The following is a 52,153-nucleotide window of genomic DNA, read 5'->3' on the forward strand; positions in this document are numbered from 1 at the left end:
ATAAACCCTTACAAGGCGTAGGTCACAGGTTCGACCCCTGTAGCACCCACCACCAGATTGCTAACGAAATCAAGGGCTTACGTGTTTTCATGTAAGCCCTTTTTCTATGCTGGAGCGCGCTTGTCACCATCGCGGATCAATCCGAGACACTAAGGCGAGCCGTACCCGAGCATAAGGCCATGCCAAGGGCAAGACGGCCTTCGTCGCGCACCACCAGGTGCACGCAATCAGCCTCAGCCTCGATCGTAAAGCGCCCGCGCGCTTCGGTGCTTTCCTCACCCTCGGAGGCCGCTGCCTGCATTACGACGTGCTCGCGCCAGGTTACCTTGGCCGTGGCGGCATCCTTGCCATGGGTGACGACTTCTCGCAGGTTCATGTTCAGCGAGTAATCGGCGATGGCGCCCTTGCCGACTGCCGCACCGAAAATCCCGCCCAACTGCATGATGTCTTCCTTTGCGAGCGTCATGGCGATGCTGCCGGTGTGGGCGCCATCTTTCTGTATGCGCACATCTACCTGGAAGCAGGCCCCGTCGATGAGGTTCGTGTCCGTCCATTCGAGAATCATTCGGGGGTCGTAGTCGCGCATCAGCCCCTCGGCCTCTTCACAGATGCGCTGAAAGTATTTGCGGACATCTTCCGTGGATAACCCTTGCGTATCCGTAATCATGGTGTGCTCCTGAATTTGTCGCCGCAGCCCCTGAGGCGGCGTGGCGATTCGGGTTGAGTCGGCTGCCTATAAGCCCTAGTGTCCATCTTCTTCGACGGCATGGCCAGCAATCCGTATTCCACACAGAAACACACAGGGCCCGACTTGCGGGCCCTGTGTGGTAGAGAAACGCCTAGCTACTATCAGTCGGCCGCTGCGAAGGCGCCATCCTTGATGGTAAGCATCATTTGAGCCTGGTTGTCAAAACCAAAGTGATCGTCTTTGGTGTAGGTGATCAGGCCCTGGGTGATGGGAATGCTGCCGTAGTTTTCCAAGGCGTCTTTAAGCGCGGTGCGGAATTCCTGCGTGCCCGGCTTGCCTTGTTCGAGCGCGACCGGAACCACCTTGTCGAGGATCAGGTAAGCGTCATAGGCGTGTGCGGAAAATTGATTACGTGAGCCTTCGCCAAATTTTTCTTCGTAGGCGTTGACGAAATCGGTGGCGATTTTCTTCGAGGGGTGGGTCTCGGGCAGACCTTCGGGAAGAACCGCCAGGCCGGATACTACGAAGGAGCCTTCGACGGCCTTGCCGCCCAGACGGATCAGGTCGCGCGAGGCGGCGCTGTGGGTCTGGTAGATTTTGCCTTTGTAGCCGCGGTCAACCACTGTGGTGTGAGGCATGGCTGCGCCGCTGCCGGAGGCAACGATAAGGATGGCGTCGGGCTTAGTGCCGATTGCTTTGATGGCCTGTGCAGTGACACTAGTGTCGGCACGGGCGTAGCGCTCGGCTGTGGTGATTTCGATGCCGGCTTCCTTGGCCAGGGCGGTAAGGTCTTTAAGCCAGCTTTCACCATAGGCGTCGCCGTAGCCAATGAAGGCGAAGTTTTTGACGCCGTGTTTTTTCATGTGCTCGATGACACCGCCCGCCATGACGGCGGTCGACTGGGGCAGACGGAAAGTCCAGGTGCCCTTGCCCTCGGGGAATTCGGCGGGTGCTGCCGCCAACTGCACGGTTTGGCCTTCGGCGGCGGCTTCGCCCATGGCGATGGCCGGCGTGGTGGTGCTGGATCCGATGATGACGTCGACCTTGTCTTCAGAGATGAGTCTTTGGACGTTTCTTTGGGCCCGAGCCGGATCGCTGGCATCGTCGAGCGTGATGAACGTGACCTTTTCGCCGCCCACGGTGTCAGGCCAAAGCTCAAAGCCGGTGTTGACGGGAATGCCAAGGCCGGAGGCCGGGCCGGTTAGCGACAGGACAACGCCGATTTTGATGTCGGCCTGTGCGGGGGCCATGAAACCCAGGCTAAGCGAGGCGGCCAAGAGTGTCGCGCGCATGATGTTTTTATGTTTCATAAGAATGTCTCCTTGCTGATGTTGCGGGCGAGTTTGCCGCATTGTGGTGTCGAGTTGAAAATGGGGCTTGTAATTTACGGTTTAAGTACGTGGGGATTATTTTCTTGGTACAGGGCATCGACAAGGGCGGCGCGATGGGTGAGCACGGCGCGTTGGTTGATGGAGCCTTTGTCGGTGATTTCTCCGCGATCCAGCGATGGCGGTTCGACAAGCACCAGCCCCCGCATGATGCGGGTGGCGCTGCCCGTGCCTTGTCCGGAAAGACGAGTAACCAGTTGCTGGAAGAAATCACGCACCGGCGCGCTGGACAGCACGGCCTGTTCATCCGCACCGGCCGGCAGGCCTGATAGCGTGCGGCACAGGGCAAGGTTGGGCACGATCAATATGCCCAGTTCACGGCGGTTGTGGCCGGTAATGACCGAATCCTGTAAATATGGAGCACCTTCGCGAGCCACCTGCGCCCGCAAGGGGCCTACATTGACCCATGTGCCGGTGTCGAGCTTGAAGTCTTCAGCGACCCGGCCGTCGAAGACGAAACCCTGGCCCGGGTCTTTGGGGTCGAGCCACTTGACTGCGTCGCCCGAGCAGAAGAACCCCTCGTCGTCGAAGACTTCGGCGGTTTTGACAGGGTCGCGCCAATAGCCCGGGGTGACGTTCGGGCCCGAGTAGCGCACTTCGGTTTTATCGTCGTTGGGAACGAGCTTGAACTCCATGCCGGGCAGCGGATGTCCGATCTGGCCGGCCAGTGCGCGTTCGTCAAGTACGAACATGGCGGACGGTGCTGTTTCGGTCATGCCCAGGCCGGTGGTCATGACGATGCGCTCGCCGACGGCTACTTCCGCCGTGGCGTGGAGCTTGTCCCAGACCGGCTGGGCCAGGGCCGCGCCCGAATAGAATTGCATCTGGATGCGGCTGTAGTAATTGGCACGCAGCGCCTCGTCGGTTTCGAGGGCGTTGGCGATTTTCTCCCAGCCTATGGGTACGTTGAAATACACGGTAGGCGCGATTTCGCGCAGGTTGCGCAAGGTGGTCTCAATGCCCTGATCGGTGGGTTTGCCTTCATCGATGTATAGCGTGCCGCCGTTATACAGCACCATGCCCAAGTTGTGATTGCCGCCGAATGTGTGATTCCAGGGCAGCCAGTCGATAAGGATGGGAGGCTCTTCGGTAAGGAAAGGCCAGGCCGAGACCATCATTTTGAGGTTGCTGCAGATCATGCGCTGCGTGTTGATGACCGCCTTGGGCAAGCTGGTGGAGCCCGAGGTGAACAGAAACTTGACGATGGTGTCTGGCCCGGTTGCCTGTTGCGCGGCATCGATAGCCGGTGTGGCGGGCGTGGCCAGAAGGTCGCGAAAAAGCGTGACTGAGCGACTGATGTCGGCCGGCTGGGTGCTGACCAGCTCTATATCCGCGGCGATGGCGGCCCGGATGGCGTCGGCGTAGAGCTGGGCCTCGGAAACGAAAACAAGGCCCGGCGTAACGACTTCAAGGACGTGACGCAGTTTCTCGTAGTCTTTTGAGACGAGGGAATACGCCGGTGAAATGGGGGAATAGGGCACGCCGGCGAACTGGCAGCCCAAGGCAAGCAGGGCCTGTTCGATATCGTTGCCCGACAGTATGGCTACCGGCCGATCAACACTAAGCCCGCGATCAAGCAAGGCTTGTCCGATTTGGCGGGCGGCCTGCAAGGCCTCGGCATAGCTGATGCGCCGCCAGGGCCCATGGCCGGGTTCGCGTTGGGCGATATAGGTGCGATCAGGGGTTTTTTCCGCCCAGTACAGAAGCTTGTCCGTAATGCGGTCGGGGTAGTCGCCCAGTTGCTCTGGTGACCTTACGTAGGTATAACCGTTGTCGCGCGTTTCGACCTCGATTTTTTTGGGGCCCAAGGCCACGCTGCGATAACGCGATGTCGTCTCCGCCATGATGCTTTGTCGATTCCAGATAATTCACAAAATTAATATCAAGTAACCTGATATTAAGCTTATACTACACGGTGAGATTCTTGCTGGCAAGCCCATTTATGATCCAGAAAAACCCTCAATTTACCCATACCTGGCCTGAGCGCCCCAACGGCATTGCGTACCTCATAGGCAGGCTGGATCACGTGTTGAATCGCCGTATTCGCGATGCACTTGCTCCCTGGGATGTCACTGCGGCGCAATACACAGCCTTGTCTGTACTCGATAACCACGGTCAGTTGTCAAACGCGCAGTTGGCCGAGCGTTCCATGGTGTCGCCGCAGTCGGCCAACGAAATGGTCAAGGTGATGCAGGCGCGCGGCTGGATCGAACGTGAATCCGCGGCTTCGCACGGGCGCATCATTCATATACGTCTAACCGCCAAGGGCAAGACACTGCTCAAGCAGTGCGACGCCGCCGTTGTACCCGTGGAAAAGGCCTTGTTGGCAGAGTTTGACGAAGGGCAATTCGGTTCGCTGCATGCACATCTGCGTTCCATGATGCGCGGCCTCAGCAGTCTGACGATGTAGCCGTTCTACCGACGCGCAAGGCGTTGCCAAGCAAATAGCCAACATGATGGGCTCGCAAGGCGGGCAGTTATAAAAAGACGGTCAACACACTATAATATATTGCGAATAGTTCGCATTTCTGATATCGTGCTTTCCTGCCTAGAGTTTCTGCCTACGGGCGCCTTTTTTTGTTGCACTTCATGTCCCGTACCCGTGTTGAGCCCGTCCCTCGTCCTGCGCTGACCAAAGCTGTTGCTGCCACATGCGTTGCGGGACTGCATTTTGGCGTGCTAGGCGCTATTTTGGCGGCTCCGGAAAAGACCGAGCTGTCCCTGCCGGAATCGTTGGAAATCCAGTTTGTCGAGATTGGCCCCGACATTGTCGATACGGCGCCTGAAACAGAGCCGGTTATCGAGCCGCAACCCGAGCCTGAACCCGAACCCGAGCCTGAACCCGAACCCGAGCCTGAACCGGAACCTGAGCCTGAGCTCGAACCGGAGCCGGAACCGGAACTCGAGCCGGAACCTGAGCCGGAACCCGAACTTGAGCCGGAACCCGAGCCCGAGCCCGAGGCCATTACTCCGCCCGAGCCTCCGCCCCCACCTCCGCCCAAGCCAAAACCCAAGCCCAAACCAAAGCCGGCCCCCAAGCCGGTCGAGGCGCCCCCCAAGCCTGTCGCTCCGCCCAGCGGCGCGGCACAAACGGTGGCGACACCCAAGGCGCCCACGCCTGTTCCAGACAATAAGCCGCGCCACATCAGCACCGTTGACTACCTTGGCAGTCGCCCCAGTCCGGAATACCCGCGCGCTTCGCTGCGGCGCGGTGAAAAGGGCCGGGTCGTGGTGCGGGTGTTGATCTCACCGCAAGGTTCGGTAGTCAATGCGTCCGTGCGGTCTTCATCAGGCTACGATCGCCTGGACCAATCCGCATTGCGCGCGGCCCGTACGGCCAAATTCAGGCCATACACCGAGAACGGCGTCGCGTATCCCGCCCTGGCCGATATTCCATTTGACTTCGTAATTTAGGAACCAGCATGTTCAACATCCTACAAGGCGCACTGCACGTATTGGCGCAAGCCTCCGGAGCGGCCGAGAGCACGGCTAGTGGTGCGCTGTCCGCTACGAACGAGAGCTCGTCGGCGGCGCCTGCAAGCTCGGTTGCGGCCGATGCTGCCTCGGCAAGCGCTGGTGCGGCTACATCAAGTATGGGCGCCGCTGCGTCAAGTGCTGATGCAACGTTGTCGGGCGTCGATGCCGCGGCATCAGGCGTTGACGCGGCAAGTTCCGGTGCCTTGCAGTTTACGGATGCCGCTTCATCGCTCGCGGACACGGCAGCCGGGGCCGCCACCAGCGCGCCACCTTTGCTGGACACGACGGTGCAGCAACTGGCCGAAGGCGGAATTCTGCATTTTGTCGCCCAAAGCGACATGATAGGAAAGAGCCTGTTCGTCATCTTGATCCTGATGTCGTTGGTAAGCTGGTATCTTATTTTTGTGAAATGGTTTACCAATTGGCGCATAGGCCGGCATTCCACCCGATTCCTGAACCAGTTCTGGGCGGCCAGTTCGCTTGAAGAGGTAGAGAACGAGATCAACACCCATGGCGCCTCCGAGCCGTTCGCCCATGTGGCGGCGCACGCCATCCACGCGCGCAACCATCACGTAAAGTATGGCGCCATGAAGCTCGAAGAAAAAGGCTCGACCGGCGCATTTGTCACCCGCATCATTCGCAAGGTTATCGATGAAGAGACCGCCAAGCTCGAAAACGGCCTCACGGTGCTGGCGTCCATAGGCTCCACGGCCCCGTTCGTCGGCCTGTTCGGCACGGTATGGGGCGTTTACCACGCGCTCATCGGTATCGGCCTGTCTGACGGCGTGACCATCAACCGCATCGCCGGCCCAGTCGGCGAAGCGCTGATCATGACCGGGCTTGGTTTGGCGGTGGCCATTCCAGCTGTTTTGGCATACAACGCTTTCGTGCGCAGCAACCGCGTTTATCTGTCGCGCCTGGACGCGTTCGCGCATGACCTGTTCACATTCCTGTCGACCGGCCAGCAAGTGGTCGAGAACCGAGGCAAGGTGCGCGGCTTGCCCGTGGCGACTGTCGCCCGCAAAGGTGAATAATCATGGCTTTCGGCAGCTTCGATAGTAAAAACGGCGGCCAGACGATGTCCGAAATCAATATGGTGCCGCTTATTGACGTGATGCTGGTGCTATTGGTGATTTTCATCATTACCGCGCCGCTGCTTAGTCATTCCATCAAGATCAACGTCCCGCAGGTGTCGGCCGAGCCGGTCGAGCAAGAACCCGTGGTCATCGACCTAGCAGTCAACGAGGTGGGCCAGTTATTCTGGAACGAACAACCGGTGCTGCTTGAAGAGCTAACCCCCCGCCTGAAACAAGAAGCGTCCCAAGAGCCGCAGCCGCAACTGCGCATCCGGGCCGACCTTGACACCCGCTACGAGGTGCTTGCCGAAATCATGGGCAGTGCTCGTGCATCAGGGCTGAAGCGGGTGGGTTTCGTCACCCGGCCCGGAGATGGCGGCGGCGCGCAGGCCGGCGCCGCATCGACAGGCCAGGGCGGCGGGCCGGCAGGTTCGTCCCCCGCGGCGGCCGAGGCGGTAACGCCTGCCCCGGGCGCACCCGCCGGTGCCTCTTCCGGCGCCGGGTCTTCCGCTGCTCCGGCCGCTGGGGGCTGACAGCTTTTCGTCAGGGTTGTAAGCTGAATCGGAAAAACCGCCCGCCAAGCGCCGCCGCGCCGCTGTTCCATATAGAATCACAGCATGCGAGTTCTAGTTATTGAAGACGACGTTACCCTGGGGCCGGCCTTGCAGGAATTTCTCGCCGGCCAGGGTTATGCGGTCGATTGGCTCAAAGATGGTGAGCACGTCCCTGGCGCGGTGGCGGCGCAGTCCTACGATCTGTTGTTGCTTGACCTTAACCTGCCGGGCCTGAGCGGCCTGGATGTCTTGCGACGGCTTCGCCGAGACGGCGAGCAGGTGCCCGTGCTCATTCTCACCGCCCGCGACGGGCTCGAAGATCGGGTGGCGGGCCTGGACGCCGGCGCCGACGACTACGTCACCAAACCGTTCGAACTGGCCGAGCTTGCTGCGCGGGTTCGGGCCTTCGCACGCAGGCGCACCGGCCAGGCCCAGCCTATGCTCGAGGCGGGGCCTTTGGTATTTGACACGGTCAACCGCGAAGTGCGGGCGGCGGGACGCCGGGTGGCGCTTTCGGTGCGTGAGCTGTCTGTGCTCGAGATGCTGATGGGGCGTGTCGGCAGGGTGGTCACCAAACGCCAGATCGTCAATTCGCTATCGGCATGGGACGCCGATTTCAGCGAGAATGCGGTCGAGGTGTATGTGTACCGGCTACGCAAGCGACTCGAAGGCAGCGGCGCCTCGATCCAAACGGTGCGCGGTTTCGGTTACCTGCTCGATGTCGAAAACGCCTCGTAACGAAGCCCCTGCTTCACAAGAAACTCTCAAAAAGCGGCTGTTGCGCAAGGTGCCGCGCGGGTCGCTGGCCCGGCATCTCATTTTTCGCCTGCTTCCGCCCGTGCTCGTCCTGGTGGCCGTCGATCTTGCCGTTACGTGGCTGGTTACCACCAAAATTCATCTGGAAGCCTGGTTATTGCGCGACATATTCTGGCTGATGCTGCTCAGCCAGATTCTGCTGGTGTTTCTGGTTGCCTGGGTGCTGGTGTCCGGGGTGCGATCCAGCTTGCGCTCGATCAACCGGCTTGCCGACGACATAAAAGAACGTTCTGTGGACGATCTTCAACCGCTGGATGCCACCGGCTTGTCCAGCGAGATCGTTCCCGTGGTGGCGCGCATCAACGAGCTGCTCGGCCGGCTCGATCATTCGGTCCAGGCTCAAAAGCGATTCATCGGACATGCCGCGCATCAATTGCGAACGCCGCTAAGCGGCTTGAAACTTGAGTGCGAGCTGATGCTGTCCAACGAGTTGCCCGACGACGTGCGTCTTCGCGCCGAACGCATCAAGGCGGTAACCGATCGCATGATCCGTCTGGGTCAGCAGTTGCTGGTATTGGCCCGCGCCGACGCCTCAGCGCGGCCGCAAGACTCTTTCCAACGCCTTGACCTGGCCGACTGGGTGCGGGTGAATGGGGCGGAGTGGGTGCCGCAAGCGCGCAGACAGCAGGTACGACTGCAATTGGCTGCCCCTGATGAGCCTATCTGGGTGGATGCCGATCCGTTGCTGCTGGCCGAGCTTCTTGGCAACCTCATCGACAATGCCTTGCGGTACGGCGGGCATCTGCGCAATATCCGTTTGCAGGTAAATGCTACGCCGCCGGCACTGGTGGTAGAGGACGATGGCCGCGGCATCGACCCGGCCGATCAGGAACGAGTCTTCGACGCTTTCTATCGTTCTCCCGATTCCGACGGAGCGGGTTCGGGGCTGGGCTTGGCCATTGTCCGTGAGATCGCCCAGAGCCACGGCGCGTGGTGGAGCCTGGCCAGCACTCCCCAGATCGAGGGCACGCGTGTCAGCATCGTGTTTCCGGGCCCGCGCATGGGCGCCAATCTGAACAGGCAATAAGCGTGAGCCAGGGCATTTTCCAGAGTCTGGATCGTGAGTAAATATCGCGACGCTCAGGCGCATACCGCAAAGCATCCGGGCGCCGGGTTGATAGTCGGCGCGCTGGGCGTTGTCTATGGCGACATCGGCACCAGCCCCCTATACACCGTGCGAGCCGCCTTATCGACCTTGCCTCAGGTGCAGCCGGAACAGATTCTGGGCGTGTTGTCACTATTGTTCTGGATGCTCATGCTTGTGGTGTCCCTCAAGTACGTGATCCTGATTCTGCGGGCCGACAACCGGGGCGAGGGCGGTACGCTGGCCCTTATGGAGCTTGCCGCACGCGGCATGTCGGGGCGCCGAAGGTGGGCGGTTGTGGTGCTGGGCCTGATAGGCGCTTGTCTGTTCTATGGCGATAGCATCATCACCCCGGCGATTTCCGTAATCTCCGCCGTAGAGGGCCTTGGCGTGGTTTCGCAAAGGTTGGATGGCTGGATTATCCCAATGTCCATGGCCCTGATCGTCGCTTTGTTTTCAGTGCAGTCGCGGGGAACCGAGGTAATGGGGCGGCTCTTCGGGCCGATCATGCTGATATGGTTTATTGTGCTGGGCCTGCTGGGTGGTTGGCGTATCGTCCAGGTGCCTGCAATCTTGTACGCGCTTAATCCGGCCTGGGCGTTTTCTTTTGTGCTGCAAGCGCCCTGGACCACCTTCATCTTGCTGGGCGCCTTGGTACTGGCATTGACCGGAGCCGAGACGCTGTATGCCGACATGGGGCATTTCGGTCGCTCCGCCATTCGCCGCGCATGGTTCGGCATGGTGCTGCCCTCATTGATGTTGTGCTATTTTGGGCAAGGGGCCTTGCTGCTTGCCGATCCTTCGGCTGCCAGAAATCCCTTTTTCCTGTTGGCGCCCGATTGGGCTCTTTGGCCCTTGGTCGTCTTGGCCACGGCGGCTACTGTCATTGCATCGCAAGCGGTTATTTCAGGCAGTTTCTCGGTAACCCGCCAGGCTATCCAGCTTGGTTTCTGGCCACGCATGAATATTCTGCATACGTCGGCCAGGGAAGAAGGCCAGATCTACCTGCCGCGCGTCAATATCGCCATGTGTCTGGCCGTGCTGGCTCTGATCGCGGTGGCAGGCTCTTCACAGGCGCTGGCGGGCGCATACGGCTTTGCCGTCACAGGCACCATGCTCATGACATCCTTGTTAGCGTTCAAAGTGCTGCCCGCGCGCACGCATGGGTCCCTCAAGCTGCTGCTGTTTGCGTTACTCGCCTTGCTTCTATGTTTTGACGTTATGCTGTTTTCGTCCAATGTTTTGAAGATCATGGCCGGGGGGTGGTTGCCGCTGCTGTTGGCCGCTTGTCTGTTCACCTTGATGATTACCTGGAGGCTCGGGCGTCAGCGCATACACGACACCTTGGCCAGTGGCCAGCCGCCCCTCAGCGAATTCGTGCATGGACTCGAACAATATCCGCCCACCCGGGTGGCGGGTACGGCGGTGTTCATGAGCATGATTGTCGACAGTGTGCCACCCGCTTTCTTGCACAATTTGAAACATAACAAAGTGCTGCATGAACAGGTGGTTTTTCTGACTGTGCAGAGCGCAGGCGAGCCCTATGTGCCGCGTAGCGAGCGCTATCGCTTGGAAAGACTGGGCCAGGGCGCGTGGCAGGTGGTCGCCATGTGGGGTTTCAAGCAAGAACCCAACGTGCCGCAATTGCTGGAGCAGATTGATCAAGAGCATCCTGAACTTAATCTTGATCCCATGCAGACCTCGTATTATCTTTCCCGCCAGAGCATTCTCGTGGTGCGAAAACTTCCCTTGCACCTGCGCTGGCGCCGAAGCCTGTTTGCCTTCATGGCGCGCAACGCTTCAGGCAGCACGCGATTCTTCAAGATTCCGCCCAATCGTGTGGTTGAAATGGGCATGCAAATCGAGCTTTGAAAAAAAACCGCCCCTGCAAGGGACGCCTGTAACGGCTCATGATCAAGTCTTGAGCTGCGGGATTTTTTTATTGCACTGTGCCTGCCCGTGGCAGGTCGCGCACAGATGGGTCAACCGTGTTCGGGGTGATGATGTTGGTTTGTGTTTCGGTGCCGCCGGGGATGGTGATTGTGGTGGTGCGCAGTATTCCACCGCCGGCGACGCTGCCTTGTATTGTGGTGTTCGAATCTTGCGACATCTGCAGCATGCAGTCTTCGCGCCCGGCGGCCGGAAGCGCCTGGCAGCGCGCCGTGTTGTTCGACTGCACCGATTCGTCTCGATGGGTTAACAGACGTTGACGGCGGGCCTCTTGCATTGCAGCGCCGGCTTCACGTTTGCACGTTGCAAGGTCTTGGTTAGTCTGCCCGGCGTTGCAGCGTTCGATATCTTGACGGTATTTGGCTTCGATGTCGGCGGTGGACCCGGAGCCATTGGCGGCAAAGGCCCCCGCAGAGAAAAGGCCGGCGCTCAAGGCGCAAATGGCCAGGACCTGTCGGCGCTGTGCTGCTGAACGGTGTTTCATTATGAACTCCTTCTTAGACTAACTCAGCCACTATGACTGGTAACGGGATTATTGAAGACCAGTATATAAGAATGCCTGTGCCGCCCTGTAACTAAATGTGGAAGCGCAGAGGGCATGCTTGGTAACGGATGCAGCAAGTTTCGTGCCTTCGCGATGCGCCTCAATTGATGACGGGCGGATTGATGACGGGCGGGTGATGACGGGCGGGTTGACCCAATCGGGGAGCGCCTAATTCTTGTCTACTTATTCCATTTGAAGTTGATATGTTATAACATTGCACATCGGTGAATAGTTCCCGGCCATTACATTCAAAGGAGTCTCAATGCGATATACCTTCCCGTCTCTGGCGCTGCCACTGCTCATGCCGATCATGCAGCCCGTTTATGCGCAGGCTGTCGTTTCTCCGGAGGCTTCGGTTGGGACTCTGTCACCCATCATCATTACGGCCCACCCGCTGGATAGCGATAGCCCCGTGACGCCGGCCAGTGTGTTGGAAGGTGAGAACCTGGTGATGCAACGGCGGGGTACTTTGGGCGAGCTGCTCGAGAACGAACCCGGCGTTCATGCAGACACGTTTGGCGGCGGTGCAAGTCGCCCGATCATTCGTGGCCAGACAGCGCCACGCGTGAAGGTGATGAGTGATGGCTCAGAGATCGTCGATGCATCGGGGGTTTCGCCCGACCATGTAGTGACGGCCGATACGCTGTTGGCCCGCCGGGTGGAAATCTTGCGGGGTCCATCTGCACTGCTGTATGGCGGCGGCGCCATCGGCGGTGTAGTCAATGTGCTGGACGACAAGATTCCCACCGAGATTCCAGAAGACGGTTTCAGCGGTTCGGTCGAGGTGCTCGGCGCCACTGCGGCCAAGGAGCGGGCCGGGGCGGTCGGCCTGACGGTGGGCGAGGGCAATGTCGCCTTCCGGGTGGAAGGGGCCCGCCGTCGGGCGGACAATTATCGTGTGCCCGATTGGAGCCAGAGCCGCGTGGCCGATTCCAATTCGGATAGCACGACCGGAAGCGTCGGGCTCTCGTTCGTAGGTAGTCGGGGGTACATAGGTGCAGCGTATTCATATCGCAAGGACGATTACGGCTTGCCCGGTCATAGCCATGAGTATGAAAGCTGCCACCCTCACGGTTCGAGCCTGCATTGCGGCGGCCACGGACATGACCACGACCACGACCATGATCATGACCACGATCACGGCGATGAAGATCACGCGGCCACGGCCCATTTGCGTAGCGACCGCATTGATATCAGGGCAGAGTTGAGCGATCCGCTTACGGGGTTCTCTGGTTTGAAGTTTCGCGGGGGTTATACAGATTACCGGCATGATGAGCGGGACGACGGCAAGCTGGGCACGACCTTTACGAATCGCGGCTACGACGGACGGCTAGAGTTGCGCCATCTTCCGGTTGGCGGCTGGGATGGCGTGATCGGCCTGCAGGCTTCGCGATATGACCTTGCTTCTTTCGGCGGCGCCGAAAACTTCATTCCCAAGACGCGTACGGAATCAACGGGCGTGTTCGTGCTGGAAAGCTACGAATGGGATGCCTGGCGTTTTGAACTGGGCGCGCGCCATGAATGGCAAACCGTCAACCCGGACAGCACCGCACTGGAAGCCTATAAAGGCAATGCAACGTCACTGTCCGCAGGCGCCACCTGGAATTTTGTGCCCGGGTACGCCGCTTCTCTTTCGCTGTCGCGTTCGCAGCGCATGCCCAACGCGCAAGAGCTTTATGCCCGGGGCCCGCACTTTGCAACGCTCACCTACGAGATAGGCAACCCGGAACTTAAGAAGGAAACCGCGCGCACCGTGGATCTTGGCGTGCGCAAGACAGAAGGTGATCTGCGCTTTTCCCTGAACTTGTTTCTGAGCCGCATAGACGGCTACATCTACGGCAATACCTTGGACCAACACGACGATTTTCGTCTGATCGAATATACCCAAGGCGATGCTTCGTTCGCCGGGGTGGAGGCCCAGGCGTCGTACAAAGTGTCGCCTCTTCTTACGGTGTCGGTCTTTGGCGACTATGTGCGCGGCAGACTGTCTGATGGCGGCGGCAACCTTCCGCGAATACCGGCTGCGCGGGTGGGCGCTCGCACCCACTTCGATTGGAACCGTTGGAGCAGTTTTCTTGAATATACGCAGGTACTCCGCCAGAACCGGTTTGCCGGTTACGAAGAAGCCACTGCCGGATATGGTTTATTGGGCGCGGGCGTATCGTATTCGGGGACGATGTCCGGCACCGACTACCTGCTTTACCTAAGAGGCACGAATCTTTTGAACAAGCTGGCTTATAACCACGCGTCCTTCATTTCGCGGGCGGCGCCCATCCAGGGCCGTAGCATCATGGCCGGCGTCCGCGTGGAGTTTTGATCAGTCTTCCGAAACGGGTCGGCGTGCATCACGACGCAGGCCCGCCTGCATCAAGAGAATGGCTGTAACCGGCGACACGATGACCAGGAACATGATGATCAAAAACTCGTGAAGGACGGGACGCTCGGCCAGCGTGGAACCGACCAATACACTGGTCAGGACCACGCTGCACACGCCCATCGTGTTGCCCAGCGTAACGGCGTGCATCCGTGAGTAGAAACGTCTGAAGCGAAGCAGCCCGGCAGACCCGATCAGGGTTATGGTGCCGCTAAGCAGCAGAAGCAAAGTGCTTGGTATCGTTACCCAAAGTGGAAGGTCGCTCATGGTTCGATTACCTCTCCGCGCAAGAGAAACTTGGCCATGGCCGTTGAACTGACGAAGCCAAAAATGCTGATTATCACCGCGATGTCGAAGTACAGGCCTATCTGATATTGCACCCCGAGCACCAGGATAATCAGCATGCCATTGATATACATGGTGTCCAGCGCCAGGACACGGTCTTGTGGGGTGGGCCCGCGCAATAACTGGAATGTGGCGAACCCCAGCGCGATGGCGAAGCAGCACAGGGCGTAAGTGCCGGCCCAGTACAAAATAGTCGTCATTCGAATATCTCCTTCAACAGGCTTTCGTAGCGGCTTTGCACCAGCTCCACCCAGTGGTTCTCATCCTTGAGGTCAAGAACGTGCAAGGTAAGCGTGTTGGTTTCTTCTGAGAAACCGGCCCAGACAGTGCCGGGCGTATAGGTGATGATGCAGGATAGCGCCGCGCGCGCGTGCGGGTCACGCATGGAAAGCGGAATTTTCATGAAGCCCGGGGTGTGTGAGTCGGCGCCCAGAATAATCAGGCGAGCAACCACAAAGTTCGAAACCGTAATGTCGCATGCGACGCGCCAGATCAGCTTCAAGATAAGCAGCGGGTGCTTGGGGCGCGACCGCACCGGGCGCAGGGCCATGGCGGCCCAGGCCAACAGCAAGGCCAGAATCGAGCCGGTAACGAGATATCCGGGCGATACCGAATTATTCAGCAGCAGCCACATAATCAGCAGCACGGCCGGAAGAAGCAGCCAGTAAAGAATATTTTTCATGGCGTGGCTCCGAGCCGGCGGACCGTCTGAGAGGACATCACGGCGTCGACGTAGATGGCAGGCCGGTCAAGCGATTGAGCGGTGCCTTCCAGAAACTTCATGACCGGCCCCGCCCAGATTGCCAAGCCTATGCAGGCCAACAAAAGTATGCCTACCGAACCGGCTTCGCTGACACGCAAGCGCGGAACGACGATGTCTTCGGAGCTCCAGAACAAGCGAATGCCCGCGCGGGACAGTGCAATGATGCCGGCAAACCCAGACAGAAGCACGGCGGCCACCAGCGTCCATGCAGCCAGCGAAGGAGTGTCGGTTACCGATGTCTGCAGCGCCGCCGATAACATCGAAAACTTGGCCACAAAGCCCGGCAGCGGCGGCAGCCCGGCCACAAGCAGAGCGCAGCAGAAAAAAGCCATTCCTAAAAACGCCATGGCGGCCGGAATCGCCACGCCGACTACGTCATCCGAACGGTCGGGTGATTCGGGGTCGTCAAGGTCGAAGGCTTCCAGACTGACCGCAAGTACGTCGGCGCCGAAGCTTCGCGTGCGTTCAATCATTTCGATCAGCAGGTAGAAGGCGCCCAAGGCAAGGACGGAGGTAAGCAGGTAGAACAAGGCGGGCGCGGTCAACGCAACCCCCGGCATGCCGAGCGCAGTCAGCAGGGTGCCGGAAGACATAATGACGCAATAGCCGATCATGCGCTCGGTCTGCTGCGTGGCCAGCATGCCTATCGAGCCGAAAACCAGTGTTGCAACCCCCATCGGGAACATCCATTCTCCGCCGAAGGCCGCCGGCGCCCCGGTGGGCAGCAGCAGCGAGCCAAGCCGCAGCAACGCATAGATGCCCACTTTGGTCATGATGGAAAATATCGCTGCGACCGGCGCGCAGGCGTGGCCGTATGCGTTTGGCAGCCAGAAGTTCAGGGGCCAGGCGGCGGCCTTGATGAGGAAGGCTATTCCTAATATGGCTGCCGCCGCTTCGAACAGGCGCCGGTCACCCCCCGAAAGCTCGCCGGCCCGCAATGCCAGGTCGGCCATGTTGAGCGTGCCTGTGACGCCGTAGATAAGTGCGATGCCGATTAGCAGCAGGAACGATGCAACCAGATTTGTGGCGATGTAATGCAGGCCCGCGGAGACACGCATTTCTCCCGAGCCGTGCAGCATCAGCCCGTACGACGCGCATAGCATTACCTCGAAGAAGACGAAGAGATTGAACAGGTCGCCGGTCAGGAAGGCGCCGTTCAGGCCCATCAGCAGCAATTGAAACAGCGGCAGGAAGTGCACGCCGGCCCGCTCCCAGCGCGCGGTGGAATAGATGAGGGCGGGCAGGCTTAGTATGGCGCACAACAGCAGCATGACCGCAGCGAGCCGATCGGCCACCAGCACAATGCCGAACGGGGCCGGCCAGTCGCCCACCAGATAGACGGCGATGCTTTGCGGCCATAGCTCGGGCATCTGGCCCGCCGTCAGCAAAAGCAATTGGCAGGCCACAAAAATCTGGAACAAAACGGATGCGAAAGACAAGGCAAGGCGTGTCTTGCGGCGCGATTCTTTGAGCAGGACCAGTACTGCGGCCGCCATAAGCGGCGTGGCGATGGGCAGCATGGGGAGATGTTGCAGCCAACCGCTCACAGGTCAGCCTCTCTTCCGTCAACGTGGTCGTTGCCCGCAAAGCCGCGCGAAGCCAGCAGCACGACAAGGAACAGCGCCGTGGTCGCGAAGCCGATCACGATGGCCGTCAGAACCAGCGCCTGGGGTACGGGGTCGGTGTACATCGATGGATCGATCTCGCCCACTTTGTCAATGACGGGCGCCGCGCTGACGCGCAGGCGGCCCATGGAAAAAATGAATAAATTGACGGCATAGGCCAACAGAGACAAGCCGATGATGACCTGGAACGTGCGGGGCCGCAGGACAAGCCAGACCCCCGATCCGGTCAATACGCCTATGCCTAGAGCCAGAATTATTTCCACTAGCTTGCTCCGGAACTTGAAATGGATGCGGCGGGAATCACGTCGGCCTGTGGGGCCTTGCGGCGAAAGCGCAGCGACTGGTGGGCCATGGCGACCAATATCAGCACAGTTGCCCCGACAACCAGCATGTAAACGCCCAGGTCGAAGAACAATACGCTGGACAGGTGCAGCATGCCGATGACGGGTACAGGAATATCCCACACCAATGCCGAAAGGAAGGGCCGCATGACGCTCCACGCCGACAATGCGGCGCCCCCGGCCACCAACAGGCCGAGTGCGATCCATTTCTGCGGCCGTATGCTTTGCCGGGACTCGACCCACACGACGCCTCCGACTATGTATTGCAGGATGATTGCAGTGGCCATGATCAGGCCTCCGACAAAGCCGCCGCCGGGCAGGTTGTGGCCGCGCAGCAGGAAGAAAAGCGAGACCAGCACAGCTATGGGCAGCAGCAATCGGGCCAATACGGCGGGAGCCTGCATGTTCCCGCGAGGCAGGTCGGCTTCGGGATCGGGCTCGGGGTCATGGTGATCGAGCGAGGGGTTGTTGGCCCCTTGTTGCCGGCGCAATGGGCCGTCCTTGATGCTTTCCGGCGGCGGACGGAATCGGCGCAGCAAGGCGTACACCGTCAGCGCGACAATGCCTAGAACGGTGATTTCACCCAGCGTATCGAAACCGCGAAAATCGACCAGGATGACGTTCACCACGTTGGAGCCATGCCCCTCGGGCAGGGCATTGCGCAGGAAAAAGTTGGAGATGCCCGGGCTGGCGGGGCGCGTAAGCACCGCGTAGGCCAGCGCAGACATGCCTGCTCCCGCGGCGATGGCCACGGTCAAGTCGCGCACGCGGCGCCCCATTGTTCGAGCATTGAGCGGCGCGCTGCCGTCGTTGGCCTCGATGCGCGGAGGCAGCCAGCGCAAACCGAGCAGAATCAGCACCACGGTAACCACCTCGACGGCAAGCTGGGTTAGAGCCAGGTCAGGAGCCGAAAACCACGCAAAGGTCAGCGCCGTTGCCAGCCCCGCGCCACCGGAAAGGGCGAGAGTGGCCAGGCGGTGAAACTTGGCTTGCCGTGCGGCTCCGATGGCACAGGCGGATCCGGCCAGCCACAGGGTCAGGAAGAAGAAATTGGCGGGCGTGACGAAAAGCGGGTCGAACCAGCCCCCCAGCGTAAGCGGAAGAAGGGCGACGAAAAAAGTGCCCACGATGACGATCAGCAACTGCCGCTGCAGTTTGGCTGAATACAGCCAGTTCAGCAGCATGGCGGAGACCGAGTCGACGCCCTCCATCAATATTTCGAAGCTGCGGCGCCCGTCAAACCTGTATATCAGCGGGGCGACCCCCGGCTTGACGTGATTTCGGTGGCGCAGCAGATGCATCAAGAGAATGCCGCCGGCCAGCGCTGTGAGGCTCATGACCAGGGGCAGGTTGAAGCCGTGCCAGACCTTCAGGTCGTAATGCGGCGTGGCATCGCCCAAGATTGATAAGGCGGCCGATTCAAGCAAGGGGCCAAGGGTATATTTGGGCAGTATGCCCACTACCAGGCAAGTGAGCACCAACAGCCCGCTGGGCATGAGCATCCAAAGCGGCGGCTCATGCGGCGAGCGGGGCAAGTCGGTGGCTCGCGGGCCGTAAAATACTTGCAGGATGAAACGCAGCGAATAGGTGACGCTGAACGCGCTGGCCAATACGGCCATCAGGGGCAGGCCCGATTCTATGAAGGGGCCATGGCCGGTAAGCACGGTTTCAGCGAAGAACATCTCTTTGGACAGAAAGCCGTTTAGCAGCGGCACCCCCGCCATGGACGCCGCCGACACCACAGCCAAAGTGGCGGTGATGGGCATGGCCTTTCGAAGCCCCGATAGCCGGGCCATGTCACGCGTGCCGGTTTCATGGTCGACAATGCCGGCTGCCATGAAAAGCGATGCCTTGAACGTGGCGTGATTCATCATGTGGAAGATGGCTGCGATCAATCCGAGATAGCTGTTCAGCCCAAGAAGCAGCGTGATCAAGCCCAGGTGGCTGATGGTGGAGTAGGCCAGCACCCCTTTCATATCTTGCTGGAAGATGGCGGCGTAAGCGCCCAGCACCAGGGTGCACAGCCCGGCGCCGCCTATGATGTAGAACCATTCATCGGTGCCCGCCAGCACCGGCCAGAAGCGCGCCAGCAGGAATACCCCGGCCTTCACCATGGTGGCCGAATGCAGGTATGCAGAGACCGGAGTGGGCGCCGCCATGGCATTGGGCAACCAGAAGTGGAATGGGAACTGGGCGCTTTTGGTAAGCGCGCCCAGCGCGATCAAAACCAGGATTGTGGTGTACCACGGATGCGCGCGCACTATGTCGCCGGATGCCAGTACGGTGTCCAGGTCGTAGCTGCCCACCACGTGGCCCAGCATGAGCACGCCGGCCAATAGGCAGAGCCCGCCTCCGCCCGTGACGGTAAGCGCCATGCGCGCGCCGCGCCGCGCGTCAAGACGGTGGTTCCAGTAGGCGATCAGCATGAACGATGTCAGGCTGGTGAGCTCCCAGAATATGACCAGTTGCACCAGGTTGCCGGCCAACACCACGCCCAGCATGGAAGCCATGAACAGCAGAAAAAACGAGAAAAAGCGCGGGACGGGGTCTTGCGGCGACAGGTAGTAGCGCGCATACAAGACAATGAGCGCGCCCATCAGGGTGATGAGCATGCAAAACAGCCACGCATAGCCGTCCATGCGCAGATTGAAGTCGATGGCAAGCGCGCCGGGTATCCAGGCGGCCGAGTACTGTACGACTTCTCCTTGGGAGACCAGCGGATACTGCATCCCCACCAATACGGCACAAGCCAGTGCAATGATCCCTGAGAGCCAGGCCTCGGCATTGCGCGCGTTGGAGGGCAGCGCGACGGCAATTAGGCTGCCAATAAACGGCAAAACGAGGATCAGAATCAACGACATTCGGCTTGTGGCGGACTAAGAGGGGAAGTGATGAAGATAGACCGCTCTAATGATACGATATTTTTCTTACGCTTCAGTTCCGGTCCTTGTCATTGAGCCGCCCAGGGTTGCACGTGCTTGATTTTTGCAGGGTCTTGAGTCTAAAAGTAAGGTAGGCGGATACGCCCAGGCCGATCAGGCCGAGGGGCCAGCGTAGCGCCGGCAAGGTGTACATGGAGTACAGCAGCGACGCCCACATGACGGTAAGGGCGACGACCTTGACGCGCAGCGTGACGCCTCTTTGCTCTTGATAGTCGCGCAGGTAACGGCCGAAGACGCGGTTTTGGGTAAGCCAGCGATACATGCGATCAGAGCCTCGCATGAAGCAGGCGGCGGCCAGCAGCAGGAAAGGCGTTGTCGGCAGCAGCGGCAATGCGATGCCGATGACGCCCAACGCCAATGCGATCCAGCCGATGGTGTTGAAAAATATCTTCATGCCCGAGACCGTTGATACGCAGATCATACAGTCATCATTCGGGCGATGAACCCGGATCAGGCCGCCTCCTCCAGAAAAACCTCCATGCGGCGCGGCGTCAGCAACAGGCGGTCGCCGGGGCGGGGGGCAAGCGAGCGGTACAGGTCGTTGGAAATCAGCGCCTGAAGCAGCTGTTCAGAGTCTTCGCGCTGGAATTCGAGCTGGGCCAGCGGGCCGATTGCGTTTGCATGTACAAGACGGGCGACGATGCCTTCGCCGCCGGGGCGGTAAGGGGCGACGTCCAGTTCGTGCGGGCGCACATAGCCGACACCGGGCAGATTGCTCGCCTTCCCGTACTGCGGCGCCTTAAGCGTTGCGCCGTCCGCATGCAACAAGCCTTGATGAACACGGCCCGCGAACAGGTTGACGTCACCAAGGAACCCATAAACGAACGGGCTGGCGGGGTTTTCGTACACATCGGCGGGCGGTCCCGCCTGCTCGACCCGCCCCTTGTTGATGACGACGACCTGGTCCGCGACCTCGAGCGCTTCCTCCTGGTCGTGAGTGACAAAGATGCTGGTTACATGCAGTTCGTCGTGCAGGCGGCGCAGCCAGCGACGCAACTCCTTGCGAACCTTGGCGTCCAGGGCGCCGAATGGCTCGTCCAGCAGCAGCACGCGGGGCTCGACAGCCAAAGCCCGGGCCAGGGCGATGCGTTGTCGCTGGCCCCCCGACAGGCTCGAAGGAGAATGGTCGGCGAGCCAGTCAAGCTGCACCAGCTCGAGCAAGTGGTGCACTCGTTCGCGAATCTGCGCCGCAGACGGCCGCTGGCCGCGAGGCTTGATGCGCAGGCCGAAGGCAATGTTGTCGAACACGGACATATGGCGAAACAGGGCATAGTGCTGGAACACGAAGCCCACCTGGCGCTGGCGAACGTGCTGGTGCGAGGCGTCCTGGCCCTCGAGCAGCACTTGGCCGCTGTCGGCCTGGGCCAGGCCGGCGATGATGCGCAGAAGCGTCGTCTTGCCGCAGCCCGAGGGGCCTAGTAATGCGGTAAGAGCGCCTTGCGGAAAGCTCAACGATACATCGTCCAGCGCGACGAAGTCGCCAAAGCGTTTCTTGATATTGCGGACTTCGATGCTCATGGTCGAGACTCCTGTACTTGCATGGATGCGCGAGCGTCGCGCCATTCAATGTAGGTTTTGAGCGCCAGCGTCGCCAGGGCCAGCAAGGCCAATAGCGAGGCGACGGCGAACGCGGCGGAAAAGTTGTATTCGTTGTAGAGAATTTCCACATGCAATGGCATGGTGTTGGTTTCTCCGCGTATATGGCCCGACACAACCGATACCGCCCCGAACTCACCCATGGCTCGCGCATTGCACAAGATCACGCCGTACAAAAGGCCCCATTTGATGTTCGGCAAGGTTACGTGCCTGAAGGTTTGCCAGCCTGAGGCGCCCAGCACCACGGCGGCTTCTTCTTCATCCGAGCCTTGAGATTGCATTAGCGGAATCAGTTCACGGGCGATAAAAGGAAATGTGACGAAGACGGTGGCCAATACGATGCCGGGCACGGCAAACAGGATGCGGATGTCGTGCTCAAGCAACCAGGCGCCGAACCAGCCATGTGCACCGAACAGCAGTACAAAGATCAGCCCCGAGATCACCGGCGACACGGAAAAAGGCAGGTCGATTAGCGTGATCAATACGCTTTTGCCGCGAAACTCGAACTTGGCGATGAACCAGGCCGCGCATATGCCGAACACCAGGTTCAGGGGAACGGCGATGGCGGCGGTCAGAAGGGTGAGCTTTATGGCCGACAGCGCATCTGGCTCGACAATGGCGGCCACGTAGGCGCTCCAGCCTTTACGTAACGCCTCGGCAAAGACGGACGCCAGCGGCATCAGCAGGAACAGCGCCAGGAACAGCAAGGCGATAACGATCAGCAGGCGGCGCATCCAGACGGGCTCGTCCAGGGCCGAGGGCGCTTGCATGCGGCTTTGCAGGGCGGGCGCCAGGGGCAGGGTGTGTGCGGCGTTGCTCATATCAGCCCCTCGACGAAAGCCCGCGCCGGCGGGTCCAGGCTTGCAGCAGGTTGATGGCCAGCAACATGACGAAGGAGGCCAGCAGCATCACCATGGCAATGGCCGTGGCGCCGGCATAGTCGTACTGTTCCAACTGAGTCACGATAAGCAAGGGTGTAATTTCTGAGATCATCGGCATGTTGCCCGCGATAAAGATCACCGAGCCGTATTCGCCGGAAGCGCGCGCAAAAGCCAGCGCGAAACCGGTTAATAAAGCGGGCAAAATGGCCGGGAAGATAACGCGCATGAATACCTGCAAGCGGTTCGCGCCCAGACTGGCGGCGGCCTCTTCGTATTCGCGGTCGGCCTCCGCCAGCACGGGTTGCACAGTACGCACCACGAAAGGCAGCCCGATGAAGGTCATGGCCACGATGATCCCCAGCGGCGTGAACGCCACCTTCAAGCCGATTGCCTCCAGGTGCGATCCTATCCAGCCGTTGGGCGCGTACAGGGCGGTCAGTGCGATGCCGGCCACGGCGGTGGGCAAGGCAAAAGGCAGGTCTACCAGCGCATCCAGAAACTTCTTCCCCGCAAAATCGTAGCGTTCCAGCACCCAGGCGACCAGGGTTCCGAACACGACATTAATCGCGGCGGCAATCAATGCGGCGCCAAAGCTTAGGCGGTACGAAGCCATGACGCGATCACTACCGGCGGCTTTCCAGAAGTCTTCCCATGACATGGTGAAAGTATTGAGGAAGATGGCCGAGAGCGGCAGCAGCACGATGAGGCATAGATAAAAAAGGGTGAGGCCGCCGGTGATCCCGAAGCCGGGCAGCACGCGGCCGGCGCTTCGGCGCTTGAAGTTGTACGGTAGGGCGATCTGCATGGATGAGTGCTGAATAAATTTGGTGGACACGACGATCGATATGGTTACATCGTCGCGCCGTCGAGGGAACGATTAACTTTGCATGTGTATAGACGCGCCAGGCATAAACTCGTGCAGGCGCCGCCAAATGGACAAGAGCCGGTTATTTCCCTGGCGCGTAGATTTGGTCGAACACACCGCCATCCGCAAAGTGCTTGGCCTGCGCTTCGGACCAGCTGCCCGCTATCTCATCAAGGGTGAACAGCTCCAGCGCGGGATATTGGCTCGCGTACTTGTCGCTCACGTCCTTGGAAATGGGGCGGAAGTAATGTTTGCCGGCGATTTCCTGGCCGGCCTCGCTGTACAAGTATTCCAGATAGGCTTGCGCCACTTCGCGCGTGTCTCGTCGGTCTACGTTTCGGTCAACCAAAGACACAGGGGGTTCGGCCAGAATGCTGATGGGCGGTGCGACGATCTCGACCTTGTCGGGCCCCAGTTCGTTCAGCGCCAGCAGCGCCTCGTTCTCCCAGGCGAGCAGCACGTCGCCTATGCCGCGTTCCACGAAGGTAATTGTGGAGCCGCGTGCGCCTGAATCCAATACCGGTACACGGCGAAACAGCTGGCCGACGAAATCGCGGGCGGCGGCTTCGTCACCGCCCGATTTTTTAAGGGCATAGCCCCAAGCGGCAAGATAGTTCCAGCGGGCGCCGCCCGATGTCTTGGGGTTGGGGGTGATTACCGAGACGTCTGGCTTGAGCAGGTCGTTCCAATCCGTCAAGTCTTTGGGATTGCCTTTACGCACGAGGAAGACGATGGTCGACGTGTAGGGTGAGCTGTTGTGCTCGAGCCGGCCTTGCCAGTCTTTGGCAATCAGGCCGCGCTGCGCAATGGCGTCGATGTCCGGCGCCAGCGCCAGCGTGACCACGTCGGCGGGAATGCCATCGATGACCGTGCGCGCTTGTTTGCCGGAACCGCCGTGTGATTGCTTGACGCGCACAGTGTCCCCGGTTTTTTCTTTCCAGTACGCGGCGAAGGCTGCGTTGTATTCCTGGTACAGCTCGCGCGTGGGGTCGTAGGAAACGTTCAATAGCGAGATGTCGGCGGCATGCGCAGGCAGGAAGGTTGAAAGGGTCAGCAGGGCCGCCAGTGCCAAACGGCGTAGCGGGGCGGAAAGGGGTGGGGGTTTTGGGCTGTTGTTTTGCATCACGGCTCGATTGGGTAGGACGATTGATCGAGCGTTCAGCTTAGGGGCGCAGGCTCCGAAAGGGAACGACTGCTTTCTTACTTGCAAAGACATGAACGGCATATGGAGCAAAGCAGCCGCGCGAAGAAGGTTCTCAAGCCTGGCATGGAGACTTGCGCCGCGCAGTTGTCTAGTCGGCCGCCCCTTGCTAGCATTACGCCTTGCAGCTTGGGGCTGCAAGCCGAACAACGCAGGCGCCACATTATGGGCGCAACGGGAACACACCATGAACGACAACGTTACGCAGAACGTGCCAGTAGTCGATGCCGACCACGACGGGCGCCGGCCGGGCTCTCTCAAAACAGTGGCCACCGTTGTCTACGCCTTGCAGGCGATCGGCTATTTCGTCGGCATTACCGCCCTGATCGGCGTCATCATCGCCCACATAAAGATCAGCGAAGCACGCGGCACATGGGTCGAGTCGCATTTTCGCTGGCAGATTCGCACCTTCTGGTACTCAGTGTTGTGGGCGATTATCGGCGCCCTCTTGCTGGCCGTCATGGTCGGCTATTTGGTGCTGTTTGCCCTGGTGGTCTGGAGCATATACCGCATCGCCAAGGGCTGGCTGCGCCTCATCGACGGCAAGGCCATGTACACCGCAGTCTAGGCACACCGGCCGCCTGGCAGCGGCTTGCGGGCACGATGCTTGCTGTATTTGAAGCTCTCTTTCTTGTTGTCCACAAGAGGTGCTCATGTCCTGGCAGGCTTTATTCGGTGAACGAGCCACAACTAAAATAGCCGCGATCTACGACACTCGCGAATCGGCTGCGGGTTCGGCCGAGTCCCTGAGCCGACTGGCGGGCCTGCAGCCCAATCAATGGATGTTGATCGCACCGCATGAAAAAGGCTTTGCGCGCAAGCTCGAGCCCGAAACAAAAGGTATTGCACGCACGGGTATTCGTGCGCATTTGATCCTGGGTGCGATCGGCTTGCTGGCGGGCGCGGCGTTCTGGGCTTTGCTGTATTGGATGCCCATCACTTATATTGCGGCCTCGCCGGTCGCCAGCGCCGCGGTGATCATCAGTTTTGCTACGATACTGGGCATGATGATGGGTGGCCTCGTCACCGCGCGCCCCGACCACCAAATCGTCATTCTCAAGGTCCGCAAAGCGGCCGAGCAGGGTAAATGGTCGCTGGTGCTGCATCCTCGCACTCCAGAGCAATGCCAATTGCTGATGAAGGAGCTGGCCGAGGCGGACGCCGAGGTCGTCAGAACGGTCTGACAACACCGCCGCCCTGTGCCGGTGTGATGCGCAATACTAAAAAAGGGCGCTGCATCGGAGCTTGCCATGGACGCTTATCTTCAAGCCGCTCTCGACGAGGCCCGCCAGGGCCTGGCCGAGGGCGGCATTCCCATAGGTTCGGTCATTGTTCATCAGGGGCGCATCATCGGCCGCGGGCACAATCGCCGCGTGCAGCAGGGCAGTGCCATTCTTCATGGCGAGATGGATGCCTTCGAAAACGCCGGCCGTCAGCCGGCCCGCGTTTATCGTGAATCGGTTCTGTACACCACTTTGTCGCCGTGCCCCATGTGTACTGGAGCTATCTTGTTGTATGGCATTCCAAAAGTCGTGGTGGGCGAGAATCAGACCTTCATGGGCGATGAGGCACTGCTACGCGAGCGCGGGGTTCAGGTCGAGGTGCTGCAAGATGAACAGTGCATTGCCATGATGCGCGACTTCATCCGCAATAAACCAGAGCTCTGGAACGAAGACATCGGGGTCTAAGTGTTCAATCGGTCTGTGCGGCAGGGCGGTCGGCTTTCTTGGCCGCGCTCTTGCGCGCCGTCTTCCGGGGCGCGGACGGCGCAGTGTTTGCCTTGTTGGCAGCCTTGGTGTTTTTACGGGCCTTGCTTGCCGGCTTGACGGGCGCCGCGGGCTTGGATACATAAGCCCCTGACTTTTCGTCCCGGCCGACTTCCAGCAGGCCCTGCGCGCCGGCTTCATCCAGAACGCTGCCAAACGCCTTGAAGCCATAGTACGACTCGTTGAAGTCGGGTTTGCGCCGCTTGATGGCTTGTTTGAGTGTCGAGGCCCATATCTTGTCGCTGTCGCCGCGCTCGGAAAGCAGGGCTTCGAACGTGTCGACCACAATGGCTACCGCCTCGGCGCGTCGGGCTTGTTGCTTGTCTTCCGGAGTTTCGGCGCTTTTGGCCGGAACTGTCTCGGTTGTTGAGGTGGGTGTTTTGCGGGTCGAACGGGTCTGGCGGACCAGGTCGTCGTAGAAAATGAACTCGTCGCAATTGGCAATGAGCAGGTCGGAGGTTGAGCGCTTGACGCCCACGCCAATGACCTGCTTGGCATTCTCGCGCAACTTGGACACCAGCGGCGAAAAATCAGAATCGCCGCTGATGATGACGAAGGTGTCGACGTGGGCCTTCGTGTAGCAAAGGTCGAGCGCGTCGACCACGAGGCGGATGTCGGCGGAGTTCTTGCCCGACTGGCGAACGTGGGGAATTTCAATAAGCTCGAAACTGGCTTCGTGCATGGATGCCTTGAAGCTTTTGTAGCGGTCCCAATCACAATACGCTTTTTTGACCACGATATTGCCCTTGAGCAGCAGGCGTTCGAGCACAAGTTGAATGTCGAATTTTTCGTATTGCGCATCGCGTACGCCAAGCGCCACGTTTTCAAAATCGCAAAAGAGCGCCAGGCTTGCGCTTTCGTTGGTGTGGGCCATAAAGGTGCTCCGCGTGGCTGGTGTTGAGCCGTGAAATGAAGCCATGATACCGCTTTTGCTATTCAACGGCATTCAGCGGCACGTTAGTAACAAGGCGTATAGTTTTACGGAATGAGTCTCGTTACAAGGTTTCCACGGAGCATCATGAATTTTGCCGTATGGGTCAGTAAGGCGGCGCGCTGCATGGCGTGCGTGGCTTTAGGTATGGCGGGCGCCTTGGCGCACGCTTCATCAGACAACGCCGATGCGCGCATGCTGTGGCAGTTGCTGGATTATGTCGCCGTTGATTACGGCGAAGCGGTCCAGGAAGAGAAGATAGTGAACGAGGGCGAGTATGCCGAAATGCTGGAGTTCACCGACAGTGCGGCCTCCCGTTTGCGCGCGATGCCGCAGCACGAATCGAAAGACCATATCGCGGCGTTGATCGCCGATCTCAACGCAGCCGTGCGAAGCAAGGCCGACCCGGAACTGGTGGGCCAACTGGCTCACCGGGCAGGTGCGGCGGTGCTCGAGGCTTACCCCTTTCCCCTTGCGCCCACGCATGCTCCAGATTTGCAGCTTGGCAGTCGTGTGTACGCCGCACAGTGTGCTTCTTGCCACGGCATGAACGGCGCCGGGGACGGCGTGGCGGCGGAGGGCCTCGATCCGGCTCCGATTGCCTTTACCGATGGCGGGCGCGCAGCGTCGCGAAGCGTGCTGGCCCTTTACCAAGTGATTTCGCAGGGGGTGGAAGGCACATCCATGCCCTCGTATGCCAATTTGTCGGACGACGAGCGCTGGGCCTTGGCGTTCTTTGTGGGCGGCCTCGCCTATGATGCCGCCGCGCGCGAAAGCGGCCGCAAGCTTTGGTCCAACGACAAGCAGGCACGCTCGCTGTACGACGGGCTGCCGGCCGTGGCCACAACGAGCCAGTCAGAGGCCGCAGGTGCCTTGGGCCCGGATGCGGCGCGCAACCTGACAGCATATCTTCGCTCTGATCCCTCTGTTGTCCTGGACGGCGAGACTTCGGGCTTGGCGCTGGCTCGCCAACGCCTGAACGAAAGCCTGGGCGCCCTACGTGCCGGGGAAAAGAAAACGGCTTCAAGTCTGGCCTTGTCCGCCTATCTCGACGGTTTCGAGTCCATCGAGCCGATGCTCGGCGCGCGAAACCCAGGCCTGCTGGCCGAGGTTGAAGAGGCAATGATGAGGTATCGCGCCGCGGTCGACGCCACGGACATCGCCGCGGCGCAAACGGCGGCAAGCCGGGTCGACGAATTGTTGACACGGGTAGATTCCGAATTGGGCGAATCACAGGCCGCAGCGCTGACGACCTACCTGGGGGCATTGACCATCCTGCTGCGAGAGGGTTTGGAGGCCTTGCTGATTGTCATCGGCATCGTTGCGTTTCTAAAGAAGGCCGATCGGCGCGACGCTTTGAAGACGGTGCACGCAGGATGGATACTGGCGCTGGTGGCCGGAGGCCTGACCTGGCTCGCGGCCACTCATCTTGTGACGATCAGCGGCGCGAGCCGCGAACTTACCGAGGGTTTGGGCTCATTGCTGGCCGCGTTGGTGCTTTTGTGCGTGGGTTTATGGATGCATCAGAAAAGCGCGGCGGGTCGCTGGCAGGCCTATTTGCATCAGAAGGTGTCGGATGCCGCGCGACGACGTTCCGCGTGGGGCTTGTTTGCGCTGGCTTTCGTGGCCGTTTACCGCGAAGTGTTCGAGACGGTATTGTTCTATTCAGCCCTGGCCACCGACGGCAACGACACCGCGTTGCTGGCCGGCCTGCTCAGCGCCCTTGTGTTGTTGGCGCTTATTGCCTGGCTTCTGTTGCGCACCAGCGCCCGTATGCCCATTGGCCGCTTCTTTGCCCTTACTTCTATTTTGGTGGGCCTGCTGGCGGTGGTGCTTGCAGGCAAGGGCGTGGCCGCTTTGCAAGAGGCCGGCTGGGTCGCCGTGCTGCCGGTGGTTGGGCCCCGCATTGATATCCTGGGGGTGTATCCCACCGCGCAGACCTTGGCCGTGCAGGCTGCCGTGCTGCTTGTCATGGTGCTGGGAATCGGCCTTCAGCGACGAAGGCGCAATAGCAGTGCGTAGGCCCCCATGGCGCCCAGGATGGCATTGACCGGAACAATGCCCGGCAGCCAGTGGGCGCATCCCGCACCAACCGCCACGGCGGCGAAGGCCCGGCCGTTGAGCGAAACCGGCGTGGCGGCAGGGTAGGCGGCGTAGCTTTTGCGGCGCAAAAAATAGTCGGCGACGATGACCCCGCCTATGGGCGGTATGGCGGCCGACAAGAACGTGAGCCACCCCACAAAATGGTTATACAGCCACAAAGCCATGACAGTGCCCGCCAGGCCATTGAATATGGCCAGGGCGCGGCTGGAGAACCCCGTAACATTGGCCAGGGCAAGGCCCGAGGCATACAGGGCGTTGTCATTGGTTGTCCAGATGTTCAGGCCCAGCACGATGACGGCGGGCCAGATCAGGCCTTGCAGCAGCATCACGTCGCTGATGTCGGCCATGCCCGTGGCGGCGGCGCCCGCCGCGCCAAACACGAACATCAGCGAATTCCCCGCAAAGAAGGCCACCATGCAAACCACCATCGCCTGCCTGGCGCTGCGTCCAAACCGAATGAAGTCAGCGGTTAGTGTGCCCGCGCTGATGAATGACCCTACGACCAGCGCGATGGCGGTTTCCAGCGCCAGAGGCTCAACGGCAACGCTTTGGCGCAGGGTTTCCAGGCCGCCCGCCTGATCTACGGCGAGCCAGACGGAATAACTGCCCAGCACAGCAATGGCCGGCACTGCAACCACCGACAGCGCGGTCAGGCCAGCGATGCCGAAATAAACGGTGGCCGTCATTAAAGAGCCCGAGACCGCGATCAATACAGAGGTATCCCAGCCTGTGGCCTTGGCCGCTGGAATGGCGAACATCGCGACTCCGACGCCAAACCAGCCAATTTGCGTTCCGCCCAGCAGCAGCGAAGGCAGCCACGAACCTTTTACGCCGAAAGAGTAGTGTGCGAGCAAGTGGGTGGACAGGCCGGTGCGGGCGCCGATATAGCCGAGCGCCGCCGTGTAGAAGCCCAGGATAAGATTACCGGCGACCACCGCCAGAAAGAATTCGTTGAATGTCAGCCCCGCGCCCAGTGTGCCGCCGGCCCACATGCTGGCAGAGAAAAAGGTAAGGCCCAACATGACGGCACTGAGCGCCAAAGTGGACTTGCGGGCCGACATTGGAACGGGTCGGCGGCTGTAGTTGGCGTCATCCATGAGAGGGTTATTGTTGTTGCGCATGGGCACGAGTCGGCAATCGTCGTAGTGTATCGCTGTATGCGTACGCAAGAATTGGTTTAACCTTACAAAAATCTAAACGCCTTGGTCCTTATGCAACCGATACTGCCTGCCTACCTCATTACCCGCTGGCTTCTTGTGCTCGTCATTCTTGCCGGGCTTTATTTTCTTCGCGGCTTCCTGGTTCCCGTCCTTGCCGCGCTGATCATCTGCCTGGCAAGCTGGCCGCTATACCAGCGTCTGCTGCGCCGTTGCGGAGGGCGCGACATCCTGGCAGCCAGTTTGGCTCTGGGCATAGTGATACTGGTATTGATCATTCCTTTATCGATGGCCCTGAGCTTTGCAGTGCAAGAGGCCAGCAGCTTCATCAGATGGGCCCTGGCGGCCAACCGGGACGGCGTTCCGGTGCCGCTATGGCTCATCGAGCTGCCTTTGGCGGGAGACTGGCTTGCCCGCCATTGGGTGCTTTACCTGGGCGAACCGCATGCCTTGGGCGAACTGGTCGAGATGGTCAGTGGCGAGCACCTGGGCAACATCTACCGCATGTTGCTTTCAGCCACCGGCGATGTGTTCCGCCTGTTGCTGACCGTCATCTTTATGCTTATCGTGCTGTTCTTCGTGTATAAGGACGGCGCTCGCATTCGCACCCAGCTCGACGTAGTGGGCGAACGCGTTCTTCCCGACCGTTGGCAACGATTTTCGCGCATGGTGCCCGCCACCATCAACTCCACCGTGACCGGCATGGGGCTGATTGCGCTGGGCGAGGGCCTGGTGTTGGGCCTGGCCTACTGGGTCGCCGGCGTTCCTTCCCCTGTTCTTCTGGGCGTGGTCACCGGTTTCATGGCACTGATACCGGGCGGCGCTCCATTGTCCTTCACATTGGTGTCCCTGTATTTGGTCGGCTCCGGGCAGGCCGTGGCAGGGGTCGGCCTCTTTATCTGGGGCACGGTCGAGCTTTTTATCGTCGACAAGACCCTGCGGCCGCGCCTGGTTGGCGGACCGGTAAAGCTGCCGTTTCTGCCGACCTTCTTCGGTTTGGTTGGAGGGGTGCAGACCATGGGCTTTGTGGGCTTGTTCATCGGCCCGGTGCTGATGGCGCTGCTGGTCGCCATCTGGCGAGAATGGACACTCGAAGAAAGTGAGGACGTGCCGGGGCTGGCCGACGCGGCCAAGGAACCGTTGATGACTCCGATGGAAGCAGGGCAGGGCGATGAAGTGCAAGATGATGCGGCCGGCGTTTCTACGGCTCGGTGCACGGCCAGCACGCGCGAAGCCGCAGAGCGGTATTGAAGAAAGTGCCGGTGGCGCGTCGGCGTTCCACCTGAGCCCTCTCGATACTTGAGATCTTTCTTGTCGGCCGGAATTCCGGGCGGCGCGAGGGGGTTGCCTGCCCCCGGCTGTTCAAACGTGGCGATTTTCTGACAGTTTTCTGACCGATTCCTGATCCGGTATTGACAATGTTATTAAGAATAATTATTGTTCAGCTTCGCGGATGGAGTGTTACTAAATACAAGGATGGGTCCTCCGCAGCAACTGGAAATTCATAAATAAACGGAGTAGCCCAATGGCTAGAAAGACTCAGCATCGTCAACCTCGATTCAATTTAGTGCACTTGGCCGTGTGCGGCGCACTTGCCGCGCCGGCCGTGGCAGGCGCGCAAGATAGCGGCGTATCGCAGCTTGCGCCGGTTCAAGTCCAGGGCGAGGCCCCGGTTTTCAAGCCCGAGGCCCCGCAATCGGTGAAATTCCAGGCCCCGCTGGTGGATACTCCGCAAACCATCAATATCGTGCCTTCTGAGGTGCTGCAGCAGCAAAACGCCCAAACTTTGCAGGAAGTGCTTAGCAACGTGCCGGGCGTAACCTTCTCGTCAGGTGAAGGCGGCGCCGGGTGGGGCGACATGATGACCATCCGCGGCTTTTCGGCCGAGCAAAGTGTCACAGTCGATGGTGTGCGAGAAAGCGCGCTTAGCACCCGCACCGATATCTTCAATATGGAGCAGGCCGAGGTCTTCAAGGGCACAGGTTCCATAGAGTCGGGTGTTGGCGCTGTCGGGGGCTCTGTCAATCTCGTGACCAAAACGCCCAAGCTGGACAATTTCTATGATTTCCACGTGGGTGTCGGCACTGACAACTATCGTCGCACCACGGCCGATGTGAACCACCAGATTGGCGACAACATGGCGTTCCGGTTGAACGCCATGTGGCACGAGAACGACATTGCCAAGCGCGGCAAAAGCGACTACGAGCGCTGGGGCATTGCACCTTCGTTTACGTGGGGGCTGGGCACGGATACCCGCATCACGGCGATGTATATGCACCAGAAAGACAACAATACGCCGGATTGGGGCGTGCCTTTGAATCGCAGCGGCCATCGCATGGACGGCGTCTCGCGTGAATACTGGGGCCAGTTCGGCAACGTCGATACCGAAGAAACCGAACACAACAGCGCCACCTTGCGGGTCGAGCACGATTTCAATGACAAAACCTCTATCCGCAACCAGACGCGCTGGTCTGAGACGAAGCGGTTTACGTTGTTGAATACGGGTGGCCGACTGCTTAATGCGACGGGCGCTACTTCGGCGGGAGAGTTTATTCCTGCACCGAGTAGTTCTGATTATTGGGGCTACGACGGTGCCGGCAACGAGGTTTACCCGACTGGCTATCTGGCGGTAAATCGCCTGCGTGGAAACGCGAACTCATACAAGGGAAAGGTTCTTGCCAACCAGACGGACTTGAATCTGGACTTCAACACCGGCAGCGTACGGCACCAGATGGTTACCGGCGTGGAGTTCTATGAAGAAAGCTACCGGAAAGATCCCCGCAGCTATAGCGTGCCCAGCTTCATTGCCAACGGAGAAGCACTGGTCATTGATGTGCGCGATCCGATCACGCATTACAACGGCCCATGGGAATCCCGCGAATATACCAATGAAAGCGGCGCTAAAGTTACAAACTGGGGTTTGTATGCGTACGATCAGATCACGTTGAACGAAAGCTGGGAAATCGCCGCTGGCCTGCGTTACGACAAGTTCAGGGTGAAATGGTATGACCAGTTTGGCAACCGCGAATCGTTCGAGCAAAGCGAAGGCGTCTGGAGCGGCCGCTTGGGCGTTGTTTATAAGCCGACACGCAGCAGCAGCGTTTATCTCTCTTACAGCCAAGCCTCCCAACCCTCGGCAGCCGACGCGGCGTCCCGCAGTGGCGGCGGCGGTAATGCCAACGCGGGTAATTACTCGCCGGGTAAGGCGAAGACTTGGGAGCTCGGCACCAAGTGGGATGTGCTGGACAACAAGCTGGCTCTGACTGCGGCCATTTTCCAAGTCGAGCGCAGCAACCCCTCCGATACCGATGAGCTGGGTAATACTATCCAGACCAGCGGCAAAGAACGCGTTCGAGGCATCGAATTGGGGGCTGCAGGCAGCATCACCCCTAAATTGTCGGTATACGGCGGCTGGACCTTGCTGCGCAGCAAGGTGCTGGTTGACGAGGCCGACCCGCTTCAAGAAGGCGGCAAGATGAAGAACGTGCCCGACATGACCTTCAATCTGTGGACCAATTACCAGTTTGATGAGCAGTGGGATGCGGGCCTTGGCGCGCAGTATGTTGGAAAGCGCCAGTTCCGTGCGGGCAATTACACCACCGCAGGAGCGCCCGGCGGCCGCCATGCGAACGACATCAATATGCCCAGCTACTGGTTGATGAACGCCGCCGTGGGTTATAAGTTCAACAAGAACTTCGCCTTGCGCCTGAACGTAAACAATATCTTCGACAAGTTTTACCTGCAGCGCTCGACCAGCAGCTCGGACGGCTTCCAGTTGTATGCTGTTCCCGGCGCGGGCCGTACCGTCATGCTCAGTGCCGATGCCCGGTTCTGATGTCTTGATAAGTTAACGCTCGCATAGGGCGTGTGCATCGTGGCCTTCGGGCTGCGATGCGCAGCGAAAAACCGCTATATTGATTAGCGGTTTTTTGTCGTGGCCGCCGTCCTGTGCGCCAGCGATGCTTGCACGGTCGTTTAGCCTGGCCGCCGCGCGCGAAGAGGGCGGACAACTTTTAATACAAGGACAGTCGCATGATGCTGAAGATCCCCGACGTATTGACGCCGGAGCAACTGGGTCAGTGCCGGCAGGCACTGGAGCAGGCCGAGTGGGCCGACGGCCGCGAGACCGCCGGTTATGTGGCGGCGGGGGCCAAAAGCAACCAGCAACTGCCGCTTGATCATCCGGCGGGGCGGCAGATCGGCGAGCTCATACTCAATCGCCTAAGCAGCAATCCAGCCTTCATTTCCGGTGTGTTGCCGCAGCGAGTGCTGCCGCCGCGCTTCAACCGCTACGAAGGCGGCGGGGCATACGGCGACCACATCGACAACGCCATCTTCGGTGTGCCGGGCTCGCCGCATCGCGTGCGCAGCGACATTTCGGCCACCTTGTTCTTCAGCGAGCCGCATGAGTACGATGGCGGCGAGCTTATCGTGCAGGACAGTTACGGTTCGCACAGCGTCAAGCTGCCGGCCGGCCATATGGTGGTGTACCCGGGGTCAAGCTTGCACCGGGTCACGCCGGTTACGCGGGGCGTGCGGCTTGCCGCCTTCTTCTGGATACAGAGCCTGGTGCGCGAAGACCACCGCCGCGCCATGCTGCTGGAACTGGACAACGCCATACAGAATGTGGCGCAAACCCAGCCTGGCCATGAAGCCTTGCCGCGCCTGACAGGCGTTTATCACAATCTTATCCGCGAGTGGTCTGATACATGAGCGCAAGCACGCCGCTGCCGCCCCTGGAGCGGATCCCCCCACAGATTGCGGCTGTTGCCGACTACGAGGCTTTCGCTCGGCAGCGCATGACCGATTCCGCATGGGCCTATCTGAACGGAGCATCGGCCGACGAACTGACATGCGCTGATAACCGTGCGGCATTCGATAGAATCCGCGTGCGCCAACGTGTGCTGGCCGACATGCGCGGCGCGCATACGCGGGTCGAGCTGATGGGCCATGTCTGGGATTACCCCATCATGCTGGCCCCGGTGGCTTTCCAGAAGCTGGCGCACGAGCAGGGCGAATCGGCTACGGTCTTGGCAGCCTCGGCCATCGGGGCGGGCATGGTGGTCAGCACCCAGGCCAGCGTCAAGCTGGAAGATTTAGCCGCTGCGGCAAGCCGGCCCTTGTGGTTTCAACTGTACATCCAGCCCGATCGCGAGTTCACCAAGGCGTTGGTGCGCCGTGTCGAGGCGGCCGGCTATCAAGCTTTGGTGCTTACCGCCGATGCGCCGGTCAACGGGGTGCGCAACCGCGAGCAGAGGGCGGGCTTTTCGTTGCCGGACGGGGTCGAGGCTGTCAACCTGCGCGGCATGAGGCAGCCGCCGGGGCATACGGCTCAAGCCGGCGCGAGTCCTTTATTCGGCCATGGCCTGCTTGAGAATGCGGCGCGCTGGAGCGAGCTGCGTGAACTGGTTGAGACCACTCGCCTGCCAGTGTGGATCAAGGGAATTACGCATCCGGACGACGCCAGGTTGGCGATTGATCACGGAGCGGCGGGCATCATCGTTTCCAATCATGGTGGGCGTACGCTGGACGGCCTGCCGGCCACCATCGATGTTTTGCCTTCCATTGTTGAAGCAGCAGGCAACAGCACGCCGGTGCTTCTGGACGGCGGTGTGCGGCGCGGCGCCGACGTCTTCAAGGCTCTGGCGCTGGGCGCCCGTGCAGTGCTTATCGGCCGGCCCTATGTTTATGGCTTGGCGGCGGCGGGGGCGCCCGGCGTGGTCCACGTATTGCACATGTTGCGCACCGAACTGGAGATCACCATGGCCCTGGCCGGCACACCCACCCTGGCCGACATCGACCGCTCTGCGCTATGGCAACCCTGACGTCGTCCTGCCCCGTGAGCCGGTCGGGAAACCAAAGGCGCGTCGACACTTCCTTACAGCCAGTTGAATGCAATTTCGGGCAAATTGCATGCAATTGGGTTTGGCAGCCTTGGCCGAGATGGTGCTCGTCAAGTCTACAGCCTATACCTAATTATTTAATAAACACATACAATTTACTTATTTAGACCCATTTAACTATAGTTCAGGGGTTTTCTCCCTTGCATCACCAAGGTCCAAGGCATAAATTGCCGTTGCTTGGGAACAAACTCGTATTGCCAGTTTTGTTCTTGGTTGCATACATTCATCCGACCTCAACAAGGAAGAATACTTATGTCATGGTTCAAACGTTGCCAGCTCGCTTTGCTGGCCGGCGCCTTGGCGGCCGCGCCCGCAGTGTCGGCGCAAGACGTCGTCAAGGTCGGCCTGATCACTACACTGACCGGTCCTTTTGCCGAGTTCGGCCAGCAGATGCAAACCGGCATCAGGGCCTATCAGGCCATGCATGGCGACACGGTGGCCGGCAAGCGGGTTGAAGTCATTTTCAAGGACACCGGCGGCGCCAATCCCGAGGTGGCCAAGCGCCATGCCCAAGAACTGTTCGTGCGTGAAAAGGTAAGTTTCCTGGCCGGCTTCGTCTTTACGCCCAGCGCCCTGGCGGCTGCGCCTGTCGCCACGCAGGGCAAGGTGCCGATGGTGGTCATGAACGCCGCCGGAGAAAACCTGCCCTTGCGTTCGCCCTACATGGTGCGGGTGGCGTTTGAAGTCAGCACCACGGTTCCGCCCATTGCCAAATGGGCCTATCGCGAGGGGGCCCGCACCGCCTATGTCATCGCGGCCGACTACGCGCCCGGCCTGGATGCTGAAAAAGCCTTCATCGAGGCGTTCGAGGCCGAAGGCGGCAAGATCGTGGGCACGGTCCGCACGCCCATCGTCACCGTCGATTTCTCACCCTACATCATGCGTGTCAAAGACGCCAAGCCCGACGTCGTGTTCGCCTTCGTCAACGGCGGCGACGTGGCGCCCGCCTTGCTGCGCGAATTCCGCGCACGCAATCTCGAGGCCGACGGCACCAAGCTGATCGGCACCGGCGACATCGTCGACGAGCCCATCGTCAACGTCATCGGCGAGAACGGCATGGGCGTGGTAACGGTCTACCCCTATTCCATGCACCACGATTCCGACCTCAACCGCCGGTTCGTGCAAGAGTTCATCAAGTTGCGCGACAAGAATGCGCGTCCGGCGATCATGGCGGTGGCCGCCTACGACGGCATGGCCGCCATCTACAAGGCGCTTGAAAAAACCCAGGGCGATACCGACGGCGAGAAACTTATCGAGGCGCTCAAGGGCCTCGAGTTTGAAAGCCCGCGGGGCCACATCCGCATCGATCCCGAGACACGCGACGTGGTGCAAGACCAATACATACGCCGGTTCGAAAAAGTGGATGGGGTCTATGCCAACGTCGAGTTCGAAACATTCAAGGCAGGGCAGTAATGGCGGATGCGCGGCGGGTTCCGGCAGAGGCTGACTTGCTCGCGCTCGATTGCGCGGGCTTGGCCCGGGCCTTTCGCGAAGGCGAATGTACGCCGGTGCATGTGCTGGAAGCCCTGCGGGCCGCCGTCGAGGCGGGCGAGCCCATCAATGCCTTTTGCCACCTGGATTGGCCCGCAGCCTTGCGGGCGGCCGATGAATCCGGGCAACGCCACCGCTCGGGAGCGTCGCTGGGCCCCCTGGACGGCGTGCCGATTTCCATCAAGGACCTTACCGACGTGGCCGGCTGGCCGACTCGGTTCGGCTCACTGTCCATGGCCGAGGCCAAGCCGGCCAAGGCGGATGCACCTGTGGTGGAACGGTTGCGCCGTGCCGGAGCAGTACTGTTTGGCAAGACCACCACCACAGAGTTCGGCTGGACCATACGCTCCGATAACCCGCTTACAGGTCTTACACGCAACCCGCTCGATCCCTCGCGGTCGGCGGGGGGCTCCAGCAGCGGGGCGGCGGCTCAGGTGGCGGCCGGCTGGGGGCCGCTTGCTTTGGGCAGCGATGCGGGTGGTTCTGTACGGGTGCCCGCATCATTCTGCGGACTGGTCGGCTTCAAGCCCAGCTTCGGTGCCATACCCATGCCGCCCTCCAGCGCATTTACCGAGCTGGCGCACCTGGGCGTATTGACACGGTCGGTGGCAGACTGTCGCGCAGCCATGCGGGTGCTTGACGGCCCCGACCCGCGCGACCCGGCCTCCACTTTTCCTCGGCTCGCTGCTGACGCCCCGGCTCGGCGGCCGCGCCTGGGCTGGACGCTTTTTCTGGGTTCCGAGCTGCCGCCGGAAGACCATGTGGTCGCGGCCTTCCATTCCAGCCTCGAGCAGCTTCGCGCGGCCGGGTATTCTCTTCAAGAGGTCGACCCTCGCTCCCGCGATTGCGCCGATGCAATGTGGGACACCTGGCGCTACCGGTCACTGGAGGCGTTTCATGGCTGGCCTGAGGCGCAACGCAACAAGCTGAGCCTGGCGTTGCAGCAGCTTTATCGGGAAGGCGAGGCGATGAGTACAGCCAAGCTTGCCCAAGCTCGTACTCGCTTGCGCAAGATGGCTGTCGACCTGGGCCAGGTATTCAACGATATCGATATCTTGCTCACACCCACGATGCCGCACTCGGCGCCACTTGCGCTGGACCCGGCCGTGGCGGGGCGGGCCTCGGCGGACAACTGGTTGCGGCATAGTGGATATGCCTATCCATTCAATGTCACCGGCCAACCCGCTCTGTCTCTGCCTATGGGGCTTTGTCCGCAAGGAATGCCTCTTGGCTTGCAGATAGCGGGGCGTAAGTATCACGATCATGCCGTGTTGCGTCTGGGCGCCGAGCTTGAAACCCTGCTTACACCACCGCCACCGACACTTCGTTGAACCAGGAATCGTCCACCTCGGGCAAGGGGATGGCGTCGATGAGCCGGCGTGTAATGTCGCTTTGGGGCGTGTCAAACACTTGCTCGCAAGGCCCCGCTTCGACAATTACGCCGCGATCGAGCACTATCACCGCATCGCAAAGGCTGCGGATGACCGACAGATCATGGCTGATGAAGGCGATGGTGAGGTTCATGTCGGCGGCCAGTTCTTTGAGCAAGGTCAGTACCCGCGCTTGAGACGATACGTCCAGGCCCGAGACGATTTCGTCCGCCAGAATAAATGCGGGGTTCAGCGCGATTGCGCGGGCGATGCCTACGCGCTGGCGCTGGCCTCCTGACAGTTCGTGCGGATAGCGGGCGGCGAATTCGCCGGGCAGCCCCACGCGCTCAAGCATTTCCATTGCGCGTCTGCGAGGGTTATCCAGGCCGTAGCGCTGTAACGGCGTCGCCACGATGCGTCCTACGGTATGGCGCGGGTTGAGCGACGACATGGGGTCCTGGAAGATCATTTGCAGATCGCGGCGCAAGGGCTTGAGCTGGGTCTCGTTCAGGTGGCTGATGTCGTGGCCCTGGAATATTACGCGGCCAGAGCTTGGCGTGAGCAGGCGCACCAACACACGCCCAAGCGTGGTCTTGCCCGAGCCGCTTTCCCCGACGATGCCCGTGATGGTCCCTTGGGGAATATCGAACGATATCCCTTTGAGAATATGAATTAGCGGTGCCCGCCCGAGCAGTGGCTTGCGGGCCATGTCGGGCAGGGCCAGATGCAGGTCTTCGATACGAAACAGGGTGTCAGCCATGCACGGCCTCGTCGTTTCGAGCAATCTCTTGATGCAGGGCCGCCACCAGTTCGGCCGGCACTGGGCGCAATGGCTCGTGCGGATGGGTGTAGCGGGGCGTGGCTGCGATCAGCGCCTGGGTATATGGATGCCGGGGCCGGGAAAGCAATTCATCGGTCGGCCCGCTTTCCATTACATTGCCTGAAAAAAGCACGGTGACGGTTTGACTGATCTTGGCCACCACCCCCATGTCGTGGGTCACGAACAGTACCGCCGTGCCGGTTTCTGCTTGCAGCTCGCGGATGAGCTGAAGAATTTGCTTTTGCACCGTGACGTCCAGCGCAGTAGTGGGTTCGTCTGCCACGATCAGCTTGGGGCGCGGCGCAAATGCCGCCGCGATCAGCACGCGCTGGCGCATGCCGCCGGAAAGCTCATGGGGATAAGATCGCAGCACCCGCTGCGGATCGCGAATACGCACCCGATCCAGCAGCTCGAGGGCGCGCTGGTTCGCTTCCTGGGAGCTCCAGCCCAGGCGCCGCACCAGGCGGTCAGTGATCTGACCGCCGATTCGCCGCGACGGGTTCAGCGCGGTAAGCGGGTCTTGAGGAATAAGCGAGGCCACTGCTGCCACAGTCTGCCGCCGCGCGGGCGGACGGAGGCTTTCGAGCGCGACGCCTTGCAGTAGAATCCGCCCTGCGGTCTGTTCGATTCCACGAGGCAGCACCCCCAGCACGGCCTTGCCTATCATGCTTTTTCCGGCGCCGCTTTCGCCCACCAGGGCACGCACTTCGCCCGGTTGAACGGCAAGGGAAACATCGCGCAGCAGAGATGGGCCGCTGCGCAGCGCGACACTCAAGCCATCCACCTGAAGGGTGGCGGAGCCGGCGTCGCTTCTTGTCTTGTCGCTTGCATGATTCATGGCCCGGTCATCCTTAACGCATTATGGGATCGAATTGATCTTTCAGCCCTTCGCCCAGCTGGCTGAACGCAAGCACTGTCAGAAACAGCACCAGCAGCGGCGCGGCCAGCACCCACCAACTGAAGTGGATGGATGCGCGGCCCTCGGCGATCATGCCGCCCCAGGTGGGAAAGTCTGATGAAAGGGACAGGTTCACGAAGCTGAGGATGGCCTCGACGATGACGGCCACGCCCATCTCGAGCGCCAGCAGCGCGACGATGGTGGGCAATACATTGGGCAGCACTTCGCCGGCCAGGGTGGTCAGCCGCGAGGCCCCGCCGATGCGGGCCGACTGGACATAGTCCATGCGCGACTGAACCATGGTTTCCGCGCGTATGACGCGGGCGAAACGAGTCCAGTCGATGATGGCGATGGCCAGGATTACAGAGGTAAGGCCAGGGCCCAGCACGGCAACCAGCAGGATGGAGAACAGCACAGGTGGAAACGCCATCCAGATTTCGACCAGGCGGGACACGATCCGATCGACCCAGCCGCCGAAATAGCCAGCGAGCAGGCCCAGCAGTGAACCGAAAAGGCAGGCGGCGGTGGCGGCCACAAGCGCGACGGTGAGAGCGATGCGCGCGCCAAAGATCAAGCGCGACAGAACGTCTCGCCCCAGGTTGTCGGTGCCTAAAAAGTAGCCCGGTTCGGCGCCGCTCAAACCTGCCGGTGGCAAGCGTCCCAGCATCAGGTCTTGGGCTAGCGGGTCGTGGGGAGCGATGAACGGGGCGAACAGCGCCGCCACGGCGATGATGATGAGCCAGCTTGCAGAAAGCCATAGTCGCAGATTGCGCCGGCGGCGGCGTTTGTGGGGGCTGGCTTGCGCGGAAATGAGCGTGGTGTCAGCCATGGCGCAGCCTCGGGTTCAGGAAGGTATAAGCCAGATCGACGACCAGGTTGACCAGGATGAAGATGCCGGCGAACGTCAGAACAATACCCTGGATTAACGGCAGGTCGCGGTTGATGACTGCGTCGATGGCCATATTGCCCAAGCCTTCATAGGCGAACAGGCGCTCGACGATGACGGTGCCGCCGATCAGAAAAGTAAACTGCACACCGATCAGGGTAAGCGTGGGCAGGGCTGCATTGCGCAGTGCTTCGCGCAAGATCACCTGGATTTCGGTGAAACCGCGCACTCGGGCCAGTACGGTGTAATCCTGTTCGAGCACCTCTTTGAGGCCCTGCTTGAGCAATTGAGAGATGATGGCTGCCAGGGGCAAGGCCAGCGACAGCGCCGGCATGATCATATGGGCCAGCAGATCGGCCACCAGGTCGAAGCGCAAACGCGCAATGCCTTCGAACAAATAGAACTGCGTCACGAAGGGCAGGCTGAGGTGGGGCGAGATACGTCCTGAAATATGCAGCACCGGCCACAAGACGCCGAAGAGCAGGATAAGCAGCAAGCCCCAGAGAAAGTCGGGTATCGACAAGGTGATGCCGTTGAACAGGTCGACGCCCGCCTCGGGCGACCGGCCGCGCGCCCGAGCGCCCAGGATGGCCGTGAAACCACCGAGAGCGACCGCGATAAACAAAGCCAGGATGGATAGCTCGAGCGTTGCCGGCAGGCGTTCGAGCACCAGGCCCCACACCGGCTGGCGCGTGGTGATGGACGTGCCAAAGTCGCCCTGCAGCGCGTTTGCGCCCCAGATGATGAACTGTTCGAACAGGGATTTGTCGAGGCCGTACATGGCTGTCAGGCGCGCAACGTCGGCTTCGGTGGCGCCAGGAGGCAACATCATGGCAATGGGGTTGCCCGGAGCCACCCGGATCAATACGAATACGACGATGGCGACGCCCAGCATCGTCAGCGCCATCGAGGCAAGCCTGGCAAGAATGGTTTTCAGCATTGAAACTACATCGTGATACTTCGGGGCGGCGGCCGCGCCTGCGGCCGCCGGCTATGGCCGCTTCGCCGGGCGAGCGGCGCCCGGCTGGATCGGGCAGGGCAGGCGTTAAGCGGGCCGCATCATGAACGGCGTGACGTCGCCCGTTGCAGCCGAAGGTACGATGACCTTGTTCGAGTGAATGACGGGCATGACATATTGCAGCAGCGGAATGACGTAGCCTTGCTCCATGATGTAGGCGCTGACATCCTTCCAGCCCTGGATACGCTTTTCTTCGTCGGTTTCGCCCCACAGCGGCATGATCTTTTCGTCGAGATCGTCGGTGTCCCAGGACGAGTGGGGCGAGGGACCGAACATGGCGTGTCCGGTTGACGTGGTGGGGTCGCCGATGGCATTGCCCCAGTTGTAGAACGCCGCCGGAGCAAGCTGGTCGGCAGCCCGAAGCTCAAAGTGCTTGGCGATTTCGTAGATTTCGATCTCGGCCTCGATGCCGACCCTGCGCCACATGCCCACGATGGCTTGGATCATTTCGTAGTCTTTGGGCTTGTAACCGCGTGTGGTCTGGATTTTGAACCGCACCGGGTTTTCGGGAGAGAAGCCCGATGCGGCAAGAAGCTCTTTGGCTTTGTCGGGGCTGTATTCGAACTTAAGGTTGGGGTCGAAGGCATCGTATTCGGGCGCCTCGAGAGTGGACATGGGAACGCCGTATCCACGCAGCAGACGGTCGATGATGAGCTGTTTGTCGATGGCGTGGTGCGCAGCCAGGCGCACGTTCTTGTCCAGCATGGGCCCGATGTCGTTAAGGAAAATCATTGCCACGTCGGCGACGGGAAACGCTTCGCCCGTAAGGCCGGGCCTGGTCTTGAGCCTGTCGTATTCTTCGTAAGGAATTTCGAAGGTCACATGCGAGTTGCCGGATTCGACCTCGGCCACGCGGCTGGCGGCGTCGGGCACGAATTTGATCGTGACGACATCGTACGCAGGCTTGCCTTGCCAGTAATCTTGATTGGCCACCAGGCGCACGTAGGCGCCGCGTTCGTAGTTATCGATCTTGTAGGGGCCGGTGCCGATGGGGGCCTTTTCGAAGCCTTCGGGACCCACTTTTTCGAAGTAGGCTTTGGGCAGCACGTAGCCGGTAAGAAATGCCATCCATTTGAAGACTGTGGGTTCGTATTCGAGAACGTCGCCGGTGATCTTGTTGCCGTCGATTTTATAGTTGCCGAACTTGCCCCAGACGAACTGGCCGGGGTTGCCCGATTTGGGATCGGCCGCGCGTTCCAGCGAGAAGACGACGTCTTCGGGGCCGAAATCAGAGCCGTCGTGCCACTTCACGCCCTCGCGCACTGTCATGTGGATGTGTTTTTTATCGTCGCTGAAGCCCCATTCGGTAAGCAGGCCGGGCGCAAAGCTAAGATCGGGCTGTTGCTGGATGTAGCGATCGAACACCGTGAGATAGAGTGGCTGCAACTTGGGGTTGACCCCCGAGGCTCCGGTGGTTGGGTCCCACTGGGGTACCCCGGTGTTGTAGGCGATGACCAGATTGTCGACCGATTGGGCGAAAGCCGATGGCAGGCCAAGCATGGACAGTACGCCCAGACTGATGCCGGTTTGAAGGAACTCGCGTCTTGTATGAGCCATGATGGTGTCTCTTTGGTGTTGTCGTTAATCTTGGCATGGGCGCGGGCACCCATGCGTCCGTTTCATCTTAAAAGCCAAAGCTTGAAGCTTGAAGTAGTGTTAACCCGGTAAGCATTTATTTCGCAAGTTTGTCATTTCATACCGCTTGAGAATTACAGGCGGGAGAGCGTTGATTGGCCAGTATCTTTGTACAGCTCGATTGATAGGCTTTGCGCGGTTCCGCCCGATTTGGATACCGATGCCAGTTGAAACACCGTTTCGGAGGTTATGAGCCCAGGGTCTCCGAGCCTGCGATGGCCAAAGCCCTTGGCGTAGACCGTTTTTCCCCGATGGACAACCGCCACGGCCATGCCTGGAATGCCGCTGCGTTCGAGAACATCCGCGGAAAGCGCGTCAAGTTGAGCCACCGCATCGGCCACGCGTTGCGTGGGAACGTCGGTCATGGCTATTCTCCTTGCGGTTGCAAGAGCTTCTTGAATGCCTTTTGTGTCTTGTCGCGGTTGAAGCGCGAGATGCTTTTTTCAATTCTTGCCCTTTCTTGTTGCTGTTTGTCGTGCAGCACCGCGATCAATGCGCCGATGCACTGAGCGGTTTCAATATCGGGCCCACCATCCTTGTGCGGCATTTGCCGTATGGCCTGGATCAGGCTTTGCTGCTGAATTGAATAGTCGTTGAAGAGCCCAAGGTTGTCCTGGAGCTTCTTCAGGGCGCCGAGCTGCGTCTTGAGTTCCGCGGGTGGAAACAGCGCGCTGAAAGACTCCATCAGATAGCGCAGTTTCTTGCATTGGATGCGTAGAGAGTGAACCTTCTCATCCGACGAAGCAGGGTTGATTTGCCCGGCAAGCTTGCTAGCTTTGCGGTAGCGCTTCCAGATCAATTCGCAGGCGTAAGTCGACCCAGGCAGATTTGCGGCCGGCCCTGGCCTTGGCGAGCCGGACGAAGAGAATAAAGCGGCAATTCGTTTGATTTTATTTTTGTATTGCTTGCTGCTCAGAAGCGCGGCAAGTTTGGCGTGTTCGGCTTTCCGTTGCCGCGCGAACATGTCAAACAGGGTGTCTAGACCGGCATGCAAGCTGTTGGGAAGTAGTTTGTAAAATTCGGGCTTATCCAGCAGGTATACGTCCAGATCCCGCAATGCGCCGGTTGAATCCATGACGGCTGAAAATTCGGCTTTCAGATGCTTTGTCTGAGGTTCATCGTAGACCTTCTTGAACAGGCTCAGCACTGAGCGGATTTTGCGCAATTGGATGCGGTAGTCATGCAGGAACTCGGTGTCATGGTCGGCGACGATGCCGGCCTCGTTGGCGCGCGCTACCGGAATAAGGGCCCCTATGATGGAGTTTGCCGCCTCGAAAGCGCCGGCATCGGGCGCAACGGCAAGGCTCGGTTTGGCGTCATAAGGCTGCTGAAGCGGGAACAGCGCATCGACCAACGCGCTGCCATTGAACTTCGTCCCGTTCAAACCCAGCACTCGGCCGCGAATATTTCTGATCGACTCCGGGTACTGCGTCGTGGACGGCAACACCGCCACGGCCGCTGCCCGACCCGGCTCTCCTGTGAGGAAGAGCAGGTCGATACGACAATGCACTGTCTGAGTCTCATCGCTGAAGGCCAGCACGGCGCGCTGCCACAGGCCCGTTCCGATAGGCTGCAATCGGCGCAGGGCCGATAAATGTTTCAGGCGTAGACTAAGCTCGCCCTCGGGAATATCACCCTGAAACGCAACGGGGCCGTGAACGGTTTGCGTCGTCGTTCTGCCGTTGTTGTCGATCAGCTCAAGGGTTTCTTGGGCTGCAAGAAGTAATTGTCCGGCGTTGCGCAACGACTGATCGAAGTCGTCCAAGGCCGTATAGGGCGCCACCTCGTTCAAGGTGGTTAGTTCGGGCTTCAGGCCATCGATTGGCTGGGTGGCCAATTGCTTTATGGCGGCCGCCGTAAGATGGTAGCTGTCGAACAATGGTTCGCTCATCAAGATCCTTAACCGTTAACCGGGCCGATTCACACCTAGGCAGGCGAACCGCCTTCGTCCCGAATGTCGTAACTCTTCCATGGCGTCATGCTCCCGTCAAGAGGAACCTTGGCACCGATCGCTATACGGGGGTGTTGCCTGCCTTGCATGCCGCGGGGGCTTGATAGGCGCTTTTCATTTGGTGCGCGCACAAGGTCAGCAGCGGGTCTGGGTGGAATCCGCGCGCCGGATCCTTTAAAGAAAGGTTTCCGAAATATTGAGCGTGGATTTTTTGCCAAGGCTCTGGAAATGCTCGCCAAGCCAGCGATCCGCGCTCTCCCGACCCATCTGCTTCAGGTGCTCTACAAACCGTGGCTCAGCATTGAGCTTGCTGCTGGCTCCCAGCGCTTTCAAGCCGTCGGGGTCTCCGATCATATGCATGCGCATGTTTTTATAGCGTGACGCGTAAGGCTCAGCCAGCGCCCCTTGCTGCAATAGGCGCTGTACGAACGCAATGGCGCGCATCTCGTGTATGAGGGATGAGTTAAATGCGATTTCGTCCAGCCGGTTGTTGATGTCGGCCGTGTTGTAGGGCACCTCTTGGCGCTCGATGGGCGTGATCTGCACCAGCACCACGTCGGCGGTATCCGCTTTATAGATCAGCGGCCAGATTGATGGATTTCCCATATAGCCGCCGTCCCAATATGCATCGTCGTCGATTTCGATCGCCTGGTACAGGTGGGGAAGGCATGCCGAGGCCAGTAACGCGTCGACGGACAGGTCGTTCCGGTCGAAAATCCGGGCGCGTCCCGTGCGTACGTTGGTGGCTGCGATGAAGATTCGTATGTTCTCGTATTGCCGGATTGCATCGATATCCAGCTGCTGCTGCAAGATCTCGCGCAGGGGATGGATGTTCAGGGGGTTGCTTTGATATGGCGACACGAACTGGCTTACCCAGTTGTTCCATTGGTAGCCCGGCGAATTGTCAAAGTTCCAGTTGCCCATCAACTGGTCCGCCCAAGTCCGGCGCATCGGGCTGAAGCCCGCGTATCCGCTGACGGTCCGCCAGAACGTATCCAGCGCGGCGCGAGCGCCCCGGGGTCCGTCCTGGGCGTAGCCGTTGACGAGCACCGCAGCGTTCATGGCGCCGGCGCTGGTGCCGCTGACCGCTTCGATGGCGATGCGGCCGTCTTCCAGAAGCCGGTCTAGCACTCCCCAGGTGAAGGCGCCGTGCGAGCCGCCGCCTTGCAGGGCCAGGCTGATGAGTTTGGTCAATGGTCTGCCGCTTGATGAATGGAGGTTGATGGGCCAAAGGGAACCCATCATAGCAAGCGGGAAAAGCGCTGGGCAATGTGCCGCCGGTTTGGCGGCGTTACATTCGAACGCGTCGCAACCCCCACAGCAAGGCCAGGCCCGCCAGCCACAGCAGCCCGGCGGAGCCTCCGCCGGAACGGGTCGGGGCCGGGGGCGGAGGCGGTTCCACAAACAAGGCGGCATGCCATGCTATGCCTTCATTGTCGGCCTCTTGGCCCGGCCGCGAGCCAAAGTGGCTGTCGGCGGTGAATACATGGCGTCCGGCCTTGGTGTCATGGAAGCGGTATACGGGAGCCAGCCCGGGCCAGGGCTTGTCGAAGGCGCCAAAGGCGCGTCCTTCTTTGTGCCAGTCCGGGTCATTGCCGAGCCTGGCCTGTTCGACAGGGTCCAGCGTGTAAAGGCGGTCGCCGTCACTGGATACATAGCCGACAACCGCGCTGACGCCGGGCCGATCGGCTTCGTTGGCGAATGCCACGTGCTCCAGCGTGTAATCGTGTTTGTCGACCAGCTCGCCGGCCAATGCCGAATCGCTGGTCAGCACATCGGGCCCATCGGGCGTGGCCAGGCGGAACACCACCGGCAGATTGCGGTCGAGATCGTATTGAGCAAGTGATTGGGCGGCGTAGCTGACCGTGCGCGGCTGATCGAGGCTATGGGCAATGGGATACACCTGGGGCAAGGCAGGCTTGGTATAGGTGGTGCCCGGCTGCGGCGTGCGTCCCGGGCCGCCGGGGTTGTAGATGTCGCTGTAGCCGGACACTCGGGAGGTGGGTATCTCTACTGACTCGAGCAGGCTGACGGCCGACGCGTCGCCTTTGATCACGACGTCGAAATAATTGTCGTGATCCTCAACGTAATAGGCGCGGTCGGGTGTTTCGTCTGTCGGAGCGCCCACCTCGGCCAGGCCGATGATTTCGATCTTGCCGGCGCCCAGGTCATGGACTTGTCCGGCTTTGTCCACTACGACGCGGTTTCCGCGCGAGTCGCGGGCATGCAGCCGGAAAAAGGTTTCGAAGTCCGTCGGCAAAAAGCCGCTTACGCCATCCGGCGAGAACCCACCCGAGGTGAATAGGCGCAAGCGATATTGGGCGTCTTCGCCATAAAGCGAATAGGCGTCGTTGGGAAACGCGGAGTCGAGTGCGGGCGGCGGAAAGTCGCCGGCCGGTGAGAAGCGGCTGAGCTTTGCGCCTATCAGCGCCGGCCCGGCAACGTAAGGGTTGCTGCTGGTGGCCGACAGCCCCGTGATGGGCACCGGCCCAGCGGGGCCGACCGCCATCAGCGGCGAGCTTCCCTTCACGAAAGAAACCACCGTTGGATAGACCGCGCCAACGGTGTCGGGCGCCAGGCGATTGCCGAACTCGCCAAACACCACGATGACGTGGCGTTCGTTGTGGTCGTAATTGGGATTCAACGCGGCTGCTGCCGGATGGACGATTTCGCCCGTGTTGAGCGTGATGGCGATATTGTCGGGCGATACGGAGCTGGGCAGCAAGGGCCAGCTTACTTCGATCGGCATTGCGTCGGCGAACCGGGGCGTGGCCCCGAAGCCCGCCACGGCAAGGCCGAGTACACCGGCGGCGCTGGTCAGGTTGCGCAAGGGCGGCGTCGGGTCCAACTGCGCCCAATCGAGATTGACGCCGGCACCGGCATCAACCGCCAGGTGCAGTTGGCCGGCCGTAAGCAGTCCCGGTACGCCGATGATGTTTTCGAAACCGTAATTGGCGGCAAGTATTTCGGGCTGCTCGGTCCAGAGATCGGCGTTGATCAGCACGTCGCGTTGCAACTGGATGTAGGCGGGAGTCTGCTTTGCGGGATCGGAGGCCGGCTGGGCGGCGCACAGTGGTGCCATCAGCGCCGTGGCGGCGAACGCCTTGCGTAGGACAGGCTTCATTGGGGTTTTCCTGTTGGGGCGGCAGACAAAATCGTAACATTCGTTGTTTACAATTGTCTTGATGTTTTTTGCCCGGCACGCATCCACGCCAACCCCAAGACAACGCCCGCCATACCCAGGCCGAAGCCGTAGACATGCGCTACACCGATTATGCGTCCGCCTATCAGGTTTTCCTCCGCGGCCGACGGGCCGGTCGCCCACTGCCATGCCATCCAGGCAATGGTGGCCAACAATGCCAAGGCCGCCACGCCGTCTTTACGCCAGGCTTGCGGCAAGAGCCCCAGAACAAACAGGCCGTACAGCACACCCGACAGCCCGACATAAGACGATACGCCTGGCGATGAGCACCATAGCAACGTGCCCACGCCCACAGCCAGCGCCGCCGTCTTGAGCCAGATGCGCCGGTTGAAAAGCCGCGGCGCCAAGGCGCAGCACAGCAGCACGCCCAGCATGTTCAGAGCAGTGTGCGTCCAGCCCAGATGGACGAAGTGCCCACTGAAGAGCCGCCACCATTCGCCTTGCTCCAGGGCCGGGCGGCTGAAGCGCAACGCGGCTCGCACGCCGTCGCCGCCCGCTTGCAACAGGAGCAGGGCGGCGGCCAGCGCCAGGGCCCTTGGCCAGGCTCGCGTGGGTTTTTGCATCAGTCTCGATGTTGTTAAGCGCTGCTTCGAAGTGCGCATCTTGCAGAGCGTGTTTTCAATACGCTGGTTTTGGGTCGCAGCAGCTACATCATAGAACGCTATGCACGAAGATGGGGTCGCATCCAATGAAAACCCGCCAAGCCTGGTGCTGAGCGGGTTCTGACAGGGGTTTGCTTACTGGCGATTGGCTGACTTCGTGACGTCGGCTGAGCGCGGGATACGACGGCCCAGCATTGCGGACCAAATGCCCGGTTCAGCGAGCGAAGTTACTTGCGCCAGTAATCGTTGGCGGCGGCCACGGTCTGGAAGTGCACCGAGACCACATGCGAAACGTTGATCAGGCTGTTGGGATCGTTGGCGTATTGCCCGCGCAGGCCGCTACGTACTTGCGCGTCCGGCTGGGTGTAGACCACGCCTTTTTGCGAAAGCTTCACCGCCAGGGCGAACCCTTCTTCGGGCGTATCGGTGATCAAGCTTGGCACAGGCGGCCCCTTGACTTCAGGCTTGTCGGCCGCCAGCGCTGCGCTCGAACAGGCCAGCCCGATGGCCAGGGCGGCGGTCGCACACAATAGCAGGCGCACACCGTCGCGCGTGCCCGCTGGGCTGATGATTGTCGGGTTCATCTTGTATTCTCCTTTGAATATCATGATGTTGGGCTGGATTTCTACCCGCCGCATCCACCGCAGCAATTTCCATCTTCGCCGTGAACCGGCTTCAAGGACTCGAACCCGGCATCTTTGATCGCTGCCTGCAGATGTTTGACATTGACCTGGGCGGTGTCATAGGTGATGGTGGCTTTCTGGTCCGCCAAGGAAACGGAGACCTGGGCAACGCCCGGCATGATGGATAAGGCGCGATCCACGGCGTCGGCGGATTCGGGCCCTTGCAGGCCGATCAACTGCATGGTTTCGGTTTTTTGGGAAGAACGCTTCAGGGTTTCTGCTTGCATGGAGTCCTCGCAACGATGGAGCCCGGATTCCGGGGCGGATTATAGGTACATATAATATACATCTTTAATGGGGAAAGTATAGCGCAAGTACGTTTTTGCGCCACAAGACGGACATTTCCTTGGGTTATGCAGCTTGCCGGAAGCCCTTGGGTTATAAACACGGGTTGACAAGACAACCAGAGATTCATTTCACGACATGAATTCTTTAGAACTGCTGCTCAAGTACACGCCCCTGGTCTTTTTAGGCATCTTGCCGATAATGAATCCCCTGAGCACGGTTCCGCTGTTCCTTACGCTTACCAAGGGAATGGCGGAAGAGCAAAAGCGGCGGCAGGCGCGGATGGCCTGCTTTTACGCGTTTCTTATTCTTACGGCGTTTCTGTGGCTCGGCAACGGCATCATCAATTTGTTCGGAATCTCGCTGGCGGGCATAAGGGTGGCCGGCGGCCTCATTATCCTTATGTTGTCGTTCAGGATGCTGTTTCCGGCCGATAACGCCGCGGCTACCCAGGAAAGCGCCAGCGACATCAAGCGCGCGACGCTGGATTTTTCATTTTCGCCTCTGGCCATGCCTTCAATCTCGGGGCCTGGAACCATCGCCGTGGTAATGGGGTACGGTACTCAAATACCTGCCGGGCACATGGTGCTTGGTCATGTCGTAGTTATGTTGGGTGCAGCGATCGCGGTCATGGTCGCCTACGCGGCCCTGTCGTTCTCCAGTGTTATCTCAAGATACCTGGGCGAGCAAGGAATACAGGCGATATCGAAGATCATGGGTTTCTTGCTTGCCTGCGTCGCCGTTCAGTTCATCGCGTCGGGAGTGCATGACTTTGTCATCGATCTGGCGAAGAAAATCTAGAACACCGGCCAAGCGCCTGAAAAAACAGCCTCTGTTGCCCAAGCGCCAAAAAAGCCCACCGGCAAGATGGGCTTTTTTGCTTCGGATCTGGTGGAGACGAGGAGGATCGAACTCCCGACCTTCGCATTGCGAACGCGACGC

Annotated in this window: 46 protein-coding genes and 2 pseudogenes; 19 read left to right on the forward strand and 29 right to left on the reverse strand. The window is 60.2% G+C overall.

What is annotated here, in order from left to right:
- Nucleotides 1–136 precede the first annotated feature (136 nt).
- The 3 genes from ACIY1O_RS12925 to ACIY1O_RS12935 form a co-directional block, all read right to left on the reverse strand.
- A complete protein-coding gene (locus ACIY1O_RS12925) occupies nucleotides 137–667 on the reverse strand; it encodes a hypothetical protein (RefSeq protein WP_397475506.1) in 531 nt (176 codons plus the stop codon).
- Nucleotides 668–849: 182 nt separating this feature from the next.
- Nucleotides 850–1,998, reverse strand: coding sequence for an ABC transporter substrate-binding protein (locus tag ACIY1O_RS12930; RefSeq protein ID WP_397475507.1), 1,149 nt, complete (start codon nucleotides 1,996–1,998; stop codon nucleotides 850–852).
- A 74-nt stretch (nucleotides 1,999–2,072) separates the two neighbouring features.
- Nucleotides 2,073–3,920, reverse strand: coding sequence for a feruloyl-CoA synthase (locus ACIY1O_RS12935; RefSeq protein WP_397475508.1), 1,848 nt, complete (start codon nucleotides 3,918–3,920; stop codon nucleotides 2,073–2,075).
- 98 nt (nucleotides 3,921–4,018) lie between these two features.
- On the opposite strand from ACIY1O_RS12935, the gene ACIY1O_RS12940 reads away from it, so the two are divergent.
- From ACIY1O_RS12940 to ACIY1O_RS12970, 7 genes are all read left to right on the forward strand, one after another.
- A complete protein-coding gene (locus ACIY1O_RS12940; protein ID WP_397475509.1) occupies nucleotides 4,019–4,486 on the forward strand; it encodes a MarR family winged helix-turn-helix transcriptional regulator in 468 nt (155 codons plus the stop codon).
- A gap of 179 nt (nucleotides 4,487–4,665) precedes the next feature.
- On the forward strand, nucleotides 4,666–5,490 hold the full coding sequence (locus ACIY1O_RS12945; RefSeq protein ID WP_397475510.1) for an energy transducer TonB: 825 nt from the start codon (nucleotides 4,666–4,668) through the stop codon (nucleotides 5,488–5,490).
- 8 nt (nucleotides 5,491–5,498) lie between these two features.
- A complete protein-coding gene (locus ACIY1O_RS12950; protein WP_397475511.1) occupies nucleotides 5,499–6,587 on the forward strand; it encodes a MotA/TolQ/ExbB proton channel family protein in 1,089 nt (362 codons plus the stop codon).
- Nucleotides 6,588–6,589: 2 nt separating this feature from the next.
- Complete coding sequence (locus tag ACIY1O_RS12955) at nucleotides 6,590–7,162, forward strand: ExbD/TolR family protein (protein WP_397475512.1); 573 nt, start codon at nucleotides 6,590–6,592, stop codon at nucleotides 7,160–7,162.
- An 84-nt stretch (nucleotides 7,163–7,246) separates the two neighbouring features.
- Entirely contained in the window at nucleotides 7,247–7,921 is a 675-nt protein-coding gene (locus tag ACIY1O_RS12960; protein WP_397475513.1) for a response regulator, read from the forward strand.
- Complete coding sequence (locus tag ACIY1O_RS12965) at nucleotides 7,902–9,026, forward strand: sensor histidine kinase (protein WP_397475514.1); 1,125 nt, start codon at nucleotides 7,902–7,904, stop codon at nucleotides 9,024–9,026. The genes ACIY1O_RS12960 and ACIY1O_RS12965 overlap by 20 nt, the downstream gene beginning before the upstream one ends.
- Before the next feature lie 33 nt (nucleotides 9,027–9,059).
- Nucleotides 9,060–10,955, forward strand: coding sequence for a potassium transporter Kup (locus tag ACIY1O_RS12970; protein ID WP_397475515.1), 1,896 nt, complete (start codon nucleotides 9,060–9,062; stop codon nucleotides 10,953–10,955).
- Nucleotides 10,956–11,022: 67 nt separating this feature from the next.
- Here ACIY1O_RS12970 and ACIY1O_RS12975 read toward each other — a convergent pair whose 3' ends face one another.
- Entirely contained in the window at nucleotides 11,023–11,517 is a 495-nt protein-coding gene (locus tag ACIY1O_RS12975) for a hypothetical protein (protein WP_397475516.1), read from the reverse strand.
- Nucleotides 11,518–11,839: 322 nt separating this feature from the next.
- On the opposite strand from ACIY1O_RS12975, the gene ACIY1O_RS12980 reads away from it, so the two are divergent.
- Nucleotides 11,840–13,894 carry a TonB-dependent receptor domain-containing protein gene (locus ACIY1O_RS12980; RefSeq protein ID WP_397475517.1) on the forward strand — a complete coding sequence of 685 codons (2,055 nt, stop codon included), beginning with the start codon at nucleotides 11,840–11,842 and terminating at the stop codon, nucleotides 13,892–13,894.
- Here the strand turns inward: ACIY1O_RS12980 and mnhG are convergent, their stop codons facing one another.
- The 11 genes from mnhG to ACIY1O_RS13035 all read right to left on the reverse strand — a co-directional run bounded on the left by mnhG (nucleotide 13,895) and on the right by ACIY1O_RS13035 (nucleotide 24,432).
- On the reverse strand, nucleotides 13,895–14,218 hold the full coding sequence (mnhG, locus tag ACIY1O_RS12985; RefSeq protein ID WP_397475518.1) for a monovalent cation/H(+) antiporter subunit G: 324 nt from the start codon (nucleotides 14,216–14,218) through the stop codon (nucleotides 13,895–13,897).
- On the reverse strand, nucleotides 14,215–14,496 hold the full coding sequence (locus ACIY1O_RS12990; protein ID WP_397475519.1) for a K+/H+ antiporter subunit F: 282 nt from the start codon (nucleotides 14,494–14,496) through the stop codon (nucleotides 14,215–14,217). Before ACIY1O_RS12990 ends, mnhG begins: the two co-directional genes overlap by 4 nt.
- Complete coding sequence (locus tag ACIY1O_RS12995; protein WP_397475520.1) at nucleotides 14,493–14,978, reverse strand: Na+/H+ antiporter subunit E; 486 nt, start codon at nucleotides 14,976–14,978, stop codon at nucleotides 14,493–14,495. Before ACIY1O_RS12995 ends, ACIY1O_RS12990 begins: the two co-directional genes overlap by 4 nt.
- A complete protein-coding gene (locus ACIY1O_RS13000; protein WP_397475521.1) occupies nucleotides 14,975–16,606 on the reverse strand; it encodes a monovalent cation/H+ antiporter subunit D in 1,632 nt (543 codons plus the stop codon). Before ACIY1O_RS13000 ends, ACIY1O_RS12995 begins: the two co-directional genes overlap by 4 nt.
- Nucleotides 16,603–16,947: a Na+/H+ antiporter subunit C gene (locus tag ACIY1O_RS13005; protein ID WP_397475522.1), complete on the reverse strand. Its 345-nt coding sequence runs from the start codon at nucleotides 16,945–16,947 to the stop codon at nucleotides 16,603–16,605. The genes ACIY1O_RS13000 and ACIY1O_RS13005 overlap by 4 nt, the downstream gene beginning before the upstream one ends.
- On the reverse strand, nucleotides 16,947–19,886 hold the full coding sequence (locus tag ACIY1O_RS13010) for a monovalent cation/H+ antiporter subunit A (protein ID WP_397475523.1): 2,940 nt from the start codon (nucleotides 19,884–19,886) through the stop codon (nucleotides 16,947–16,949). The genes ACIY1O_RS13005 and ACIY1O_RS13010 overlap by 1 nt, the downstream gene beginning before the upstream one ends.
- 73 nt (nucleotides 19,887–19,959) lie before the next feature.
- On the reverse strand, nucleotides 19,960–20,388 hold the full coding sequence (locus tag ACIY1O_RS13015; RefSeq protein WP_397475524.1) for a YbaN family protein: 429 nt from the start codon (nucleotides 20,386–20,388) through the stop codon (nucleotides 19,960–19,962).
- Between the two features lie 29 nt (nucleotides 20,389–20,417).
- Entirely contained in the window at nucleotides 20,418–21,485 is a 1,068-nt protein-coding gene (locus tag ACIY1O_RS13020) for a sulfate/molybdate ABC transporter ATP-binding protein (RefSeq protein WP_397475525.1), read from the reverse strand.
- Complete coding sequence (gene cysW / locus ACIY1O_RS13025; RefSeq protein ID WP_397475551.1) at nucleotides 21,482–22,333, reverse strand: sulfate ABC transporter permease subunit CysW; 852 nt, start codon at nucleotides 22,331–22,333, stop codon at nucleotides 21,482–21,484. The genes ACIY1O_RS13020 and cysW overlap by 4 nt, the downstream gene beginning before the upstream one ends.
- A gap of 52 nt (nucleotides 22,334–22,385) precedes the next feature.
- Nucleotides 22,386–23,249, reverse strand: coding sequence for a sulfate ABC transporter permease subunit CysT (gene cysT, locus ACIY1O_RS13030; RefSeq protein WP_397475526.1), 864 nt, complete (start codon nucleotides 23,247–23,249; stop codon nucleotides 22,386–22,388).
- A gap of 142 nt (nucleotides 23,250–23,391) precedes the next feature.
- Entirely contained in the window at nucleotides 23,392–24,432 is a 1,041-nt protein-coding gene (locus tag ACIY1O_RS13035; RefSeq protein WP_397475527.1) for a sulfate ABC transporter substrate-binding protein, read from the reverse strand.
- 265 nt (nucleotides 24,433–24,697) lie between these two features.
- On the opposite strand from ACIY1O_RS13035, the gene ACIY1O_RS13040 reads away from it, so the two are divergent.
- From ACIY1O_RS13040 to ACIY1O_RS13050, 3 genes are all read left to right on the forward strand, one after another.
- The gene (locus ACIY1O_RS13040; protein ID WP_397475528.1) at nucleotides 24,698–25,078 is read left to right on the forward strand and encodes a DUF4870 family protein; all 381 of its coding nucleotides are present in this window, start codon (nucleotides 24,698–24,700) and stop codon (nucleotides 25,076–25,078) included.
- 85 nt (nucleotides 25,079–25,163) lie between these two features.
- Entirely contained in the window at nucleotides 25,164–25,694 is a 531-nt protein-coding gene (locus ACIY1O_RS13045; RefSeq protein WP_397475529.1) for a hypothetical protein, read from the forward strand.
- Between the two features lie 66 nt (nucleotides 25,695–25,760).
- A complete protein-coding gene (locus tag ACIY1O_RS13050) occupies nucleotides 25,761–26,198 on the forward strand; it encodes a nucleoside deaminase (RefSeq protein ID WP_397475530.1) in 438 nt (145 codons plus the stop codon).
- Between the two features lie 160 nt (nucleotides 26,199–26,358).
- Here the strand turns inward: ACIY1O_RS13050 and ACIY1O_RS13055 are convergent.
- Nucleotides 26,359–27,150, reverse strand: a pseudogene (locus ACIY1O_RS13055) (NYN domain-containing protein); the annotation flags it as partial.
- Nucleotides 27,151–27,294: 144 nt separating this feature from the next.
- Between ACIY1O_RS13055 and ACIY1O_RS13060 the strand changes: the two are divergent.
- The gene (locus tag ACIY1O_RS13060; RefSeq protein ID WP_397475531.1) at nucleotides 27,295–29,229 is read left to right on the forward strand and encodes an FTR1 family protein; all 1,935 of its coding nucleotides are present in this window, start codon (nucleotides 27,295–27,297) and stop codon (nucleotides 29,227–29,229) included.
- On the opposite strand, the gene codB is transcribed toward ACIY1O_RS13060, so the two are convergent.
- Nucleotides 29,199–30,431, reverse strand: a complete 1,233-nt coding sequence (gene codB / locus ACIY1O_RS13065; RefSeq protein WP_397475532.1) for a cytosine permease — start codon at nucleotides 30,429–30,431, stop codon at nucleotides 29,199–29,201. The genes ACIY1O_RS13060 and codB overlap by 31 nt on opposite strands.
- A gap of 90 nt (nucleotides 30,432–30,521) precedes the next feature.
- Between codB and ACIY1O_RS13070 the strand changes: the two are divergent.
- From ACIY1O_RS13070 to ACIY1O_RS13095, 6 genes and pseudogenes are all read left to right on the forward strand, one after another.
- A pseudogene (locus tag ACIY1O_RS13070) lies at nucleotides 30,522–31,607 on the forward strand (AI-2E family transporter); the annotation flags it as partial.
- A gap of 385 nt (nucleotides 31,608–31,992) precedes the next feature.
- Nucleotides 31,993–34,302, forward strand: a complete 2,310-nt coding sequence (locus tag ACIY1O_RS13075; RefSeq protein WP_397475533.1) for a TonB-dependent receptor — start codon at nucleotides 31,993–31,995, stop codon at nucleotides 34,300–34,302.
- A 197-nt stretch (nucleotides 34,303–34,499) separates the two neighbouring features.
- A complete protein-coding gene (locus ACIY1O_RS13080) occupies nucleotides 34,500–35,180 on the forward strand; it encodes a Fe2+-dependent dioxygenase (RefSeq protein ID WP_397475534.1) in 681 nt (226 codons plus the stop codon).
- Nucleotides 35,177–36,292 carry an alpha-hydroxy acid oxidase gene (locus tag ACIY1O_RS13085; protein WP_397475535.1) on the forward strand — a complete coding sequence of 372 codons (1,116 nt, stop codon included), beginning with the start codon at nucleotides 35,177–35,179 and terminating at the stop codon, nucleotides 36,290–36,292. Before ACIY1O_RS13080 ends, ACIY1O_RS13085 begins: the two co-directional genes overlap by 4 nt.
- Before the next feature lie 330 nt (nucleotides 36,293–36,622).
- The gene (locus tag ACIY1O_RS13090) at nucleotides 36,623–37,783 is read left to right on the forward strand and encodes an ABC transporter substrate-binding protein (RefSeq protein ID WP_397475536.1); all 1,161 of its coding nucleotides are present in this window, start codon (nucleotides 36,623–36,625) and stop codon (nucleotides 37,781–37,783) included.
- A 35-nt stretch (nucleotides 37,784–37,818) separates the two neighbouring features.
- Nucleotides 37,819–39,192 (forward strand): amidase, encoded by a 1,374-nt coding sequence (locus ACIY1O_RS13095; RefSeq protein ID WP_397475537.1) that lies wholly within the window; start codon nucleotides 37,819–37,821, stop codon nucleotides 39,190–39,192.
- Here the strand turns inward: ACIY1O_RS13095 and ACIY1O_RS13100 are convergent.
- The 12 genes from ACIY1O_RS13100 to ACIY1O_RS13155 form a co-directional block, all read right to left on the reverse strand.
- A complete protein-coding gene (locus ACIY1O_RS13100; protein ID WP_397475538.1) occupies nucleotides 39,164–39,991 on the reverse strand; it encodes an ABC transporter ATP-binding protein in 828 nt (275 codons plus the stop codon). The two genes, ACIY1O_RS13095 and ACIY1O_RS13100, sit on opposite strands and share 29 nt — an antisense overlap.
- Complete coding sequence (locus ACIY1O_RS13105; RefSeq protein ID WP_397475539.1) at nucleotides 39,984–40,889, reverse strand: ABC transporter ATP-binding protein; 906 nt, start codon at nucleotides 40,887–40,889, stop codon at nucleotides 39,984–39,986. Before ACIY1O_RS13105 ends, ACIY1O_RS13100 begins: the two co-directional genes overlap by 8 nt.
- Before the next feature lie 13 nt (nucleotides 40,890–40,902).
- The gene (locus ACIY1O_RS13110) at nucleotides 40,903–41,778 is read right to left on the reverse strand and encodes an ABC transporter permease (RefSeq protein ID WP_397475540.1); all 876 of its coding nucleotides are present in this window, start codon (nucleotides 41,776–41,778) and stop codon (nucleotides 40,903–40,905) included.
- Nucleotides 41,771–42,775 (reverse strand): ABC transporter permease, encoded by a 1,005-nt coding sequence (locus tag ACIY1O_RS13115; RefSeq protein WP_397475541.1) that lies wholly within the window; start codon nucleotides 42,773–42,775, stop codon nucleotides 41,771–41,773. Before ACIY1O_RS13115 ends, ACIY1O_RS13110 begins: the two co-directional genes overlap by 8 nt.
- Before the next feature lie 105 nt (nucleotides 42,776–42,880).
- Nucleotides 42,881–44,410, reverse strand: coding sequence for an ABC transporter substrate-binding protein (locus ACIY1O_RS13120; RefSeq protein ID WP_397475542.1), 1,530 nt, complete (start codon nucleotides 44,408–44,410; stop codon nucleotides 42,881–42,883).
- A gap of 152 nt (nucleotides 44,411–44,562) precedes the next feature.
- Nucleotides 44,563–44,853: a serine hydrolase gene (locus ACIY1O_RS13125; protein WP_397475543.1), complete on the reverse strand. Its 291-nt coding sequence runs from the start codon at nucleotides 44,851–44,853 to the stop codon at nucleotides 44,563–44,565.
- Nucleotides 44,854–44,855: 2 nt separating this feature from the next.
- Nucleotides 44,856–46,379, reverse strand: a complete 1,524-nt coding sequence (locus ACIY1O_RS13130; protein WP_397475544.1) for a CHAD domain-containing protein — start codon at nucleotides 46,377–46,379, stop codon at nucleotides 44,856–44,858.
- Between the two features lie 234 nt (nucleotides 46,380–46,613).
- Nucleotides 46,614–47,633 (reverse strand): patatin-like phospholipase family protein, encoded by a 1,020-nt coding sequence (locus ACIY1O_RS13135; protein WP_397475545.1) that lies wholly within the window; start codon nucleotides 47,631–47,633, stop codon nucleotides 46,614–46,616.
- Nucleotides 47,634–47,730: 97 nt separating this feature from the next.
- The gene (locus tag ACIY1O_RS13140) at nucleotides 47,731–49,563 is read right to left on the reverse strand and encodes a hypothetical protein (RefSeq protein WP_397475546.1); all 1,833 of its coding nucleotides are present in this window, start codon (nucleotides 49,561–49,563) and stop codon (nucleotides 47,731–47,733) included.
- Nucleotides 49,564–49,610: 47 nt separating this feature from the next.
- Nucleotides 49,611–50,204, reverse strand: a complete 594-nt coding sequence (gene rrtA, locus ACIY1O_RS13145; protein ID WP_397475547.1) for a rhombosortase — start codon at nucleotides 50,202–50,204, stop codon at nucleotides 49,611–49,613.
- A 266-nt stretch (nucleotides 50,205–50,470) separates the two neighbouring features.
- Nucleotides 50,471–50,827: a hexameric tyrosine-coordinated heme protein gene (locus ACIY1O_RS13150; protein ID WP_397475548.1), complete on the reverse strand. Its 357-nt coding sequence runs from the start codon at nucleotides 50,825–50,827 to the stop codon at nucleotides 50,471–50,473.
- A 41-nt stretch (nucleotides 50,828–50,868) separates the two neighbouring features.
- The gene (locus tag ACIY1O_RS13155; protein WP_397475549.1) at nucleotides 50,869–51,153 is read right to left on the reverse strand and encodes a heavy-metal-associated domain-containing protein; all 285 of its coding nucleotides are present in this window, start codon (nucleotides 51,151–51,153) and stop codon (nucleotides 50,869–50,871) included.
- A 196-nt stretch (nucleotides 51,154–51,349) separates the two neighbouring features.
- Between ACIY1O_RS13155 and ACIY1O_RS13160 the strand changes: the two genes are divergently transcribed.
- Nucleotides 51,350–52,012: a MarC family NAAT transporter gene (locus ACIY1O_RS13160; RefSeq protein WP_397475550.1), complete on the forward strand. Its 663-nt coding sequence runs from the start codon at nucleotides 51,350–51,352 to the stop codon at nucleotides 52,010–52,012.
- Nucleotides 52,013–52,153 lie beyond the last annotated feature (141 nt).

The sequence above is a fragment of the Pusillimonas sp. genome (assembly GCF_044464525.1).
Classification (GTDB): Bacteria; Pseudomonadota; Gammaproteobacteria; order Burkholderiales; family Burkholderiaceae_B; genus Pusillimonas.

Bases quoted from the DNA above. Each gene is read 5' to 3' on its own strand.
- ACIY1O_RS12925 (WP_397475506.1), bottom strand. From the start codon at position 667: ATGATTACGGATACGCAAGGGTTATCCACGGAAGATGTCCGCAAATAC.
- ACIY1O_RS12930 (WP_397475507.1), bottom strand. From the start codon at position 1,998: ATGAAACATAAAAACATCATGCGCGCGACACTCTTGGCCGCCTCGCTT.
- ACIY1O_RS12935 (WP_397475508.1), bottom strand. From the start codon at position 3,920: ATGGCGGAGACGACATCGCGTTATCGCAGCGTGGCCTTGGGCCCCAAA.
- ACIY1O_RS12940 (WP_397475509.1), top strand. From the start codon at position 4,019: ATGATCCAGAAAAACCCTCAATTTACCCATACCTGGCCTGAGCGCCCC.
- ACIY1O_RS12945 (WP_397475510.1), top strand. From the start codon at position 4,666: ATGTCCCGTACCCGTGTTGAGCCCGTCCCTCGTCCTGCGCTGACCAAA.
- ACIY1O_RS12950 (WP_397475511.1), top strand. From the start codon at position 5,499: ATGTTCAACATCCTACAAGGCGCACTGCACGTATTGGCGCAAGCCTCC.
- ACIY1O_RS12955 (WP_397475512.1), top strand. From the start codon at position 6,590: ATGGCTTTCGGCAGCTTCGATAGTAAAAACGGCGGCCAGACGATGTCC.
- ACIY1O_RS12960 (WP_397475513.1), top strand. From the start codon at position 7,247: ATGCGAGTTCTAGTTATTGAAGACGACGTTACCCTGGGGCCGGCCTTG.
- ACIY1O_RS12965 (WP_397475514.1), top strand. From the start codon at position 7,902: ATGTCGAAAACGCCTCGTAACGAAGCCCCTGCTTCACAAGAAACTCTC.
- ACIY1O_RS12975 (WP_397475516.1), bottom strand. From the start codon at position 11,517: ATGAAACACCGTTCAGCAGCACAGCGCCGACAGGTCCTGGCCATTTGC.
- ACIY1O_RS12980 (WP_397475517.1), top strand. From the start codon at position 11,840: ATGCGATATACCTTCCCGTCTCTGGCGCTGCCACTGCTCATGCCGATC.
- mnhG (WP_397475518.1), bottom strand. From the start codon at position 14,218: ATGAGCGACCTTCCACTTTGGGTAACGATACCAAGCACTTTGCTTCTG.
- ACIY1O_RS12990 (WP_397475519.1), bottom strand. From the start codon at position 14,496: ATGACGACTATTTTGTACTGGGCCGGCACTTACGCCCTGTGCTGCTTC.
- ACIY1O_RS12995 (WP_397475520.1), bottom strand. From the start codon at position 14,978: ATGAAAAATATTCTTTACTGGCTGCTTCTTCCGGCCGTGCTGCTGATT.
- ACIY1O_RS13010 (WP_397475523.1), bottom strand. From the start codon at position 19,886: ATGTCGTTGATTCTGATCCTCGTTTTGCCGTTTATTGGCAGCCTAATT.
- ACIY1O_RS13015 (WP_397475524.1), bottom strand. From the start codon at position 20,388: ATGATCTGCGTATCAACGGTCTCGGGCATGAAGATATTTTTCAACACC.
- ACIY1O_RS13020 (WP_397475525.1), bottom strand. From the start codon at position 21,485: ATGAGCATCGAAGTCCGCAATATCAAGAAACGCTTTGGCGACTTCGTC.
- cysW (WP_397475551.1), bottom strand. From the start codon at position 22,333: ATGCAAGCGCCCTCGGCCCTGGACGAGCCCGTCTGGATGCGCCGCCTG.
- cysT (WP_397475526.1), bottom strand. From the start codon at position 23,249: ATGCAGATCGCCCTACCGTACAACTTCAAGCGCCGAAGCGCCGGCCGC.
- ACIY1O_RS13035 (WP_397475527.1), bottom strand. From the start codon at position 24,432: ATGCAAAACAACAGCCCAAAACCCCCACCCCTTTCCGCCCCGCTACGC.
- ACIY1O_RS13040 (WP_397475528.1), top strand. From the start codon at position 24,698: ATGAACGACAACGTTACGCAGAACGTGCCAGTAGTCGATGCCGACCAC.
- ACIY1O_RS13045 (WP_397475529.1), top strand. From the start codon at position 25,164: ATGTCCTGGCAGGCTTTATTCGGTGAACGAGCCACAACTAAAATAGCC.
- ACIY1O_RS13050 (WP_397475530.1), top strand. From the start codon at position 25,761: ATGGACGCTTATCTTCAAGCCGCTCTCGACGAGGCCCGCCAGGGCCTG.
- ACIY1O_RS13060 (WP_397475531.1), top strand. From the start codon at position 27,295: ATGAATTTTGCCGTATGGGTCAGTAAGGCGGCGCGCTGCATGGCGTGC.
- codB (WP_397475532.1), bottom strand. From the start codon at position 30,431: ATGCGCAACAACAATAACCCTCTCATGGATGACGCCAACTACAGCCGC.
- ACIY1O_RS13075 (WP_397475533.1), top strand. From the start codon at position 31,993: ATGGCTAGAAAGACTCAGCATCGTCAACCTCGATTCAATTTAGTGCAC.
- ACIY1O_RS13080 (WP_397475534.1), top strand. From the start codon at position 34,500: ATGATGCTGAAGATCCCCGACGTATTGACGCCGGAGCAACTGGGTCAG.
- ACIY1O_RS13085 (WP_397475535.1), top strand. From the start codon at position 35,177: ATGAGCGCAAGCACGCCGCTGCCGCCCCTGGAGCGGATCCCCCCACAG.
- ACIY1O_RS13090 (WP_397475536.1), top strand. From the start codon at position 36,623: ATGTCATGGTTCAAACGTTGCCAGCTCGCTTTGCTGGCCGGCGCCTTG.
- ACIY1O_RS13100 (WP_397475538.1), bottom strand. From the start codon at position 39,991: ATGGCTGACACCCTGTTTCGTATCGAAGACCTGCATCTGGCCCTGCCC.
- ACIY1O_RS13105 (WP_397475539.1), bottom strand. From the start codon at position 40,889: ATGAATCATGCAAGCGACAAGACAAGAAGCGACGCCGGCTCCGCCACC.
- ACIY1O_RS13110 (WP_397475540.1), bottom strand. From the start codon at position 41,778: ATGGCTGACACCACGCTCATTTCCGCGCAAGCCAGCCCCCACAAACGC.
- ACIY1O_RS13115 (WP_397475541.1), bottom strand. From the start codon at position 42,775: ATGCTGAAAACCATTCTTGCCAGGCTTGCCTCGATGGCGCTGACGATG.
- ACIY1O_RS13120 (WP_397475542.1), bottom strand. From the start codon at position 44,410: ATGGCTCATACAAGACGCGAGTTCCTTCAAACCGGCATCAGTCTGGGC.
- ACIY1O_RS13125 (WP_397475543.1), bottom strand. From the start codon at position 44,853: ATGACCGACGTTCCCACGCAACGCGTGGCCGATGCGGTGGCTCAACTT.
- ACIY1O_RS13130 (WP_397475544.1), bottom strand. From the start codon at position 46,379: ATGAGCGAACCATTGTTCGACAGCTACCATCTTACGGCGGCCGCCATA.
- ACIY1O_RS13140 (WP_397475546.1), bottom strand. From the start codon at position 49,563: ATGAAGCCTGTCCTACGCAAGGCGTTCGCCGCCACGGCGCTGATGGCA.
- rrtA (WP_397475547.1), bottom strand. From the start codon at position 50,204: ATGCAAAAACCCACGCGAGCCTGGCCAAGGGCCCTGGCGCTGGCCGCC.
- ACIY1O_RS13150 (WP_397475548.1), bottom strand. From the start codon at position 50,827: ATGAACCCGACAATCATCAGCCCAGCGGGCACGCGCGACGGTGTGCGC.
- ACIY1O_RS13155 (WP_397475549.1), bottom strand. From the start codon at position 51,153: ATGCAAGCAGAAACCCTGAAGCGTTCTTCCCAAAAAACCGAAACCATG.
- ACIY1O_RS13160 (WP_397475550.1), top strand. From the start codon at position 51,350: ATGAATTCTTTAGAACTGCTGCTCAAGTACACGCCCCTGGTCTTTTTA.